General features: G+C 67.2%; 44 protein-coding genes and 1 pseudogene (1 of these 45 only partly in view). 29 read left to right on the top strand and 16 right to left on the bottom strand.

Annotated elements, in window-relative coordinates; genetic code table 11:
* A pseudogene (locus G579_RS0106735) lies at window positions 1-302 on the bottom strand (ISL3 family transposase); the annotation flags it as partial.
* A 263-nt stretch (window positions 303-565) separates the two neighbouring features.
* Here G579_RS0106735 and G579_RS16315 point away from each other — a divergent pair.
* On the top strand, window positions 566-2068 hold the full coding sequence (locus G579_RS16315) for an HDOD domain-containing protein (RefSeq protein ID WP_162142979.1): 1503 nt from the start codon (window positions 566-568) through the stop codon (window positions 2066-2068).
* 8 nt (window positions 2069-2076) lie between these two features.
* Here the strand turns inward: G579_RS16315 and G579_RS0106725 are convergent, their stop codons facing one another.
* A complete protein-coding gene (locus G579_RS0106725; RefSeq protein WP_028989569.1) occupies window positions 2077-2475 on the bottom strand; it encodes a hypothetical protein in 399 nt (132 codons plus the stop codon).
* Window positions 2476-2602: 127 nt separating this feature from the next.
* Between G579_RS0106725 and G579_RS0106720 the strand changes: the two genes are divergently transcribed.
* Window positions 2603-3322 carry a HugZ family pyridoxamine 5'-phosphate oxidase gene (locus G579_RS0106720; RefSeq protein ID WP_028989568.1) on the top strand — a complete coding sequence of 240 codons (720 nt, stop codon included), beginning with the start codon at window positions 2603-2605 and terminating at the stop codon, window positions 3320-3322.
* Between the two features lie 12 nt (window positions 3323-3334).
* On the opposite strand, the gene G579_RS0106715 is transcribed toward G579_RS0106720, so the two are convergent.
* The 4 genes from G579_RS0106715 to glgC form a co-directional block, all read right to left on the bottom strand.
* Window positions 3335-3733 carry a hypothetical protein gene (locus tag G579_RS0106715; RefSeq protein WP_028989567.1) on the bottom strand — a complete coding sequence of 133 codons (399 nt, stop codon included), beginning with the start codon at window positions 3731-3733 and terminating at the stop codon, window positions 3335-3337.
* On the bottom strand, window positions 3730-4716 hold the full coding sequence (locus tag G579_RS16310) for an ROK family protein (protein WP_051181039.1): 987 nt from the start codon (window positions 4714-4716) through the stop codon (window positions 3730-3732). Before G579_RS16310 ends, G579_RS0106715 begins: the two co-directional genes overlap by 4 nt.
* 78 nt (window positions 4717-4794) lie before the next feature.
* The gene (locus G579_RS0106705; RefSeq protein ID WP_028989566.1) at window positions 4795-6507 is read right to left on the bottom strand and encodes a glycoside hydrolase family 57 protein; all 1713 of its coding nucleotides are present in this window, start codon (window positions 6505-6507) and stop codon (window positions 4795-4797) included.
* Between the two features lie 54 nt (window positions 6508-6561).
* Window positions 6562-7845 carry a glucose-1-phosphate adenylyltransferase gene (glgC, locus tag G579_RS0106700; RefSeq protein WP_028989565.1) on the bottom strand — a complete coding sequence of 428 codons (1284 nt, stop codon included), beginning with the start codon at window positions 7843-7845 and terminating at the stop codon, window positions 6562-6564.
* 171 nt (window positions 7846-8016) lie between these two features.
* Here glgC and glgB point away from each other — a divergent pair, with 171 nt between their 5' ends.
* Window positions 8017-10173, top strand: coding sequence for a 1,4-alpha-glucan branching protein GlgB (gene glgB / locus G579_RS0106695; protein ID WP_081662640.1), 2157 nt, complete (start codon window positions 8017-8019; stop codon window positions 10171-10173).
* Window positions 10174-10188: 15 nt separating this feature from the next.
* Entirely contained in the window at window positions 10189-11508 is a 1320-nt protein-coding gene (locus G579_RS16305; RefSeq protein WP_155989759.1) for a glucose-6-phosphate isomerase, read from the top strand.
* Window positions 11509-11619: 111 nt separating this feature from the next.
* On the opposite strand, the gene pgl is transcribed toward G579_RS16305, so the two are convergent.
* From pgl to gnd, 3 genes are read right to left on the bottom strand one after another with little or no spacing between them, the layout of a single operon-like run.
* Window positions 11620-12321: a 6-phosphogluconolactonase gene (gene pgl, locus G579_RS0106685; RefSeq protein ID WP_028989563.1), complete on the bottom strand. Its 702-nt coding sequence runs from the start codon at window positions 12319-12321 to the stop codon at window positions 11620-11622.
* 2 nt (window positions 12322-12323) lie between these two features.
* Window positions 12324-13793 carry a glucose-6-phosphate dehydrogenase gene (gene zwf / locus G579_RS0106680; RefSeq protein WP_028989562.1) on the bottom strand — a complete coding sequence of 490 codons (1470 nt, stop codon included), beginning with the start codon at window positions 13791-13793 and terminating at the stop codon, window positions 12324-12326.
* Window positions 13790-14710, bottom strand: a complete 921-nt coding sequence (gene gnd, locus G579_RS0106675; RefSeq protein ID WP_028989561.1) for a phosphogluconate dehydrogenase (NAD(+)-dependent, decarboxylating) — start codon at window positions 14708-14710, stop codon at window positions 13790-13792. The genes zwf and gnd overlap by 4 nt, the downstream gene beginning before the upstream one ends.
* Window positions 14711-14878: 168 nt before the next feature.
* Here gnd and purT point away from each other — a divergent pair, with 168 nt between their 5' ends.
* The gene (gene purT, locus G579_RS0106670; RefSeq protein ID WP_028989560.1) at window positions 14879-16060 is read left to right on the top strand and encodes a formate-dependent phosphoribosylglycinamide formyltransferase; all 1182 of its coding nucleotides are present in this window, start codon (window positions 14879-14881) and stop codon (window positions 16058-16060) included.
* Window positions 16053-19517 (top strand): FAD-dependent oxidoreductase, encoded by a 3465-nt coding sequence (locus G579_RS0106665; protein WP_051181031.1) that lies wholly within the window; start codon window positions 16053-16055, stop codon window positions 19515-19517. The genes purT and G579_RS0106665 overlap by 8 nt, the downstream gene beginning before the upstream one ends.
* On the opposite strand, the gene G579_RS0106660 is transcribed toward G579_RS0106665, so the two are convergent.
* Both G579_RS0106660 and G579_RS0106655 read right to left on the bottom strand, forming a co-directional pair.
* Entirely contained in the window at window positions 19507-20124 is a 618-nt protein-coding gene (locus G579_RS0106660; protein ID WP_028989558.1) for a hypothetical protein, read from the bottom strand. The two genes, G579_RS0106665 and G579_RS0106660, sit on opposite strands and share 11 nt — an antisense overlap.
* Before the next feature lie 56 nt (window positions 20125-20180).
* On the bottom strand, window positions 20181-21365 hold the full coding sequence (locus tag G579_RS0106655; RefSeq protein WP_028989557.1) for a pyridoxal phosphate-dependent aminotransferase: 1185 nt from the start codon (window positions 21363-21365) through the stop codon (window positions 20181-20183).
* A gap of 60 nt (window positions 21366-21425) precedes the next feature.
* On the opposite strand from G579_RS0106655, the gene uvrB reads away from it, so the two are divergent.
* Complete coding sequence (gene uvrB / locus G579_RS16300) at window positions 21426-23474, top strand: excinuclease ABC subunit UvrB (protein ID WP_051181029.1); 2049 nt, start codon at window positions 21426-21428, stop codon at window positions 23472-23474.
* 100 nt (window positions 23475-23574) lie between these two features.
* On the top strand, window positions 23575-24090 hold the full coding sequence (locus G579_RS0106645; RefSeq protein WP_211218677.1) for a low molecular weight protein-tyrosine-phosphatase: 516 nt from the start codon (window positions 23575-23577) through the stop codon (window positions 24088-24090).
* Window positions 24091-24196: 106 nt separating this feature from the next.
* Here G579_RS0106645 and G579_RS16295 read toward each other — a convergent pair whose 3' ends face one another.
* Window positions 24197-27082, bottom strand: a complete 2886-nt coding sequence (locus tag G579_RS16295) for an Rne/Rng family ribonuclease (protein ID WP_051181027.1) — start codon at window positions 27080-27082, stop codon at window positions 24197-24199.
* Window positions 27083-27385: 303 nt separating this feature from the next.
* Between G579_RS16295 and rluC the strand changes: the two genes are divergently transcribed.
* Both rluC and G579_RS0106630 read left to right on the top strand, forming a co-directional pair.
* The gene (gene rluC, locus G579_RS0106635; protein WP_028989555.1) at window positions 27386-28351 is read left to right on the top strand and encodes a 23S rRNA pseudouridine(955/2504/2580) synthase RluC; all 966 of its coding nucleotides are present in this window, start codon (window positions 27386-27388) and stop codon (window positions 28349-28351) included.
* Complete coding sequence (locus tag G579_RS0106630) at window positions 28348-29025, top strand: HAD family hydrolase (RefSeq protein WP_028989554.1); 678 nt, start codon at window positions 28348-28350, stop codon at window positions 29023-29025. Before rluC ends, G579_RS0106630 begins: the two co-directional genes overlap by 4 nt.
* A 12-nt stretch (window positions 29026-29037) precedes the next feature.
* Here the strand turns inward: G579_RS0106630 and G579_RS0106625 are convergent, their stop codons facing one another.
* From G579_RS0106625 to ppc, 4 genes are all read right to left on the bottom strand, one after another.
* A complete protein-coding gene (locus tag G579_RS0106625; RefSeq protein ID WP_028989553.1) occupies window positions 29038-29628 on the bottom strand; it encodes a Maf family protein in 591 nt (196 codons plus the stop codon).
* Complete coding sequence (gene oadA / locus G579_RS0106620; protein WP_028989552.1) at window positions 29628-31472, bottom strand: sodium-extruding oxaloacetate decarboxylase subunit alpha; 1845 nt, start codon at window positions 31470-31472, stop codon at window positions 29628-29630. The genes G579_RS0106625 and oadA overlap by 1 nt, the downstream gene beginning before the upstream one ends.
* On the bottom strand, window positions 31473-32888 hold the full coding sequence (locus tag G579_RS0106615; protein ID WP_028989551.1) for an acetyl-CoA carboxylase biotin carboxylase subunit: 1416 nt from the start codon (window positions 32886-32888) through the stop codon (window positions 31473-31475).
* 154 nt (window positions 32889-33042) lie between these two features.
* On the bottom strand, window positions 33043-35823 hold the full coding sequence (ppc, locus tag G579_RS0106610; RefSeq protein ID WP_230973810.1) for a phosphoenolpyruvate carboxylase: 2781 nt from the start codon (window positions 35821-35823) through the stop codon (window positions 33043-33045).
* A gap of 143 nt (window positions 35824-35966) precedes the next feature.
* Between ppc and G579_RS0106605 the strand changes: the two genes are divergently transcribed.
* The 19 genes from G579_RS0106605 to G579_RS0106515 form a co-directional block, all read left to right on the top strand.
* Window positions 35967-36422: a YceD family protein gene (locus tag G579_RS0106605; protein WP_028989549.1), complete on the top strand. Its 456-nt coding sequence runs from the start codon at window positions 35967-35969 to the stop codon at window positions 36420-36422.
* A gap of 62 nt (window positions 36423-36484) precedes the next feature.
* Window positions 36485-36670, top strand: a complete 186-nt coding sequence (gene rpmF / locus G579_RS0106600; protein ID WP_028989548.1) for a 50S ribosomal protein L32 — start codon at window positions 36485-36487, stop codon at window positions 36668-36670.
* 50 nt (window positions 36671-36720) lie between these two features.
* Complete coding sequence (plsX, locus tag G579_RS0106595; protein WP_038018601.1) at window positions 36721-37743, top strand: phosphate acyltransferase PlsX; 1023 nt, start codon at window positions 36721-36723, stop codon at window positions 37741-37743.
* Window positions 37740-38726 (top strand): beta-ketoacyl-ACP synthase III, encoded by a 987-nt coding sequence (locus G579_RS0106590; protein ID WP_028989546.1) that lies wholly within the window; start codon window positions 37740-37742, stop codon window positions 38724-38726. Before plsX ends, G579_RS0106590 begins: the two co-directional genes overlap by 4 nt.
* An 88-nt stretch (window positions 38727-38814) precedes the next feature.
* Window positions 38815-39750, top strand: a complete 936-nt coding sequence (gene fabD / locus G579_RS0106585) for an ACP S-malonyltransferase (protein ID WP_028989545.1) — start codon at window positions 38815-38817, stop codon at window positions 39748-39750.
* A gap of 24 nt (window positions 39751-39774) precedes the next feature.
* Window positions 39775-40530: a 3-oxoacyl-ACP reductase FabG gene (fabG, locus tag G579_RS0106580; RefSeq protein ID WP_028989544.1), complete on the top strand. Its 756-nt coding sequence runs from the start codon at window positions 39775-39777 to the stop codon at window positions 40528-40530.
* A 101-nt stretch (window positions 40531-40631) separates the two neighbouring features.
* A complete protein-coding gene (gene acpP / locus G579_RS0106575; protein ID WP_028989543.1) occupies window positions 40632-40871 on the top strand; it encodes an acyl carrier protein in 240 nt (79 codons plus the stop codon).
* A gap of 113 nt (window positions 40872-40984) precedes the next feature.
* The gene (gene fabF, locus G579_RS0106570; RefSeq protein ID WP_028989542.1) at window positions 40985-42220 is read left to right on the top strand and encodes a beta-ketoacyl-ACP synthase II; all 1236 of its coding nucleotides are present in this window, start codon (window positions 40985-40987) and stop codon (window positions 42218-42220) included.
* Between the two features lie 31 nt (window positions 42221-42251).
* Window positions 42252-43607, top strand: coding sequence for an aminodeoxychorismate synthase component I (locus G579_RS0106565; protein ID WP_155989758.1), 1356 nt, complete (start codon window positions 42252-42254; stop codon window positions 43605-43607).
* Complete coding sequence (gene pabC / locus G579_RS0106560) at window positions 43591-44430, top strand: aminodeoxychorismate lyase (protein ID WP_038018659.1); 840 nt, start codon at window positions 43591-43593, stop codon at window positions 44428-44430. The genes G579_RS0106565 and pabC overlap by 17 nt, the downstream gene beginning before the upstream one ends.
* Window positions 44423-45472: an endolytic transglycosylase MltG gene (mltG, locus tag G579_RS0106555; RefSeq protein WP_081662639.1), complete on the top strand. Its 1050-nt coding sequence runs from the start codon at window positions 44423-44425 to the stop codon at window positions 45470-45472. The genes pabC and mltG overlap by 8 nt, the downstream gene beginning before the upstream one ends.
* A complete protein-coding gene (tmk, locus tag G579_RS0106550; protein WP_028989538.1) occupies window positions 45469-46104 on the top strand; it encodes a dTMP kinase in 636 nt (211 codons plus the stop codon). The genes mltG and tmk overlap by 4 nt, the downstream gene beginning before the upstream one ends.
* The gene (gene holB / locus G579_RS0106545; protein ID WP_051181020.1) at window positions 46101-47126 is read left to right on the top strand and encodes a DNA polymerase III subunit delta'; all 1026 of its coding nucleotides are present in this window, start codon (window positions 46101-46103) and stop codon (window positions 47124-47126) included. Before tmk ends, holB begins: the two co-directional genes overlap by 4 nt.
* A 35-nt stretch (window positions 47127-47161) precedes the next feature.
* Window positions 47162-47518, top strand: a complete 357-nt coding sequence (locus G579_RS0106540) for a PilZ domain-containing protein (protein ID WP_028989536.1) — start codon at window positions 47162-47164, stop codon at window positions 47516-47518.
* A 53-nt stretch (window positions 47519-47571) separates the two neighbouring features.
* Window positions 47572-48363: a TatD family hydrolase gene (locus G579_RS0106535; protein WP_028989535.1), complete on the top strand. Its 792-nt coding sequence runs from the start codon at window positions 47572-47574 to the stop codon at window positions 48361-48363.
* A 15-nt stretch (window positions 48364-48378) separates the two neighbouring features.
* Entirely contained in the window at window positions 48379-49137 is a 759-nt protein-coding gene (locus G579_RS0106530; protein ID WP_028989534.1) for an MBL fold metallo-hydrolase, read from the top strand.
* 225 nt (window positions 49138-49362) lie between these two features.
* Window positions 49363-49692, top strand: a complete 330-nt coding sequence (locus G579_RS0106525) for a PAS domain-containing protein (protein ID WP_028989533.1) — start codon at window positions 49363-49365, stop codon at window positions 49690-49692.
* Window positions 49689-49880, top strand: a complete 192-nt coding sequence (locus tag G579_RS0106520) for a hypothetical protein (protein WP_028989532.1) — start codon at window positions 49689-49691, stop codon at window positions 49878-49880. Before G579_RS0106525 ends, G579_RS0106520 begins: the two co-directional genes overlap by 4 nt.
* A 142-nt stretch (window positions 49881-50022) precedes the next feature.
* On the top strand, window positions 50023-50454 hold the 5' portion of the coding sequence (locus G579_RS0106515) for a dicarboxylate/amino acid:cation symporter (RefSeq protein WP_211218676.1). The gene runs 849 nt beyond the window's last position; 432 of the gene's 1281 nt are visible here — the first part of the coding sequence; it begins with the start codon at window positions 50023-50025; its stop codon lies beyond the right edge, outside the window.

Here is a 50454-nt window from a genome sequence, read left to right as displayed (position 1 = left end):
AAGCCCGAGAGCTTGCCGGCCCACGGCGGATCGACCTGGCGGACGCTGCCATCGGGCAGCTTTACCCGGGGGACACGCACTTCCAGGAAGCACTCGTGCTGGAAGAAGTTCAGGTGCCGGTAACGCTTGGCGACGGTGTCGTGAACCGGATGCTGGCCCTCCACGCCAGCCAGCGCGAAGCGGCTGCCGGCGATGAAGTCCACCCGGATGGTGAGCGTCTTGGCCGCCAAATCGAAGTCCGCGCCCGTCACCTGCCACGGCGGAGAGACCCCCAAGGCAGCCTCAAACAGCTTGTCAGTCATACCCGATCCCGTACCTGCTCAGGTCCAGCTTACCCACTCGAAATTGAAAAGAGGCATAATTGTTGTTCCATTCCGCCTTCCGATGGCTGGACAAATCTTAACCGAGCGGGGCCGGGGCCGCGTCCGACCTAAAGCGGATGTGGTGCGTGCCAGGCGGCGGGCGCGCCTGCTGGAGCGTGCATTGTCAATGCAAGACATTCTCGTGCAGCGCAGGAGCAGGGCTGGGCGGCATGAAACCGGGGATTTCAAGGGGGGCAGGCGAGTTGGGACAGGCTGATCAGCGGAGCAAGGCAGGGGTGGCGCGGGAGCGCCAGGACCTGGGGCAATGGATCAAGTGCATTGCCGAAACGGAGATGCCGGTGTTCGGACAGACCGTGCGCTATTTCACCCAGGCCATCGACGACGAGGACAGCTCGGCATCGGCCATGGCGCAGATCATCCTGCAGGACGCTTCCATGACGGCCCGGGTGCTCAGGCTGGCCAACAGCACCTTTTACAACCCGAGCGGCCAGCCCATCAGCACGGTGAGCCGCAGCCTGGTCATTCTGGGCACCGACGTGGTGCGCAGCATCTGCCTGTCGCTCAGCGTCATTGACGCGCTACTGCAGGGGGGTGTCCGCGAGCGCGCCATCCAGCACATGGTTCGCGCCTTCCACGCTGCGGTGCAGGCCCGCAGCCTCGCCATCGAGGGACACGACCGCTTTCCGGAGGAAGTCTTCATCGCCACCCTGCTGCTGCATCTGGGCGACATGGCGTTCTGGTGTTTCGCCGGCGAGCTCGGCAAGGAAGCCGATGCGGCCCTGAAGCAGGGGTTGGAGCTGAGCGAGGTGGAGGACGGGATCATCGGCTTTCGCCTGAAGCAGTTGACGCTCGGGCTGGCCCGCTTCTGGCAGTTGAATGGACTGCTGCTCGATGCCTTGCAGGGCAAGTCCACCCGGCGTGGCCGGGTCCAGTGGGTGGAGCTTGGCGATCGCATTGCCGCAACGGCGGAAACCAAGGGTTGGGATTCCCCGCAAATGCGCCAAGTCATCCAAGATACGGCCATTGCCTTGGACCTTTCAGTGGAGGCGGTGACCGAATCGGTCCATCGCAATGCCGAGGAAGCGGCCCGGGCGGCGATCAATTACGGCATTCCCGCCGAGGCGCAACTGATTCTGGCCACCGGCAGCAGCGATGCCGGCAATGCGGCGGAGGAGTTGGCCGGGAACGCGGGCGCGCCGGCTTTCACGTCGCCCGATCCCGTGCTGCAGCTGAAGGTGCTGCGTGAACTGTCCCTGGTGGTGGGCGACCAGGCCGGCTTGAACGTGCTGCTGGAAATGGTGCTGGAGGGCATGTACCGCGGCATCGGCCTGGACCGGGTGCTCTTTGCCCTGCTGACCCAGGACAAGCGCCTGTTGAAGCCCCGCTTTGCCCTGGGCACGTCCAGCGACGCGCTGCTGCAGCATCTCACTCTCGAGCTGTCGCGGGCGCAGCCGGGCTTGCTGAACGACGTGGTGTGGGGCAAGGAGAGCTTCTGGATCCGGGATGCCACCGATCCCTCCCTGGCGGGCCGGGTGCCGGACAAGCTGGTGGCCCTGGCGGGTGCCGCCGGTTTTTTGATTGCGCCGGTGGTGGTGAACAATCAGGCCATCGGCATTTTCTATGCGGATCGGCAACCCAGCCGGCGTCCCTTGGACGGGGAGAGCTACGAGAGCTTCAAGCTGTTCACCCACCAGGCCAATATCGGTCTGGAGTACAAGCAAAGACACATGGCCCAGAAATCCTGAGCGCCGGTTCAGCCGAGGACGCGGACCATGCCGGGGTCCAGCTTCCACTTCTGCGCGATTCCCGCCGCCCTGTCATGATGATCCGCGGGTACGAGCACCAGGACCTGCCCGTGGTGATCGTCGGCCCAGCGCTTGACCTCCTTCCAGCGTTCGCCGCAGCTGTCGTCGCCCAGGCAGGTGGCGGTGGGCACGAAGGCCGCCACGCTGGCTTGGCCATCCTGGCCTTGGGCATAGATGTCCGGCTGGATATGGGTGTTCAGGACGGGAATGAGCAGCTTGGGGGCGTCCGGGTAATCTCCCAGGCCGGTCACGTGCAGGTCCTTGTAGCCCGCCTCGCGCAGGAAAGCCGCCGCTTGGGCCAGGTGCTTTTCATGCTCTCTTTGTACCGCGTCAGGCAGCGTGGTCATGGCAATCCTCCATTCCTGCAGGCCTTGATTCCCTAAGTATAGATAACGAAGAGCGGAGTCTGTCTTCTTTATGCCTGAGTCGGCTTTGCTTTATGATCAGCCTTATTTCCCAGAGGGCTGCAAGTCGATGAATCAAGCAAAGCATCCCGGCGAGCGCGCGCGGCAGCTGGTGCGGGACAATTTCAGCGGAGCGCTGGCCACCCTGTCCGCCGCGATGGACGGCTGGCCGTTCGGCTCGGTGGCGCCTTACGTGCCGGACCACGCCGGCGAACCTGTCTTCCTGTTCTCGGACCTCGCCCAGCACAGCCGCAACCTGCAGCGCGATCCGCGCGCCAGCCTGCTCGTGCTGGCGCGCGGCCATCCGCGGGACATGCAGGCGGCCGGACGGGTCACTTTGCTGGGACGCGTGCACGCGGTGGAGCCGGGCGCGGCGTTGCGCGACCGCTACCTGCGCTACTTCCCGGAGGCGGCGGACTACTTTAGCGCCCACGATTTCCGTTTTTATCGCATGGCGGTGGAGCGCGTGCGCTTCATCGGCGGCTTCGGGGACATTCACTGGATCGACCAAGCCGACTATCGGCTGGATCTGGAGGCGGAGGAGCTGGCCCGGGCGGAAGCCGGCGCGGTGGCGCACATGAATGCCGACCACGTGCCCGCCATGCGCGGCTATTGCCGCCATTTTCACGGCCTGGAGGCGGAGACGCCGATCATGCTGGGCGTGGATCCCGAGGGCTTCGATCTGCAGGCGGGCGCGGAGCGGCTGCGCTTCGCTTTTCCTGCGCCGGTCACCACCTCCCAGGCGCTGCGCCAGGCCATGGTGCAGATGGCCCGCCAGAGCGGCGGCTAACGGGCGGGTGCGCTAACGGCGCCGGAGGCGGGGCAGCCGCCGCGCTTTGCCGCCGGGCGGCGTGTGCCGCTGGAGAAAACGATTGGCGATGAAGGCCAGCACGCTGGCGGTGCCCAGCTTCTGGGCGGGGAGCGTGACCGTATCGACCAGGCGCTCGGTGCCGTTGCCCACGCTGTCGGTCACCTGCTCGAAGCGCCGCGCCCGATAGCTCGCTTCCGCACTGAACTGCCGCGCCCGCACGAGGAGCTGCTGCACTTCGCGGGCGCGCGGGGCGAGTTCCCGTTCCGCGCGGCGCAGCAGGTGCTCCAGCGCCTGAATGGCGCGCCACAGCAGGAATGCCGCCGCGGCGGCGACGAGCATGAAGATCAGGAGCATGACCGCGATGATGTTCAGTGCCGTCGTCTCTTTCATGAATCCTCCCTCGCCACGCTGGGCTGACTGGCCGGCTGGTCCGGGCCGGCCAGCAGCCGGCCCGCCAGCATGGCGGCGCCGAGAATGCCGGCCCGATCCTGGCTGGCGGATTGGCGGATCTGCACCCGGCCGCGCAGGGCGGGGATGAGGTCCTGTTCCAGGCGACGGCGCAGGCTGGGATAGAAGAGTTCCCAGGACAGGGACAGGCCGCCGCCGATGATCACCGTGCCGACGTCCACCACCTTCAGAATGTGGGCCAAGGCCTGTCCCAAGGCCTCGCCGGCCTGCTCGAAAGCGGCAAGGGCCGCGCCATCGCCCTGCGCCGCCCGGGCGGCAATCTGGTCTGCCGGCAGCAGCGCGCCGGGGACGCGCTCCAGATAGGTGCGCGGCACGCCCGAGGCCGACGCGTACTGCTCCAGGCAGCCGCGGTTGCCGCAGCCGCAGAGGCGGCCGCCCGCCTCCACGATGATGTGGCCGATCTCCATGGCCACCCCGTGCTCCCCCGGATAAGGATGGCCGTCCACGACCAGCCCGCCACCCACGCCCGTGCCCAGCCCGACATAGATCAGGCTCCCCGGATGCAGGCCGGCGAGCACGTACTCGCCGTAAGCGGCGGCCAGGGCGTCGTTCTCCAGGCGCACCGGGCGCTGGCAATGCTGACGCAACGGGGTGACCAGGTCCAGATCCCGCAAGCCGGGCATGTTGGGGGACTGGCTGAGGCGCTGGCTGCGCGGATCGATGAAGCCGGGAAAGCCGATGCCCACCGCGGCGATGGCGGGTTCCTGCGCCAGTGCTTCATCGATGGAGCGGGCGAGCAGTTCCAGCAGCGCTTCCGTGGCCGCCGCCGGCGAGGCCGCCTGGCCGAAGAGTTCGGCCAGATGCGCCGGAATGCGGGCTTCCCAGAGCAGCGTCTGGTCCCGGTAAACACCCAGGCGGAGATTGGTGCCGCCCACGTCGATGCCTAAGAGTACGGGTTTGTTCATGGGCCTCGTGAAGCGTGCGTTGGCAAATCAAGCATGATGGCGGCCGACAACGTGCCGGATGGGGCGCGCAACGGCCGTTCAACTGTCCGAAGCGCGCCGCATGGTGCCGCCCGCCGCCGGATGCCCCTGGCCGGTGCTGATGGCGTGCCGCAGCGCCTCAGGCGGCTGCAGCTTCAGCAAGCGATACAGATTGGACAGGTCTTCCCGGTAAAGTGCGTCGAAGTCGTGCACGGTGTCGGCGGGGTTGTAATCGCCGAACCACCAGAACCAGTCCGAGCCCTCGCAAATGGCGAGCTGGTGCAGCGCCGGCGTCAGCTCGGCCGGACCGATCAGGCCGGTGGCGCTGGCATGGTCGAAGGCCTCCTTGGCGGCGCACAGGAGATCCCAGGCTCGGTTCTTTTCCGGCGAGCCGATCCAGGTGCTGAACGTCCCGTAGACCCAGCTTCCCGCGACCACATGGGACAGCGAGGGCAGGGCGGCCGGGTCCGGACCGCCGGCCAAATACTCGGCGAAGGTGCTCAACTCCAGATGCGGGTGCTCGGCGAGTGTCTTGTACAGGTCGGACAGGAAGTAATAGCCGTTGTAGGGGTAGTACTCCCAGGCGTTTTCCCCGTCGAGGATGATGGAAACCACCGGATCGTCCTGTTGCCGGGTGTGGCGCCAGATGTCCTCCAGCGCGCCGACGAAATGGCTGACGGCATCGCGCCCGAACCATTTGGCGTATTCGAAGCCGATCTGGTCCGAGAGCCGGTCGTCCCGGAAGAAGCAGACGATGCTTTGCTCGCCGGCCTGGATGCGGTACGGGTGGTACAGGTACTCGTGACGCGCCGGCAGGGGATCGTCTCCCGCCGCGCGCAGGCTGTTGGCCAGCACGCCTTCGCCGGTGGCGGCCCAGCGCAGGCGATGCTTGGCCAGCAACGCCAGGGTGGCGTCGGAGACCCCGCCCTCGGCCGGCCACATGCCCACCGGCGCCCGGCCGAAATAATCCTGGTGGCTGGCCAGGGCCGCCTCGATGTGCCAGGCGGCACGCGCATCGCCGCCGGGGTAGCGGGGCGCCTGCGGCAAGGGCGCATCCAGGCTTTCCCGGGCGACGCCGAGGTCCTGCAGCAAGGGCAGGATGGGATGGTAGTAGGGCGTGCTGGACAGCTCGACGTGCCCCTGCTCGGCCAGCTGGCGATAGCGGGGGATGATGCCCTTGATCACCTCGCCGAGCACCCGCAGCAGGGCATGGCGGTCAGCGGGGGTGAATTGACTGCCCTTGGCCAGGAGCCGGGCGACCTCCTCGTAGCTGCGGCGCACGCTCTCGCCGGTCCAGGCGAGGTGGTACCAGACCAGCAGGTCGGCGAAATACTGATTGGACAGGTACTGCAGGTGGTTCTTGCCGTCTTCGGTCACCATCCGGTAGAAATCGTGCAGGCGCCGATAGGCGGGGAAGGGGTTGACCATGTGTTCGAAATTGGCACGAAAGCAGCTGTGCAGGATGTGCTCCCGCTCCGCCGGCCCGAGCACCTTCAGGTCCGGCAGCGCCAGGGCGGCCAGTAGCGGGTCGCGGAAGGTACCGGTGTCGAATTGGCGGCCGTAGTCGCTCAACTGGTCCAGGAGCACGGGCACGAAGTTGAAGACCGCCTTGGCCCCTGGTTGGTTTTCCAGGTGCCAGGCCATGTCGGCGTAATCCTTCAGCGCGTGCAGGTAAGTCCAGGGCAGGGCGAAATCGCCGCTGCTCAGCCGCCGGTATTCGGGCTGGTGCATGTGCCAGCAAAGGATGACCTTGAGCTTCTTGTCGCGGGGCATGGTGCCTTCCTTGTCCGGGCGGTCCTGCGCCGGCGCCACGTGTTGGCGCGGGGATCAGCGCGGTGCCCGGTGCAACTGCTGTCCCAGCATCTCCGGTGTGATCAGGGTGATGCCCTTGTCGGTACGGTAGAAGCGGCGTGCGTCTTCCTCGGGGTCCTCGCCCACCACCAGCCCCGCCGGAATCCGGGTGCCCTTGTCGATGACCACCCGCTTCAGGCGGGCATCCGGGCCGATCTGGACGTTGGGCAGGACCACGGCATCTTCCAGGTTGGCCCGGTTCTCCACCACCACGTTGGAAAAGAGCAGGGAGCGGCGCACGGTGGCGCCGCTGATGATGCAGCCGCCCGAGACCATGGAATCCACCGCCATGCCGCGGCGGCTGTCCTCGTCGAAGACGAACTTGGCGGGCGGCAGCTGTTCCTGGTAGGTCCAGATGGGCCAGCGGTTGTCGTACAGATTCAGATCCGGCGTGATCTTGGTCAGCTCCATGTTGGCTTCCCAGTAAGCGTCCACCGTACCCACGTCGCGCCAATAGGAGCAGGAGCGGTCATTGCCGCCGACGCAGCTGTCGCTGAAGCGGTGCGCGAAGACGCGGTGGCGGGACACGATGTGGGGGATCAAGTCGCTGCCGAAATCGTGGCTGGATTTGGGATCGTCGGCATCGCGGATGAGCTGCTCGTAAAGGAAGTCGGCATTGAACACATAGATGCCCATGCTGGCGAGGGCAGTGTCCGGCCGGCCGGGAATGGGCGTCGGGTTCTGGGGCTTCTCGCTGAAGGCGGTCACCCGGTCGCTCTCGTCCACGCTCATGACGCCGAAGGCGGTGGCCTCGGCGACGGGCACCTCGATGCAGCCGACCGTCATGTCGGCTTCGGCATTGACGTGAAAGGCCAGCATCTGACCGTAGTCCATCTTGTAGATGTGGTCGCCGGCCAGAATCAGCACGTACTTGGGGTCATAGGTGCGGATGATGTCGATGTTCTGGTAGACCGCATCGCCGGTGCCCTTGTACCAGCTTTCCGCCAGCCGCTGCTGGGCCGGCATGATCTCCACGAACTCGTTGAACTCGCCGCGCAGGAAGCCCCAGCCGCGCTGGATGTGCTGGATCAGGCTGTGCGCCTTGTACTGGGTGACCACGCCGATGCGGCGGATGCCGGAATTGAGGCAGTTGGAGAGGGGGAAATCGATGATGCGGAACTTGCCGCCGAAGGGTACCGCCGGCTTGGCGCGCCAGTCGGTCAGTTGTTTCAGGCGGCTGCCGCGTCCGCCCGCCAGGATCAGGGCTACCGTGTTTTGGGTCAGGATGCTGATGAAGCGTGCGGATTCCGGCGTGTACATGTTTCTCCCATTATACGAGCGAATTATAAAAAATTATTATGCTTAACTTGGAGGGTGGTCGGATGTGCCAAAGGTCGGATGGCGTGCGGGACCATTGAATTTGTTATAGTCTTGCTTTCACCGTGTGGCCAGATCCATAAAATTATAATATAGAAGATGACAAGGGCGTTCATGGATTTCCAGTTGCAGGCCATTGCCGAAGCGCGTCATCACCATCCCTTCGATTATCTGGGTCAGCATCCAGCCGGACAAGAGTGGATCATCCGCGCCTTCCTGCCGCAAGCAGCCCAGGTCGAGGTGCTCACGCCGACGGGCTGGGAGCCGTTGTCCCGCATGGATGCCGCCGGTCTCTTTGCGATCCGGCGCCCCGCGCCCCTGCCGCAGCCTTACCGGCTGCGCTGGCAGGCCGGCGGGCGGCAATTCGAAATCTACGATCCCTACAGTTTTCCGCCGAGCATCAGCGATTTCGAACTGCACCTCTTCGGCGAAGGGCGCTTGTGGGAGGCCTATCGGATGTTGGGTGCCCACCCGCGGGAGCAGGCCGGGGTCCAGGGCGTGCGCTTTGCCGTGTGGGCGCCGAACGCGGAACGCGTCAGCGTGGTCGGCGACTTCAACGACTGGGACGGACGCCGCCACCCCATGCAGGTGCATGGCAGCAGCGGCGTGTGGGAGCTCTTCATTCCCGAGTTGCCGGACGGCACTTTGTACAAGTTCGAGATCCGCAACCGCGCGACGGGCGCGGTGTTGGTCAAGACCGACCCTTACGGCGCGTTTTTCGAACACCGGCCCGGCACCGCCGCCCGGGTGTACCGGAGCCGCCATCAGTGGGGCGACGCCGAGTGGCTGCGCCAGCGCGCCGCCTGGGACTGGCAGCATGCGCCGGTCAATTGCTACGAGGTGCACCTGGGCTCCTGGCAGCGCGGTCCCGACGGCCGCTTCCTGAGCTACGGCAAGCTGGCGGAGCGGCTCATCCCCTATGCCAAGGAGATGGGCTACACCCATCTGGAACTCATGCCGGTCAGCGAGCACCCGCTGGACGAATCCTGGGGCTACCAGGTGACCGGCTATTACGCGCCCACCAGCCGCTACGGCGAGCCGGACGACTTCCGCGCCTTCGTGGACCAATGTCATCAGGCCGGCCTCGGCGTCATTCTGGACTGGGTGCCGGGCCATTTTCCCAAGGACGACTTCGCCCTGGCCCGCTTCGACGGCACCGCTCTCTACGAGCACGAGGATCCGCGCCTGGGCGAGCACCAGGACTGGGGCACCTATATCTTCAATTATGGGCGCAACGAGGTCAGAAACTTTCTGCTGGCCAACGCCCACTACTGGCTGGAGGAGTTCCACGTGGACGGCCTGCGCGTGGACGCGGTGGCCTCCATGCTGTACCTGGACTACTCCCGCCAGCCGGGCGAGTGGCTGCCCAACCGCCACGGCGGTCGGGAGAACCTGGAAGCCATCGATTTCCTGCGCGAGATGAACATTTTCGTGCACGAGCGGCATCCAGGCGCCCTGACCATCGCCGAGGAGTCCACCGCCTGGCCCATGGTCTCGCGGCCGACCTACGTGGGCGGGCTGGGCTTCAGCATGAAGTGGAACATGGGTTGGATGAACGACACTCTGTCCTATATGGAGAACGATCCCATCCACCGGCGCTACCACCAGGACATGCTGACCTTCAGCCAAGTCTATGCCTACACGGAAAACTTCGTCCTGCCCCTGTCCCACGACGAGGTGGTGCACGGCAAGCGTTCCCTGCTGGACAAAATGCCCGGCGATGCCTGGCGGAAGTTCGCCAACCTGCGCCTGCTCTTCACCTATCAGGCGACCCACCCCGGCAAGAAGCTCAACTTCATGGGCAATGAATTCGCTCAGGGGCGCGAATGGCAGGTCAATTCCCGGCTGGACTGGGAGCTCTTGGACCGCCAGTGGCACGCGGGCATGCAGCGGCTGTCCAATGATCTGAATCAGCTCTACCGGCAGGAGCCGGCCCTGCACGCCCTGGATTTCAGCGCGGACGGCTTCCGCTGGATCGACTGCCACGATGCCGATCAATCCGTGCTGGCCTATCTGCGCCAGGACCAGCACGGGGATTGCGTGATCGTCCTGCTCAATTTCACGCCCGTGCCGCGCCCGGGCTATCGGGTGGGGGTGCCCAAGCCCGGTTTTTACCGGGAGATCTTCAACAGCGATTCCGCCTATTACGGCGGCAGCAATCTGGGCAACGGCGGCGGCGCGGCGGCGGAAGCGCAGAGCTGGATGGGCTTTCCGCATTCCCTCAGCCTGACCCTGCCGCCGCTGGCCGGCATCGTTCTCAAACCACAATAAGACCACGGAGGAAGCGTGAGCATATTCAGCAGATTGTCCATCAACGGCGCCAATTTTCTCGACACGGCAGTGGGCGGGCACGGCGTCAAGGAGAGCGACATCCTCGCCCAGGACGCCCGCCTGGACGGCCTGCGCGAGCGCCTGCAGGCTTGGCGCGAGGGCAAGGAGCCTTCCTTCCTGGGCCTGCCTTTCCAGACCGACCTGGCCGAGATCAAGGCGCTCGGCAACAAGATGCTGAAGCGCTTCAAGCGCTTCATCGTTTTCGGCATCGGCGGCTCCTCCCTGGGCGGCAACATGCTGGTGCAGACCCTGGGCGACCGCCTGGAGCGGCGGCGCGTCCGCTTCTACGACAACGTCGATCCCATTACCCTGGAGTCCCTGGACCGCATCGACTGGAACGAGAGCCTGCTCATCGTCATCTCCAAGTCCGGCAACACCGCCGAGACCCTGGCCCAGCTTCTGACCGTGCTGCCGCGCATGGAGCGCGAACTGGGCGCCCAGTGCGTGCGCGAGCATGTGCTGGTCATCACCGAGGAGCCCAACGGCGCTCTCTATCAGATCGCCGAGCGCCTGAACGTGCCGGTGGTGGCGCATCCGCCGGTGGGCGGCCGCTTCGTGGTGCTGTCGGTGGTGGGCCTGCTGCCGGCCTATCTGGCGGGCGCCGACATCGAGGGGGTGATGGAGGGCGCGCGCGCCATGGCGGAACGCTGCTGCCAGCGGGGCATGACGGAGAACCCGGCCCTGTGGCAGGGCACGGCCCAGTATCTGCTCGCGGAAAAGGGCAAGACCATCAGCCAGTGGATGCCCTATTCGGATCACCTGTCCTGGGTGGTGGACTGGTACCGGCAGCTCTGGGCGGAGAGCCTCGGCAAGCACGACGCCCAGGGCCGCGAGCGCGGCCTGACCCCGGTGCACGCCAAGGGCGTCACCGATCAGCACAGCCAGCTGCAGCTTTTTCTACAGGGGCCGGCCGACAAGCAGTTCACCTTCCTGACTTCGCCGGATCTGCTGACGGCGGGCGAGCGCATCCCCATGCGCTTTGCCGATCTGCCGGCGGTGCGGCCGCTGGTGGGCCACACCACCGGCGAGCTCTTCGGCGCGGAGTTCCTCGGCACCCGCGAAACCCTCACCCGCCGCGGCCGCCCCAACCGCACCCTGAGCTTGCTGCAGGGCGATGCCTTTGCCATCGGCGAGCTCATTATCCTGCTGGAAGTGGAGACGGTGGTGGTGGCCGAGCTGATGGGCATCGATCCCTTCGACCAGCCGGCGGTGGAGGAGAGCAAGGTGCTGACCCGCAAGTATTTGGACGAGATGAAGACCATCCGCGGACTGTAGCGGCCCGGGAGCTTGGCGCGAGCAAGCTCGTTCCTGCGCGGGATGTCGCATCCTGGTATGTGGAGCGGGCTTGCGCGCGATGATGATCTGCGTTGCCCTCTTTTGCCTGAACTAGCCCCAGGCCGCCTCATCCACCCAGATGTCCACCCCATTCGCCGGCCTGATGGCGCCGGCCGGGATGCCTTCGCCCCGGCGCCAGCGCGCGACCGCATCCCGCTTGGCCGCTCCGGCCACGTAGAAGAACACCTGCGGCGCCTGGCTCAAGGCACGGGCGCTCAGGCTGACGCGCTCGGGCGGCGGCTTGGGCGAGTCGGTGACCGCCAGCGTCGCCGGTGCATCCGCCTCCACGCCCCAGGGGTGATCGGGAAAGAGGCTGGCGGTGTGGCCGTCCTCGCCGAGTCCCAGGGTCACGAGATCGAAGCGCGGCACGCTGGCGAGGAGGGCGGCATAGTCCGCCGCCGCCCGAGCCGGGCCCAGTTCCCCCCGGATGGGGTGGATCTGGCCGGCCGGGATCGGCACGTGCCGCAGCCAAGCCTCCTCGGCCATGCGGCTGTTGCGCTCCGGATGCTCGGGACCGACGCAGCGCTCGTCGCCGATGTAGATGTGCCAGGCCGACCAGTCGCAGTCGAGGTCGCGCAGGCGCGCATAGATGGCGATGGGCGTGCTGCCGCCGGCCAGCACGAAGTGAAAGTCCCCGCGTCGGGCGATGGCCTCGGCGGCGATGCGGCCGATGGCGGCGGCGGCATGGGCCACCAAGTCCTCGGCGGTGGGATAGAGGTGCCAGCGGCGGATTTGCGCGTGGGTCTCGGGCATGGCTAGAACTCGTTGCGCCAAGTCTGATCTTCGCTGTCGAAGAGGCGGCAGGACTCGTCCGAGCCCCAGGTGCCGGCCGGGTAGCTGTGAATGAAATCACGCTCCTGCGCCCAGTACTTGAGGATGGGGTCCACCACCCGCCAGGCCCATTCCACCTCGTCGAAGCGGATGAAGAGCGTACGGTCGCCCTCGATGACATCCAGCAGCAAGGCTTCATAGGCGTCCAGCGGCGCTTCGTCCGAGGCCCGGTAGGAAGCGTTCAACTGGGCGGTGCGGGTGCGCATCTCCAGGCCGGGCAGGCGCACCTGCAGCTCCGCCTTGATGGTCTCGGTCGGCTGGATGGAAAGCAGGATCCAATTGGGATCGATGTCCTCGATGGGTGTTTCCCGGAAGAGCTGCTGGGGCGGATGGCGAAAACGCAGAGCGATGCCGGAAACCTGCTTGGCCATGCGCTTGCCGGTGCGCAAATAAAAAGGCACGCCGCGCCAGCGCCAGTTGTCGATGTAAAGCTTGGCCGACACGTAGGTTTCGGTGACGGAGTGCCGTTCCACGCCGGGCTCGTCCTGATAACCCGGCACCGGCACGCCGTGGATGTAGCCGGGGCCGTACTGGGCGCGGAAGGCGTGGGCGTGGATGGCGCGCCGGGAAATGGGGCGGATGGAGCGCAGCACCTTCACCTTTTCGTCGCGGATGGCATCGGCCTCCAGCGCCGGCGGCGGCTCCATGGCTACCAGGGTCAGCAGCTGCATCAGGTGGTTCTGCAGCATGTCGCGCAGGGCACCGGCCTTGTCGTAGTAGTCGGCGCGCCCCTCGATGCCGATTTCCTCGGCCACGGTGATCTGCACGTGGTCGATGAAGTTGCGGTTCCACAGCGGTTCGATCATCAGGTTGGCGAAGCGGAACACCACCAGATTCTGCACCGTTTCCTTGCCCATGTAGTGATCGATGCGGTAGATCTGATCCTCGTTGAAATACTGGTGCAGCCGCTCGTTGAGCAGCAGGGCGCTTTCCAGGTCATCGCCGAAGGGCTTCTCGATGACGATGCGGTGATTGCCCTTTTCCTTGCTCAGGCCCACGGCGCCCAGATTGCGGATCACCTCGCTGAATTCGGTCGGCTTGATGGCCAGGTAGAAGATGGTGTTGCTGGGCTTGGTGACTTCCGTCTGGCCCAGCTGGTAGGCCAGGGTCCGGTAGGAATCGGGGTCGTTGAGATCGCCGCGGATGTAGCTGAAGCGGGCGGCGAAGCGCGTGAACACGCCCTCGTCGAAGTGGCGGATCTTCTTTTCCAGGACTTCGCGCATGTGCGCGTTCCAGGCGTCGTTGTTCCAGTCGCGCCGGGCGAAGGCAAAGAAGGTCAGGTCGTCGGGCAGGCGTTCGGCTTGTTCCAGGTGATAGAGGGCGGGCAGCAGCTTGTTGGACGCCAGGTTGCCGGTGGCTCCGAAGACGACGAAGTGACAGGCGCCCTCGATCACGCGTCACCTCCCTGGGTCGCCACGAAATGACCGCCGAAGCCCTTGCGCATCATGGCCAGCAGCTTTGCCGGATAGTCGTTGCGGCCCTGGCTGGCGAAGCGCATGGCCAATGCCAGGCTGATCACCGGCGCCGGCACGCCCTGTTCGATGGCCTCCATGGCGGTCCAGCGTCCCTCGCCGGAATCGGCCACCACCGGCGCCACATCGGCCAGTTCCTGGTCCTGCTTCAGGAAGTCGGCCGTCAGATCCAGCAGCCAGCTGCGCACCACGCTGCCGTGCCGCCACATCTCGGCCACGGCGGCCAGATCCAGATCGAAGTCCTCGCGGCCCTTGAGCAGGGCGAAGCCCTCGGCGAAGGCCTGCATCATGCCGTACTCGATGCCGTTGTGCACCATCTTGACGAAGTGGCCGCTGCCGACCGGACCGCAATGCAGCCAGCCCTTGTCCGGCGCCGGGGCGAGGGCCTTGAGGAAGGGCTCCAGCCGCTGCACCGCCTCGTCCGCGCCGCCCACCATGAGGGCGTAGCCGTTGTCCAGGCCCCAGACGCCGCCCGAGACCCCGGCATCGACGAAGTGCAGCCCCTGGGCGGCCAGGGCTTGGCCGCGCGCCATGGAATCCTTGTAGAAGGCGTTGCCGCCGTCCACCAGCACGTCGCCGGCACTCAGCAACGGCACCAGTTGATCGATGTGCTGCTGGGTGGCGTCGCCGGCGGGCAGCATGAGCCAGACGATACGCGGCGCGGGCAGGGCCTGGATCAGTTCCTCCAGGCTGTGCACCGCCTGCAGGCCGGTTTCGGCGGCCAGGGCATCCGTCACGCTCCCGTTGCGATTGTAGGCGACCACCTCCAGGCCGGCCCGGCGCAGGCGCCGCGCCATGTTGCCGCCCATCCGTCCCAGTCCCACGATTGCGATTTGCATTGCACGACCTCCGCAGCAGAGTGGTTCGGTTTTGCTTCTTCTGTCACTTGTCGGCGAGCCGGAAGCGGGCACGGCGGTGCGCATGCCCTCTTCGGATTATGGCATACGGCGGTTTTCCAGATAGACTTAAAAGCAGGTACAAAATTCCATTCGTCACATGAGGCCCCCATGCACATCGGTACCCCGCTTTCCGCCAACGCCACCCGCATCCTGCTCCTGGGCAGTGGAGAACTGGGCAAGGAGTTCGTCATCGAGGCCCAGCGCCTGGGCGTCGAGGTCATCGCCGTGGACCGCTACGCCAACGCGCCGGCCATGCAGGTGGCTCACCGCAGCCAGGTGCTGGACATGACCGACGGCGCCGCGGTCAAGGCGCTGGTGCGGCGCGAGCGGCCCGATTTCGTCGTCCCCGAGATCGAGGCCATCAACACCGACATTCTAGCCGAGATCGAGGCCGAAGGATTGGCCACCGTCATCCCCACCGCGCGGGCGGCGCGGCTGACCATGAACCGCGAGGGCATCCGGCGCCTGGCGGCGGAGGAGCTGGGCCTGCCCACCTCCCGCTTCCGTTTCGCCGAAAGCGAGGCCGAGTTGCTGGATGCGGCGGAGGCACTCGGCTATCCGTGCGTGGTCAAACCGATCATGTCTTCCAGCGGCAAGGGGCAAAGCACCATCCGCCGGCGCGAGGACGCGGCCGCGGCCTGGGCCTATGCCGCCAGCGGCGCGCGGGTGGCGGGACAACGGGTGATCGTGGAATCCTTCGTGGACTTCGATTTCGAAATCACCCTGTTGACCGCGCGCACTGCCTTTGGCACCGTCTTCTGCGAGCCCATCGGCCATCGCCAGGAGCACGGTGACTACGTGGAGTCCTGGCAGCCGCAGTACATGAGCGACGCGGCCCTGCGCACCGCCCAGGAAATCGCCCAGATCATCACCGACAACCTGGGCGGCTGCGGCATCTTCGGGGTCGAACTCTTCGTCAAGGGCGACACGGTCATCTTCAGCGAAGTCAGCCCGCGGCCCCACGACACCGGTCTCGTCACCCTGGCCAGCCAGAACATGAGCGAGTTCGAGATTCACCTGCGCGCCATCCTGGGCCTGCCGGTGATGCCGCAGGTCCTCGGACCGGCGGCCTCGGCAGTGATCTACGGCGGCGGCGAGGGCTGGGCGCCGTGCTACACCGGCTTGGCCGAGGCCCTGTCCGTGCCGGACAGCCGCGTGCGCCTCTTCGGCAAGCCCTACGCCGGCCCGCGCCGGCGCATGGGCGTGGCGCTGGCCCGCGGCCGCGACGTGGAAGAGGCGCGGGAGCGGGCGGTCAAGACGGCCAGCCTCGTGGGAGTGCGGCTTGAATGACGCCCTGAAGCTGCAGATCGAAGGCCTGCGCTACGCCGATCTCTTCGCGCGCGAGGGACTGCTGGCCCTGGACGCCCGCTTTCTCGAGCGGCTGGCCGCGCAGTCGCCGGAGCTGCATGCCACCCTGCTGCGCTATCGCGCTGGCGCCTTCTTCCCGCCGGTGGCGGAATCCGAGCTGCTCATCGGCGTGGCCCGCCACCTGGACGTCTTCCTGGCCGAGCTCTTCGGCATCCTGCCGGAGCGGGACGCCCTCTGGGCGCGGCAAGCGCGGGAGGATCCCGTCTTTGCCTTCAAGGCCGAGTTCGTCCGCGCGGTGCGCAAGCGGCGCGGCCCGCCGCCCACGGCCGATTTCGCCGAGCTCGGCGCGCAATTGGCCATTCCCCTGAACGACGATCCCGACCCCGAGTTGGCGGTGGCACGACTATGGCTGGCCGCCCGGGAGACCGGCGATGAAGCGTGGCTTGCCCGCTTGGCGGACTGGATCTGGCTGGCCCTGCACACGCCCGAGGGACAGGCGGCCACCTGCGGCTGGGTCAGCCTGCAGCAGCCGCGCAAGCTGCACTACCAGCACCTGGTGGCGGTGCAGCCCGTCGACGGCGATCCGGCCGGCCGCCTGGAAGGCCCGCCGGCCGCCAGACGCCAGCGCGACGGCTTCCATCTGACCGACCGCTCCGTGCGCGACCGCCGCCGCGCCCTGGATCACGTGCATTACTGCGTCTATTGCCACCAACATGACGGCGATTTCTGCAGCAAGGGCTTTCCGGACAGCAGCCAGGCGGGCGACCACGGCCTGCGCGTGAACCCGCTCGGCGAGACGCTGACGGGCTGCCCGCTCGGGCAGAAGATCTCCGAAAGCCACGTGCTCAAGCGCGAGGGCCTGACCCTGGGCGCGCTGGCGGTGATCATGGTCGACAATCCCCTGTGCCCGGCCACCGGCCATCGCATCTGCAACGACTGCCGCAAGGCCTGCATCTATCAAAAGCAGGAGCCGGTGGACATCCCGCGCGTCGAGACCGGCATCCTCACCGAAGTGCTGGAGCTGCCCTGGGGCTTCGAGCTCTACAGCCTGCTCACCCGCTGGAATCCCCTCCGAGTGCGCCATCCCGTGCCGGCCCCCTACAACGGCGTCAAGGTGCTGGTGGTCGGCACCGGTCCGGCCGGCTTCAACCTGAGCCAGCACCTGCTGCTGGCCGGCTTCGGCGTGGTGGCCATCGACGGCCTCAAGATCGAGCCGCTGCCGCCGGCATTGACCGGCGGGGCGGGGCGGCCTCCCGAGGCGGTGCGCGACGTCCATGCCCTCTATGAGGACCTGGACAGCCGGGTCATGGGCGGCTTCGGCGGCGTGGCCGAGTACGGCATCACCGTGCGTTGGGACAAGAACTTCCTCAAGCTCATCCACATCACCTTGATGCGCCACCGCCACTTCGCCGTCTATGGCGGCGTGCGCTTCGGCGGCACCCTGACCATCGAGGACGCCGAGGCCCTCGGCTTCGACCACATCGCCCTGGCCCCCGGCGCCGGCAAGCCCACGGGCATTCCCATGCCCCACGGCTTGGCGCGCGGCATTCGCCAGGCCAATGATTTTCTCATGGCCCTGCAGCTCACCGGCGCCGCCAAGTGGGAGAGCCTGGCCAACCTGCAGGTGCGCCTGCCGGCGGTGGTCATCGGCGGCGGCCTGACCGGGATCGACACCGCCACCGAGGTGCAGGCCTACTACATCCGCCAGGTGGAGAAGGTCCTGGCCCGGGTCGAGCGGGTCGGGATGCCGCCTGGCCTGCCGCCGCTGGAGCGGGAGATCCTGGAGGAGTTCCTGGCCCACGGCCGCCTGGTGCGCGAAGAACGTGAGCGAGCCGCGGCGGCAGGCCGGGCGCCGGATTTCGTCCGGCTGATCCGCCAATGGGGCGGCGTGACCGTGACCTTCCGCCGCGCCCTGAACGAGTCGCCCGCCTACCTGCGCAGCGACGAGGAGATCGGCAAGGCCTTAGAGGAGGGCATCTGCTACGCCGAGGCGCTGAGCCCGGTGGAGGCGGAGCTGGACGCCCACGGCCACGTGGCGGCGCTGCGTTTCGAGCGCCAGGTGCCGGTGGGGGACGGGCGCTGGGTCGGCAGCGGGGAGATGCTGCGCCTGCCGGCGCGCGCCGTGCTGGTGGCCGCCGGCGCCACGCCCAATACGGTCTACGAGCGCGAGTATCCCGGCACCTTCGCCATGCACGGCCGCTATTACGTGCCTTTCCGGGTGGAGGACGAGGGCTTGGTGCCCGCGCCGCTGGACAGCCATGCCAAGGACCCGCGCATGGGCTTCCAGACCTCGCGCCTGGGCGTCAGCGTCTACGGCGATTGTCACCCGCTCTTCCACGGCAGCGTGGTGGATGCCATGGCCTCGGGCAAGCATGGGGCCGCGGAAATCGCGCGCATCTTTGCCGAGCGGCTGGACCATGCGGTGGACGAGGGCGAGTTCACGGCCATGTGCCGAGAGCTGGACCGTCTGCTGCGCCCCGAGGTGCTGCGCGTGACCCGACTGGCGCCGAACGTGGTGGAGCTGGTGCTGCGCGCGCCTCAGCAGGCGCGCAAATGGCAGCCGGGGCACTTTTTCCGCCTGCAGAATTTCGAGACGCGCGCATCGCTGGTGGAGGGCACGCGCCTGCAACTGGAGGGCCTGGCCCTGTCGGGAGCCTGGGCCGACCGGGAGCGCGGCGAGCTCGGTCTCGCCGTGCTGGAGGTGGGGGCCAGCAGCCGCCTGGCGGCCCGTCTGCAGCCGGGTGAGCCGGTGGTGCTCATGGGACCGACCGGCACGGCCATGCCGGTGCCGAGCGGACAGACCATCGCCGTGATCGGCAGCCGCCGGGCACTCTTCCTGCTGGCCGCCGTGGGCCCGGTCTGGCGGGCGGCGGGCAACCGCGTTTATTTCATCGGCTGCTTCCGGGACGGCGCCGAGGTGTTCTGGCAGGAGCGGGTGGAGGCGGCCACCGACTTCGCCCTGTGGGCGGTGGAGGAGGGGCCGCTGCCCGGCCCCTTGCGCACGGGCGACCTGCTCGTGCGGCAGAGCGCCGAGGCGCTGGCCCGGGCCTGCGCGGCCGGCGCGCTGCCGCAGGTCGGTGCCCGCTTGCGGGAGGTGGACGTGTTCTGGGCCCTGGGCTCAGCCGAGATGATGGGCTTCACCGCCGAGCTCCTGGCCGGCCCCCTGGCCCCCGTGCTGAAGCCCGGGGCCATCGCCTACGCCGGCGTGAACAGCCCCATGCAGTGCATGATGAAGGAGATCTGCGCCCAGTGCGTGTGCCGGCATTGGGAACGGGACACGGGCCAGACCCGGCGGGTGGTCTTCTCCTGCTTCAATCAGAACCAACTCCTCTTCGACGTGGATTTCGGCAACCTGGCGGCGCGCCTGGCGCAGAACAGCCCGCAGGAGCGGCTGACCGACCGCTGGCTCCATCATCTGCTGGACCAGCTCAAAGGGTGACGGGATCGAAGCGGGTTTCCAGGCGCAGGGCGCCCTCGAACAGCACCTTGAGGTCCAGCTCGCCGTTGCGGGCGACGTCGAGCGTGCCGGCCGGCACGCTCGACGTCAGCCCCTTGAAGCGCAGCAGGTTGGCCGGGTAGCTCAGGGTGTAATGGAGCTGCAGGGGAAAGTAGCCGTCCAGGAAACGGCGCATGAAAGGACCGTTGCGGATCACGTAGCCGCCGTCGGCATCCCGGTCGAAGACCCGGTTGACCGTGCGCAGGCACAGCACCGCATTGCGCGCCACGTCGCGCAGCTGCACGCTGCGCCCCTCCACGCGCACCTGGCCGATGTTCTCGGCGCGCGTGACCTGCAGGGCTTTCAGGCGCTCGCCGAAGACCACCTGGGCCGCCGGCACCGGGTCCAGGTTGTAGTGGCACTGATCGACCCGCACCAGACCGGTGCGCAGTGACTGGGCGTCGACCTGCACGTGCATCTCCTGGCGATGGGGTGCGGGGGAGGGGACTTGATCCAGGAAATGCAGCTGCTCGTCTGCCGGCCCCTCCTGGGCCGCCAGCGGCGCACTGAAGATCCCCAGCGCAAGGAACAGCAGAATGGCGCTACGCATGGTCTCCCCCCTGAGCAGTCTCTTTATGAGACTCTGCCGGGGGGAGGATAGTTCTTTCAGCGGGTGAGGAAGGCCTCGATGCGATCCAGGGCCTTGCGCAGGTTGTCCATGCTGGTGGCGTAGGAGATGCGCAGGTAGCCGTCGGCGCCGAAGGCGGAGCCGGGCACCAGCGCCACCTCGGCCTCTTCCAGCAGGCGTTCGGCCAGGGTGATGTCGTCCGCCAGCTGCAGGCGGGCCATCGCTTCGTGGAAGGAGGGGAAGGCGTAGAAGGTGCCCTGCGACGGCCGGCAGGCCACACCCGGCATGTCCTGCAGGCGCGCCACCACGTAATCGTGGCGCTCGCGGAAAGCCTGCAGCATGGGCGCGAGCACCGACTGGTCGCCGCTCAGGGCCGCCTCGGCCGCCTTCTGGGCGATGGAGCAGGGGTTGGAGGTGCTCTGCGACTGCACGTTGGTCATGGCCTGGATCAGTTCCCGCGGCCCGGCGCAGTAGCCGATGCGCCAGCCGGTCATGGCATAGGCCTTGGACACGCCGTTGAGCACCACGGTGCGAGGCAGCAGGTCCGGGCAGGCATTGGCGATGTTCACGAACGGCGCCTCGGTGAAGAGGATCTTCTCGTACATGTCGTCGGTGGCGATGAGCACCCGCGGATGCCGGCGCAGCACCTCGCCCAGCGCCGCCAGCTCCGCCGCCGTGTAGGCCGCGCCGGTCGGATTGGACGGGCTGTTGATGAACAGCAGGCGGGTCTGCGGCGTGATGGCGGCGGCCAGCTGCTCGGGGGTGATCTTGAAGCCGCTGTCCATGCCGGTCTCGAGAATCACCGGCCGGGCCTCCGCCAGGATGGCGATGTCCGTGTAGGAGACCCAGTAGGGCGCGGGCACGATGACCTCGTCGCCGGGGTTGAGCAGCGCCTGGCACAGGTTGAAGATGCTCTGCTTGCCGCCCACGGACACCAGGATCTGCTCGGGGGCGAAGTGGAAACCGTTGTCGCGCGCGAACTTGTCGATGATCGCCTGCTTGAGCCCCGGCGTGCCGTCCACGGCCGTGTACTTGGTGAAGCCGTCGCGGATGGCCTGGATGGCGGCCTCCTTGATATAGTCCGGGGTGTCGAAATCGGGCTCGCCGGCTCCCAGGCTCACGATGTCGCGCCCGGCGGCCTTGAGGCGGGCGGCCCGGGCGGTTACGGCCAGCGTCGGGGAGGGTTTGATGGCCTGAACCCGGCGGGAAAGATAATTGTCCAAAGAAGGTTCTCCACTTGCTGCAAGAGGCACGAAACGGTTTCCACAAAACCGCCTAATGATATGACGAAAAAATTTGAACTCAAGAGCCAATTTCAGCCGCGCGGCGATCAGCCCGAAGCCATCCGCCAGCTGACCGCCGGTTTGCGCGACGGCGAGGCGTTCCAGGCCCTGCTGGGCGTGACCGGCTCGGGCAAGACCTTCACCATGGCCAACGTCATCGCCCAGACCCAGCGGCCCGCCATGATCATGGCCCCCAACAAGACCCTGGCGGCGCAGCTCTATGCCGAAATGCGCGAGTTCTTCCCCAACAACCGGGTGGAGTACTTCGTCAGCTACTACGACTACTACCAGCCCGAAGCCTACGTTCCGGCCTCCGACACCTTCATCGAGAAGGACGCCTCCATCAACGAGCACATCGAGCAGATGCGCCTGTCCGCCACCAAGGCCTTGCTGGAGCGGCCGGACACCATCATCGTCGCCACCGTGTCCGCCATCTACGGCCTCGGCGATCCGGGCGAGTACCACCAGATGATCCTGCATCTGCGCCAGGGCGATACCGTGGACCAGCGCGCCATCCTGAAGCGCCTGGCGGAGCTCCAGTATACCCGCAACAACCTGGAATTGAAGCGCGGCAGCTTCCGCGTCCACGGCGACGTCATCGACATCTTTCCGGCGGAAAGCGAAGGCGAGGCCCTGCGCATCGAGCTCTTCGGCGACGAGGTGGAGCAGCTGAGCCTCTTCGACCCGCTCACCGGCGCCACCATCACCCGGCTGACGCGCTACACCGTCTTTCCCAAGAGCCACTACGTCACCTCCCAGGGCGTGCTGCGCCGCGCCATCGAGGAGATCAAGGCCGAATTGCGCGAGCGCCTGGCGGAGCTGCGCGCCATGGGCAAGGAGCTGGAGGCTCAGCGCCTGGACCAGCGCACCCGCTTCGATCTGGAGATGATGGCCGAGCTCGGCTACTGCTCGGGCATCGAAAACTACTCGCGCTACCTGTCCGGCCGCCAGGCGGGCGAGCCGCCGCCCACCCTGCTGGACTACCTGCCGGCCAACGCGCTGCTCTTCATCGACGAGTCGCACGTGACCGTGCCGCAGATCGGCGGCATGTACAAGGGCGACCGCTCGCGCAAGGAGACCCTGGTGGAATACGGCTTCCGCCTGCCTTCGGCTCTGGACAACCGGCCGCTCAAGTTCGATGAGTTCGAACGGCTCATGCCGCAGACCATCTTCATCTCCGCCACCCCGGGCCCCTATGAAATGAGCCACGCCGGCCAGATCGTGGAGCAGGTGGTGCGCCCGACGGGCCTGGTGGATCCGCAGGTGGAGGTGCGCCCGGCGCGCACCCAGGTGGACGATCTGATCGGCGAGATCAAGGACACCGTGGCCCACGGCCAGCGGGTGCTGGTGACTACCCTGACCAAGCGCATGGCCGAGGACCTGACCGACTATCTCAACGACCTCGGCATCAAGGTCCGCTACCTGCATTCGGACATCGACACGGTGGAGCGGGTGGAGATCATCCGCGACCTGCGCGCCGGCACCTTCGATGTGCTGATCGGCATCAACCTGCTGCGCGAGGGTCTGGACATGCCCGAGGTGGCGCTGGTGGCGATCCTGGATGCGGACAAGGAGGGTTTTCTGCGTTCCGACCGCTCGCTGATCCAGACCATCGGCCGCGCCGCCCGCAACCTGCAGGGGCGCGCCATCCTCTATGCCGACAAGGTCACCGCCTCCATGGCTCGCGCCCTGGAGGAAACCGATCGGCGCCGCAGCAAGCAGCTCGCCTTCAACGAAGCCCATGGCATCACACCCAAGGGCATCGTCAAGCCGGTGGCTGACATCATCGACGGCGTCTACGGGCGGCAGAGCGGCGGCGCCAAGGCGCGGGCGGCCGAGCCGAAGGCGGGCTATGCCATGCCCGGCGATCCCGTCTCCCTGGCGCAGGCCATCAAGCGCCTGGAGAGTCAGATGTACGATCATGCCAAGAACCTGGAGTTCGAGAAGGCCGCACAGCTTCGCGACGAGATCAGGCAAATGGAACAGGCCCTGCTGGGCGTGGCCAAGGACAGCCCGGCCGTGCCCGCCGCCCGCGCCAGGCGCCGCTGACGGCGCCGGCGGGCAGTGGTGGAAAGATGGGGAGTGCAGTATGCTTACTGCCTCCCCCTTTCTTTGCACAACATTAAGCTGTCATCACAGGGAAGGCTTCATGTCCGTACAGCATTCAAATCCCGGCCGGCCGGTGCGGGTCCTCTTCGTGTGCCTTGGCAACATCTGCCGCTCGCCCATGGCTGAGGGACTGTTTCGCCATCAGGTCCGGCAGGCAGGACTGGCGGCGCGAATCAAGACGGATTCCGCAGGCACCGCCGACTACCACGTGGGGCGCGCCCCCGATGTCCGCGCCCAGCGCGCCTGTGCCGCCCGCGGCATGGACATCACCGACCTGAGTGCCCGCCAGGTCGCCTACGAGGACTTCTATACCTTCGAGTACATCCTGGCCATGGATGCGGACAACCTGGACCACCTGCGCGCCATCCGGCCCGCCGGCGCCCAGGCCAAGCTGGCGCTCTTCATGGATTACGCCGATGGCCCCTATCACGGCAGATCGGTGCCCGATCCCTACTACGGCGGCATCGAGGACTTCCATCGCACCCTGGCCATGATCGAGGAAGGGGCGCAGGGCCTGTTGCGGGAGATTCAGCGCGAGCGGCTGAAGAGCGGCTGAAGGCGCGGCCGGGCGGGCTTGAGCCGGCCCATTGGCCATCGGCGTTCACAAAAAAGCACGGCTCCCGCGGGAGCCGTGCTTTTGCATGCGGGCGCTGCTTGCCGCTTTAGTCCTGCTGTTCCCCGAAAGTCCCTGTCGCCGCAGGCACTTCGGCGTCTTTCTTCACGCGCTCGCTCAGGGCAGGAGCCGCGGCCTCCGCCAGAGGCTGTTCCGTACCGTCGGCGGCCTTGTCCCGAGCCTGCGGGGAGCGGCTGCGGGAGCGGTGCCCCCGACGATAGCCGCGGCGCGTGCGTTCCCGGGGCGCGTCTGTCTCCGTTTCCGCGTCCGTGCCAGCGTGGGGCTCAAGCGCCTCCGCGGCCAGCTCCGCCACGGCGGGAGCCGGCGGCGTCGCTTCGACGGGTGTGGCTGGCGCAGCTTCGGCCGGCAGCAGCGGGGCCACAGCCTGTTCCGCCGTTTGCTCCGGTGCGCTGGCCGGCGAGGCTGGTGATGCCGGCGCTTCCGCCCGGGGAGTCTCGGCAGGCGCTGCCGGCGCCGGGGAGGGAGCGGCACTGATGATGGTCAGGGCGCTGGATGTCCCGATGGGAGCCGGCTTCTCATGCGCCAGCAGGGGGACGGCGCTCGCCAGGGCCGCATGCTCTTCCCTCCCGGCATCGGGGCTGTCCGCCGACATGCCTGCCAGCGCCGCCGGGACCGGCTCCTCTTCGGCGACGGCCAAGGCCGCGGCCTGCTCGGCCCGCAACTGGGCCTCGGGTTCCTCGGGGATTTCGTGCCAGTCGCTGGGCGCCGGCTTGGGTTTGGCCGGCTCGGCCGTATCCAGCGCGGGCGCGGATAGCGGCGCACTCGGGCGTGCAACGCCTCCCGGCCCCGGCAGCGGGACCACCGCCGGCGGCGCCGCTTCGGCCACCGCAGCGGCCGGAGCAGCGGACTGCAGTCCCGCTGCCGGCATGACGGTCTCCTGCGGGGCGGCGGCTTCCCCGCCGCGGCCGCGGCCACGGCGTCCGCCGCGGCGGCTCTTGCGCCCGGGACCGCGTTCCGCTTGCTCCTTGTCGCGCGCCGCCCGTTCCGCCTCGGTGGCGGCGGCTGCTTCCGCCGGCTGCGGCCGGCCGCGGCGCTGGGCCTGGGCACCCTCGCCGCCGCGCGCTGCTTCGCGCTGCCGTCCCCGTTCGCCCGCGGGCCGTGGCGCCGGCTTTTCGGGAGCCGGCGGGGTGGCGACGGTTGCGGCCTGCGGCACTACCGGCGGCGCGGCCTCAACGGCTTGTTCCGGGCTGTGCCGCCGCAGCAGCGCATTCATCAGACGCCGCAGCAGGCCCAAGGGCTTCGCCGCTGCGGCCGGCGCCGCCGGCGCGGGCTGCTGGGCCTGTTGGGCTGGCGCGGGGGGAAGCGGCAGCGGCAAGACATTGGTCGGTCGTACCGCCGGCGCCTCGTGGACCCGGGTGGGCCGGCTCGGGGCCGCCTCCGGGGCGGCGGCTTCATGCTGCAGCACTTGGTAGCTCGGCACATGCGCCGCGGCGACATCCTGCTGGCGCAGGCGATGAAGGTGGTAATGGGGCGTCACCAACTCGGCGCTGGGCAAGAGCAGGATGCGCACGCCGGTCTTGCTCTCGATGTCCACGACCTCGGGGCGCTTTTCGTTGATGAGATAGGTGGCCACCTCCACCGGCACCTGCACCTGGATCACCGCGGTGCGCTCCTTGATGGCCTCTTCCTGGATGATACGCAGGATGTGCAGGGCGCTGGACTCCACGCCGCGGATCTGGCCGGTGCCGTTGCAGCGCGGGCAGGGGATGTGGCTGGATTCCTCCAGGCTCGGACGCAGGCGCTGGCGGGACATTTCCAGGAGGCCGAACTTGGAAATGCGGCCGACCTGCACGCGCGCCTTGTCCAGCTTGAGGGCTTCCTTGAGCCGGTTTTCCACGTCCCGCTGGTTGCGGGCCGGGCCCATGTCGATGAAGTCGATGACGATGAGGCCGCCGAGATCGCGCAGGCGCACCTGGCGGGCGATCTCCTCGGCCGCCTCCAGGTTGGTCTTGAGCGCGGTTTCCTCGATGTCCTGGCCCTTGGTCGCCCGGCCGGAGTTGATGTCGATGGACACCAGCGCCTCCGTGTGGTCGATGACGATGGCGCCGCCGGATTCCAGGCGCACCTCGCGCGAGAAGGCCGATTCGATCTGGTGCTCGATCTGGAAGCGGGAGAAGAGGGGGATGCTGTCCTGGTAGAGCCGAATGCGCTTGACCATGTTCGGCATGATGGATTGCATGAACTGCTGGGCGGCTTCGAAGGCGCTGGTAGTGTCGATCAGCACTTCGCCGATGTCCTCGGAGAAATAGTCGCGCATGGCGCGCACCACCACGTTGCCCTCCTGGTAGATCAGGAAGGGCGCCTGACGCGCCTGGGCCGATTCGGAGATGGCCTGCCACAGGCCCATGAGGTAGTTGAGGTCGTGCTGCAGGTCCTCGGTGCTCTTGCCGATGCCGGCGGTACGGGCGATGACGCCCATGCTGTCGGGGATCTGCAGTTGCGCCAGCACCTCGCGAATGTGCTGGCGCTCCTCGCCCTCGATGCGGCGGGACACGCCGCCGGCACGGGGGTTGTTGGGCATCAGCACCAGATAGCGGCCGGCCAGGCTGATGAAGGTGGTCAGCGCGGCGCCCTTGCTGCCGCGTTCTTCCTTTTCCACCTGGACGATGAGTTGCTGGCCTTCCTTGATGACGTCCTGGATGCGCAGCTTGCGGCCAGCGCCAGCCTCGTCGCCGGCCTGGAAGTATTCGCGGGAGATTTCCTTGAAAGGCAGAAAGCCGTGGCGCTCGGCGCCGTAATCGACGAAGGCCGCCTCGAGGCTGGGCTCGACGCGGGTGACTACGCCTTTGTAGACATTGCTCTTTTTCTGCTCCTTGGCAGCGGATTCGATGTCCAGATCAAGAAGTTTTTGGCCCTCTACCAATGCCACACGCAACTCTTCGGGATGCGTGGCGTTGATCAACATGCGTTTCATAAAGTTGTGGTTCTCCTGCGCTCAACCTTTGGGGCCGCGACTGGGCGGCCGGCCACAGGGCCGGGAGCGCGAACAAAAGGGATAGAAATTCGGTAAAGAGGCAGGGTTGGGCGGGGCCCGCAAGCCAAAGCGATGTTCTTCTCATGATCGTTCCCGCGGTCCTGTAGCTGAAACCCTGTAACCCTGTGTGAAGCGTGTCGGCCGCATCGGCCAGACCGACGCTGTACCCTCGAAATATAAGCGATTCTGCATTAAAATAGCAAACTTAACCCGCAGCGCGCAGCCCTTGAACGCGGAGGTTCATTGGATTCCCCGTCCCACCCCCCCAGATCCCAAGCCCGCCAGTATACGGTCGGTCCCGAAGATGCGGGCCAGCGCATCGACAATTTCCTCATGCGGACCTTCAAGAATGTGCCGAAGTCCCATGTTTACAAAATGCTTCGTGGCGGCGAGGTGCGCGTCAACAAGGGCCGGATCAAGGCCACCTACCGGCTGGCCGCGGGCGATGTGGTGCGTCTGCCGCCGGTGCGGCAGGAGCCGGCCCCCGCGGGTGGCCCGGGCCGGGCGCCGGTGCGCCGCGACCTGGAGGACGCCATCCTCTACGAAGACCCGGCGCTGCTGGTGATCAATAAACCGGCCGGCTTGGCGGTGCACGGCGGCAGCGGGCTCAGCTACGGCTTGATCGAGTCCCTGCGGGCTGCTCGCCCGGAGGCCCCGTTTCTGGAGCTGGTGCATCGGCTGGACCGGGACACCTCGGGCTGCCTGATCGTGGCCAAGAAGCGCAGCGCGCTCAGGAGCCTGCATGAACAGCTGCGCCTCGGCCAGATGGACAAGCATTATTTGGTGCTGGTGCGCGGCGCCTGGCGCGGCGGCGCCCGTCAGGTGAGCACGCCCTTGCGCAAGAGCGTGCTGCGTTCCGGCGAACGCATGGTGCAGGTCGATGCCAGCGGCAAGGAGGCCGCCACCCGCTTCGTGCCGTTGCGGGCCTTTCCGCAGGCCAGCCTGTTGCGCGCCGAACTGGACACGGGCCGCACCCACCAGATCCGCGTGCATCTGCAAAGCATCGGTCATCCCGCCGCCGGGGACGACAAGTACGGCGATCCCGATTTCAACCAGCGCATGGCCCGCCTAGGGCTCAAGCGGCTCTTCCTGCACGCGGCGCACTTGAACTTCATACATCCCGTGAAGGGCGAGCGCCTCTTGATCGACGCAGGCTTGCCGGCGGAACTTGAGAAAGTGCTTGAACATCTGGAGGGGGGCAGCGCATGACAAGCAGAGACTATCAACTGCTCGTCTTCGACTGGGACGGCACGCTCATGGATTCGGTGGGCACCATCGTCCACTGCATGGCCGAGGCCTTCCGGCGGGCCGGGATCGAGCCCCTGCCGGACAGCCGCTACCGCAGCATCATCGGCCTCGGCCTGCAGGAGGCGCTGCAGGCCTTGACCCCGGAGCTGCCTACCCACGCTTTCGACGCCGTGGCGCAGCATTACCGCGACTGTTTCCTGTCCGCCCCCCACGAGGCCATGCCCTTCTTCCCGGCGGTGGAGGCGACGCTTGGCGAGCTGCACGCGCGCGGCTACCGGCTGGCGGTGGCGACCGGCAAGTCGCGCCGGGGGCTGGTGCGCATGTTCGAGCACCATGCCGTGTGCCGGCTCTTCACCAGCTCGCGCTGTGCCGATGAAAGCCGCTCCAAACCGGCGCCGGACATGCTGCTGGAGATCATGGCGGAGACCGGGGTGGCCGCCGAGCGCACGCTGATGGTGGGCGACTCCATCCACGATATCCGCATGGCACGCAATGCGGGCGTGCATGGCCTGGGCATCAGCCACGGGGTGAGTTCGGCGGAGGAGCTGCGCCGGCACGGCGCGCTCGGCTGCATTCACCACTTTGCCGAGCTGCCGGCCTGGCTGGCGGGGGATAAAAAGCAGCAGGTGGGCTAGCCAGGGCGCCGCTCAGCCGAGCACGCGGCAGCCGCAGCGGGACAGCAGTGCAGTCAGGTGGATGAGCGGCAGGCCGACCAAGGCGCTGGGATCATCGCCGTACATGCCGGCGAAAAGCGCGATGCCGAGCCCCTCGGACTTGAAGCTGCCGGCGGCGTCGACCGGGTTGTCGCGGGCCACGTAGTCGGCGATCTCCGCCTCCGACAGCGTGCGCATCTGCACTTCATAGGGCACGGTTACCTGCAGGGCCCCCTGCTGCGGGCACTGCACCGCCAGCGCCGTCAGGAAGCGTACCCGCTGCCCGCTCAAGCGGCGCAGCTGGGCTTGTGCCCGCGCCGGCGTGCCGGGCTTGCCCAGCACCTCGCCGTCGACCAGCGCCATCTGGTCCGAGCCGATGACGATGGCCTCCGGGTGACGGGCCGCCACCGCGGCCGCCTTGGCCAGCGCCAGCCGGGAGACCAGCGCTTCCGGCGCTTCGCCGGGCAGGGGCGCCTCCTCGACCCCGGGCGCCTCCTGGGTGAAGGGCAGTCCCAGGCGGGCCAGCAGCTCCCGGCGGTAGGGCGAGGTGGAGGCGAGGATCAGGGGGGCGGGCAGCTGGGCCATCACTCGATCTCCACCAGCACTTCGTCCGGATTCACCGCGTCGCCCTTGGCGACGTGCACCGCCACCACCTTGCCGGAAATGGGGGCCTGCACTTCGCTTTCCATCTTCATGGCTTCGGTGACCAGCACCGGGTCGCCGGCCTTGACCGTATCGCCTTCCCGCACCAGCACGTCGACGATGGTCCCCGGCATGAAGGTGGCCACGTGGCCGGCACGGCTGGCCTGCGGGCGCCGCGAGCCCTTGCCGCGGGCACGCGCCGGCGCTGCTTCGCCCTCGGCGGCGCTCGCGGTGTCGAGGATCTCCACGTAGACCTCTTCCGGCAGGCCGTCCACGGTCACGAAATAGGGCCGCTGAGCGGCGTGCGGATGGCCGGTGCCCAGGATCCTGATGTGATAGTTTTCGCCGTGCATGGTGACGCTGAATTCGGTGGGCGTGCCCTGCGGCGCCGGCGCCTCCACCGGTACCGGCGGCAACGGCTCGGGCGCCAGCCGGCCGGCGGCGCGCGCCTCGAAGAACTTGAGGGCGATCTCCGGGAACAAGGCATAGGAGAGGACATCTTCGGGGCTATGCGCCACGCCCTGCACCGCCTCGGCCAGACGGTTCAGCTCCGGCGCCAGGCGGTCGGCCGGGCGCTCGCTGACCGGCGTGGCGTCGCCGATGGCCAGGCGGCGCAGTTCGGGATTGACCTTGCCGAGCGGCTGGCCGTAGAGGCCCAGCAGGTAGTTCTTGGTTTCGTTGGTGATGGTGTGATAGCGCTTGCCGGTGAGCACGTTGAACACCGCCTGCGTGCCGACGATCTGCGAAGTTGGCGTGACCAGCGGCGGATAGCCGAAGTCGGCGCGCACCCGGGGGATCTCCGCCAGCACCTCGTCCAGGCGGTCCAGCGCTCCCTGGTCCCTGAGCTGGTTGACCAGGTTGGACACCATGCCGCCCGGCACCTGATTGCTCTGGACACGGGTATCGATGCCGGTGAACTCCGACTCGAATTGTGCATATTTCTTGCGCACTTCCCGGAAATAGCTCGCAATCTCCTGCAGGAGCTGCAGGTCCAGCCCAGTGTCCTGTGGGGTATCCCGCAGGGCCGCCACCATGCTCTCGGTGGCCGCGTGCGAGGTGCCGCAGCAGAGGGCGGACACGGCGGTGTCGATCATGTTTGCGCCGCCGTCGATGGCACGCAGGTGGTTCATGGCCGACAGCCCGGCCGTGTCATGGCTGTGGCAGCTCAAGGGCAGGTTCACGCTCTGGCGCAGGGCGGTGAAAAGCTCGAAGGCGCGCGGCGGCGTCAGCAGCCCGGCCATGTCCTTGACGCAGAGGCTGTCGCAGCCCATCTCCGCCAAGCGCTGGGCCAGGTCGACGAAATGCGCCACCGTATGCACCGGGCTCACGGTGTAGGAGATGGCTCCCTGGGCGTGCTTGCCCTGGCGCTTGACCGCGCGGATGGAAGTCTCCAGGTTGCGCAGGTCGTTCATGGCGTCGAAGACGCGGAACACGTCGATGCCGTTGGCCGCCGCCCGCTCGATGAAAGCTTCCACCACGTCGTCGGCGTAGTGGCGATAGCCGAGCAGATTTTGGCCGCGCAGCAGCATCTGCAGGCGCGTGTTGGGCAGGGCGCTGCGCAGCTGGCGCAGCCGCTCCCAGGGATCTTCCTTCAGGTAACGCAGGCTGGCGTCGAAGGTGGCGCCGCCCCAGACCTCCAGGGACCAGAAGCCCACCCGGTCCAGCTTGTCGCAGATGGGCAGCATGTCCTCGGTGCGCATGCGCGTGGCCAGCAGCGACTGATGGGCATCGCGCAGCACGGTCTCGGTGACGAGTACTTTATCCTGCTTTACCGATTTGGCGGTCATCTACAGTCCTTCCCGGGTGGCAATGGCGACGGCGATGATGGCGGCCCATTCCGGCCGGCGGCGGCTGGCGTAGCGGGTCAACTCCGGATGGCGCTCCACGAAGGTGGTATCCAGTCGGTGCTGAACGAAGTCAGGATGATTCAGGATCTCCAGGTAATAGGGAATGGTGGACTTGACCCCGTACAGGCCCATGTCGTTGAGCGCCCGGCGGGCGCGGCGCACCGCCTGGTCCCAGTCCAGCGCCCAGACGGTCAGCTTGGCACACAGGGAGTCGTAGTAGGGCGGGATTTCGTAGCCGGTGTAGATTGCCGCATCGGTGCGCACGCCCGGCCCGCCCGGCGAGTAGTAGCGGGTGATGCGGCCGAAGCTGGGCAGGAAATTGTTCTGGGGGTCCTCGGCGTTGATGCGGAACTGGATGGCGTAGCCGCGATGGGAAACGTCCGCTTGGCTGACGGAAAGGGGCAGGCCGGCGGCGATGCGCGTCTGCTCCTGCACGACGTCTATGCCGGTGATCTGCTCGGTCACTGTGTGCTCCACCTGCAGGCGGGTGTTCATTTCCATGAAATAAAAGCGGCCTTCGGGGTCCAGCAGAAATTCGACGGTGCCGGCATTCCGGTAATTCACCGCCCGGGCGGCGCGCACTGCCAGTTCGCCGATGTAGGTGCGTTGCGACTCGTCCAACTGCGGCGAGGGAGCGATCTCGATGAGCTTTTGGTGGCGGCGCTGGATGGAGCAATCGCGCTCGAAGAGGTGGATGACGTTGCCGAAGGCGTCACCCAGCACCTGCACTTCGATGTGGCGCGGCCGGTCGATGTATTTCTCCAGGAACAGCTCGGAGCGGCCGAAGGCCTTTTCCGCCTCGGAAATGACGCGGGCGTAGCTGTTGCGCAGTTCGGCCTCGTCGTTGCAGCGGCGGATGCCGCGACCGCCGCCGCCGCCGCTGGCCTTGAGCATCACCGGATAGCCGATCTCGCCGGCCACGGCGATCGCTTCGTCCACGGAGCCCAGGCTGCTCTGGGTGCCCGGAATGACCGGAATGCCGGCGTCGATCATGGCCTGGCGGGCCAGGGTCTTGTCGCCCATGATGCGGATGGTCTCCGCATCCGGGCCGATGAAGGTGATGCCGCGGCGCGCGCAGATCTCTGCCAGCTTGGGGTTTTCCGACAGGAAGCCGTAGCCGGGATGCAGCGCGTCGCAGCCGGCCTCCACGGCCAGATTGACCACCCGGTGCGGGTTCAGATAGCCGAGCAGGGGATCGGGGCCCAGGCTGTAGGCCTCGTCCGCTTTCTTGACGTGCAGCGCGTAGCGGTCCGGCTCGGCGTAGATAGCCACCGACTTGATGCCCAGCTCGCTGCACGCACGGCTGATGCGCGTCGCGATCTCCCCGCGATTGGCGATAAGGATCTTCTTGAACAAGGCGCACTCCCGGGACGTGGAGAAGGGGTGCTACGGCATCTCGAGCGGACAGCGAAGCCAGGGGCGCGCCGCCAGGTCAATATACTTACTATGGCCAGGGCTCCGGAAGCTGTCAACCTGGGCCGTTCCAGTGAATGACGCAGGCCGGCGCCGCTCAGCCCGTGTTGCGCTGGCCGGCGGCGATGGCGTTGATGGAGCGCAGCAGCGGATCCAGCCAGCGCTCCCGCTCGACATCGGCGAAGTATTCATCCCGGTAGCGCGTGAGCAGCGACAGCTGGATGTGGTTCAATGGCTCCAGATAGGCGCGCCGGCGCTGCAGCGAGCGCGCCAGGGTGGGGTTTTCCTCCAGCAGTTGCGGGACGCCGGCCACCTGGAGGATCTGTTGGACGGTGCGCTGGTACTCGTCGCGCACCATATTGAAGATCACCCGCGCCTGTGCCTGGTTTTCCACCAGAGCGGCGTATTCGGCGGCAATGTCCATGTCCGCCTTCTCGAGCGACTGCTGGATGTTGCTGAGCAGGGCCCGGAAGAAGGGCCATTCCCGGTACATGTGCTGGAGCTTGGCCAGATGCGCCGGCTGCGCGTCGCGCCAGCTTTCCAGGGCCGAGCCGAGCCCGTACCAGGCCGGCAGGGTGTGGCGCGACTGCGCCCAGGCGAAGACCCAGGCGATGGCGCGCACCGAGGCCTTGGAGCGGTCACGCTTGTTGCGGTGGGAGGGCCGCGAGCCCAGGTTGAGCAGAGCGATCTCGCTGAGCGGCGTGGCTTCGTAGAAGTAATCCAGGAAGCCGGGGGTCTCCTCGGTGAAGTGGCGGTAGGCTTGCTCGCCGGCATTGGACAGGGCGTCCATCACCTCCTGGAAGTCCGGGCGCTCGGCCGGCGCCGGCTGCACCAGGTAGCGGCTGGCCTTCAGCAGCCCCGTGCTGCCCACGGTGAGCTCGTAGACGGCGGTTTCCAGGTTGGCGTACTTGAACGACAGCACCTCGCCCTGTTCGGTGATCTTGATCTGGCCGCACACGGTGCCCGGCGGTTGCGCCAGGATGGCGTCGTGGGTCGGGCCGCCGCCGCGGCCGACGGTGCCGCCGCGACCGTGGAAGAGCCGCAGATCGACGCCATGCCGCTTGGCCAGCGCGGAGATCTGCAACTGGGCCCGATACAGGGACCAGCTGGAAGAAACGATGCCGCCATCCTTGCAGGAGTCGGAATAGCCCAGCATCACTTCCTGCAGGTTGCCGGCCTGCTGCAGCAGCGTTCGATAGGTGGAGTTGCCCAGGAGGGCGGACATGACCGCGTCGATGCGCTCGAGATCGGCAATGGTTTCGAAAAGCGGCGAGATGCTGATGTCGCAGAAGGGCGTGCCGTCGCGCCAGCCCGCCAATCCCGCCTCCTTGGCCAGCAGCATGACTTCCAGCACGTGGCTGGCCTCGTGGGTCATGGAGATCACGTAGCTGCCGAAAGCGCGCGGGCTGATTTCCCGGCGCATGCGTGCCATGCACTGGAAGACGTCGAAGGTTTCGCAGGCTTCCGGGCTGGCCGCTGGCGCTGCCGGCAGCAGGGAGGAGGGTTGTTCGATGGCCCAGGACAGCAGCTTGAGCCGCTCCGGCTCGGGCAGGCTGGCGTAGTCCCCGAAGCCGGGCACGTCGCGGAACAGTTCGGCCACGGCGCGCGTGTGGCGCCCCGACTCCTGGCGCACGTCCATGTGCGCCAGGAAGAAGCCGAAGGTTTCCGCCAGGCGGCTCAGGTCGCGCAGTTCGCTGCGGGCCAGGTCGCCGTCGCCGTGGCCGATCAATGATTCGGAGATCAGGCGCAGGTCGGCCAGGAAAGCCCGTTCGTCGGCGTAGCGCCGGCTGCTGTCCTCCGGCTCGCGCCCGTCCAGCAGGGCTTCCAGGCGGGCAATCCCCAGCTCCAGTCGCGCGCGCATGAAGCGCAGCTTGCGCCGGTACGGCTCGCTGGGATAGCGCTGCGCCACCCAGTCCCGCAGCTCGGGAAACTGGGCGGCGTCCGCCGCCAGGGAATCCAGCAAAGCCGGCGAGATGGCGCACAGCCGGCTCGAATGGCTGAGCAGCTGGTGTAGCTGGCTGATGCGGCGCACGTACTCGCGGTGGATTTCGAGGCTCTGCATGCGCAACGCCCACTCGGTGATGGCGGCCGTGACATTGGGATTGCCGTCGCGATCGCCGCCGATCCAGGAGCCGAAGCGCAGAAAACTGGGCACCTGGACCCGTTCTTCACCGTAGAACATGCGCACGGCCCGCTCGGCGAAGCGGTAGCACAGGGGTACTGCCTGAAAGAGGCTCTCCCGGAAGAAAAAGAGCCCGTTCTCCACCTCGTCCTTGACCTGCGGTCGACGGGCGCGGACTTCGTCGGTCTTCCACAGGATCTGGATCTGGGTGCGCAGGCGCGCCTTGACCCGCTCGCGCTCCTCCTCGCCCAGGCGCGGATCGTCCAGCTCCTTGCTGGTGACGAAGATGCGCCGCAGGGCCTGCAGCACGGTGCGCCGCTTGGACTCGGTCGGATGCGCGGTGAACACCGGAATGTAGGCCAGCCGGTTCAGCAGCTTCTGCATGTCCTCGGCGCCGACGCCGTCGGCGTGCAGGTCGCGGATGGTCGCTTCGAAGGAGGCGCGCCAGGGGTGGCCGCCCTCGCGGAACTGTCGGCGGCGCGACCGGTGCTCGAACTCCTCCTCGGCGATATTCGCCAGGCTGAAATAGATGTTGAAGGCCCGCACCACGTGGACCAGGGTCTCCGGATCCAGCTGGTTGATCAGGGCCGCCAGTTCCTCCCGCAGGGCCGGATCCGCCTGACGATGCAGGGCGAGGTAGCCGGTGCGCAACCGTTCCACGGCCTCGAACACCGTGCCGCCGGCCTGGCTCTTCAAGACATCGCCCAGCAGGGAGCCCAGCAGCTTTACCCGGGCGCGCAACTCTTTATCGGTCAAAACATCCGCCAACTCGTCGTTCCTCTGCAAATGAACCGGACAAAATTCGCATATTCTAACTAAAAAATTGGCTTTTGTCCGGCGCGATTTTGCGCCGCCGAAGGCTTTACATCACCGGCGTCCCTAGCTATGATGCGCGCCTTATGCTAAAGGCCGATGCCAAATTGCTGGATTTGCGCCGCATCAGCAGCCAGGGCGACGAGATGGCGGGGGAAGTGGAAACCGCTGCCATGGGCCGGCTCCGGGAACTGTTGATCAGCTTGTCGCCCACGGTCCAGGTCAAGCTGCGCTGGCAGCCCGAGCGCGGCATCGTCCGGGTGGACGGTGAGATCCGGGCGACGGCGGAAATCGAGTGCCAGCGCTGCCTCGGGCCCATGCCCTTGGCGCTGGTGGCGCAGGTGCATGCGGGCATGGCGCAGAGCGAGGCCCTGATCACCCGTGTGGACCCGACCCTGGACCCGGTGCTGGTGGAAGATGAACGCCTGAATCTGCCGGCGTGGGTCGAGGACGAGCTGTTGCTGTCCCTGCCCATGATTCCCATGTGCCAGGCATGGCAGGGCGGGGTTTGCCCCGTGTCGGGCATCGAGCCCGGCGCCTAGCTTTGTAGAGAAAATCGACTTCATTGATAACAGGTGTTGCTTAGACACCGCTGGAGAGTACCATGGCCGTTCCACAGAGTAAGACTTCCCCGTCCCGCCGCGGCATGCGTCGTGCCCACGACCACCTGGAGAGCAAGAGCCTGTCCGTGTGCGCCAACTGCGGTGCCACCAAGCGTCCCCACCACATTTGCCCCCAGTGCGGCCACTACAAGGGCCGGGCTGTCCTGGACAAGAGCGGCGCGGAATAAGTCGCGGTGTGGTTCGCTGAGTCGCATCTGGCTGACTCAGGTCGCGGCTGATGAAGATTGCCATTGATGCCATGGGGGGGGACTACGGCCCCCCCGTCGTCGTGCCCGCGGCGCTGAGCGTCTTGGCCGAAGATCCCGACGTAGAGATCCTGCTGGTCGGTCAGGAAGAGCCGATCGGCAGGGAGTTGTCCCGCTGTCAGGCAGCATCCCATCCCCGCCTGCAGGTTTGCCATGCCCCCGAAGTGGTCGCCATGGACGAGGCGCCTTCCCAGGCGTTGCGCAACAAGCGCCACTCCTCCATGCGCGTGGGCATCGACCTGGTCAAGAGCGGCACGGCCCAGGCCGTGGTCAGCGCCGGCAACACGGGCGCGCTCATGGCCATCGGCAAGGTGGTGCTGCGCACCATTCCCGGCATCGCCCGGCCGGCCATCGCCACCACCATCCCGACCCGACGCGGCAAGACGCTGATGCTGGATCTGGGCGCCAACGTGGACTGCGATGCCGCGCATCTCTTCCAGTTCGCCATCATGGGCGAGGTGATGAGCCGCTTGGTCCTGCACGTGGAGCGGCCGAGCATCGGCCTGCTCAATATCGGCGAGGAGGAGATCAAGGGCAACGAGGTGGTGAAGGGGGCCGGCCAGCTGTTGCGCAACAGCAGCCTCAACTACTATGGCAACGTGGAAGGCTCGGACATTTACCGGGGCACCACCGACGTGGTGGTCTGCGACGGCTTCGTCGGCAACGTGGCCCTCAAGGTGTCCGAAGGCCTGGCGCAGATGATCAGCGCCGAGCTGAAGGAGGCCTATGCCGCCTCCTGGTACGGCCGGCTCGCCGCCCTGCTCAGCCTGCCGGTGCTGCGCCGCTTCCGCGACCGCCTGGACCACCGCCGCTACAATGGCGCCACCCTGATCGGCCTCAACGGCATCGTCATCAAAAGCCACGGCAATGCCGATGCCTTTGCTTTCGCCCAGGCCATCCGCGTGGCGGCGTCCGAGGTCAAGCACCAGTTGATCGCCAACATCGCCGAAGAAGTGCAGACCCTCCTTTCCGAGCAACAAGAAAGCACGGCATGACCCCAGACCAGAAAACATACAGCCGCATCATCGGCACCGGCGGCTATCTGCCCGAGCGGATCCTGAGCAACGCGGACCTGGAGCGGATGGTGGACACCTCCGACGAGTGGATCCTGACCCGCACCGGCATCCGCGAGCGCCGCATCGCCGCCGACTACGAAAGCACCTGCGACCTGGCGGAACGGGCCGCGCGCGAGGCCCTGGCGCGGGCCGGCGTGGCGCCCGAGACGCTGGATCTCATCATCGTGGCCACCACCACCCCGGATCTGGTTTTTCCCAGCACCGCCTGCCTGTTGCAGGCGCGTCTGGGCAACCGCAGCGCCCCGGCGTTCGACATCCAGGCAGTGTGCACCGGCTTCGTCTATGCCCTGGACGTGGCGGACAAGTATCTGCGCACCGGCGCGGCCAAGCGCGCCCTGGTGGTCGGGGCCGAGACCATGTCGCGCATTCTCGACTGGAGCGACCGCGGCACCTGCGTGCTCTTCGGCGACGGTGCCGGCGCGGTCGTGCTGGAGGCGGGGGAGGAGCCCGGCATCCTGTCCACCCACATCCATGCCGACGGCACCTACAGCGATCTGCTGATGGTGCCGGCCGGGGTGTCCCGCAACACGGAGCAGTGGCAGTCCGGCGGCGCCTGCCTCACCATGCAGGGCAATTCCGTATTCCGCATGGCCGTAAAGACGCTCGGCGAGATCGTGGACGAGACCCTGGCGGCCAACGCCATGCGCCGCGAGGACGTGGATTGGCTGGTGCCGCATCAGGCCAACATCCGCATCATCCAGGCCACGGCCGACAAGCTGGGCATGCCCATGGAACGCGTGGTGGTCACTGTGGACCGGCACGGCAACACCTCCGGCGCCAGCATTCCCTTGGCCTTGCACGAGGCCGTCAAGGACGGGCGGATCCAGGTGGGAGAAACGGTGCTGATGGAGGCTTTCGGCGGCGGTTTCACCTGGGGATCAGTCTTGCTTAAGTGGTCGTAATCGGCTACAAAGCGTGTCAGCGCAGTCACGCGGATCGGCTCAAGACAGCAGATTCCCATAACGAATAACATTCAAGGAGCGATCAACCTTGCTTGGTTCAACCGCTTTTGTCTTTCCGGGCCAGGGCTCCCAGTCGGTCGGCATGCTGGCCGCCCTGGCCCAAGCCTTTCCTTCCGTGCAGGAGACCTTCGCCGAGGCGTCGGACATCCTGTCCGTGGATCTCTGGCAGCTGGCCCAGGAAGGTCCCGCCGAGCTCCTGAACCAGACCGTCAATACCCAGCCTGCCATGCTGGCGGCCGGCGTGGCCATTTACCGGGTCTGGATCGAGGAAAGCGGCGCCGCGCCGGATTTCATGGCGGGCCATTCCCTGGGCGAATACACGGCGCTCGTCTGTGCCGAGAGCCTGGCGTTCCGCGATGCCGTCGCCCTGGTGGCGGATCGTGCCCGCTTCATGCAGGAGGCCGTGCCCGAGGGTACCGGCGGCATGGTCGCCGTGCTCGGCATGCAGGATGAGGATGTCATCAATCTGTGCCAGCAGCAGGCCCAGGGCGAGGTGCTGGAACCGGCCAACTTCAACTCCCCCGGCCAGCTGGTCGTGTCGGGCCATCTCAGTGCCGTGCAGCGCCTGGCCCAGGCGGCCACGGAGGCGGGCGCCAAGAAGGTGGTAGTCCTGCCCGTCAGCATACCGAGCCATTGCTCGCTGATGCGGCCGGCGGCGGAGCGTTTGGCTGCCCGCCTGGAGCAGATCGAGATTCAGACTCCCAAGATGCCCGTGGTCAACAACGTCGACGTCAAGACGCCGACCCAGTCCGAGCAGATCAAGGATGCGCTGGTGCGCCAGCTCTACTCCCCGGTGCGCTGGACCGACACCGTCCGCTTCCTGGCCCGCCAGGGCATGTCGGCCGTGGTGGAAATGGGGCCCGGGCGCGTCTTGACCGGCCTGAGCAAGCGCATCGACCGCACCCTGGTGGCCATGTCCATCGACGACCCGGCCTCTTTGGATGCGGCCATGGACAAGGTCTGAAGTACCCGGAGCAAGGAAACCGCCATGAGCAATGTTTTCAGTCTGGAAGGCCAAGTCGCGCTGGTTACCGGCGCCAGCCGCGGCATCGGCCGCGCCATCGCGCTGCGCCTCGGGCAATTGGGCGCGCGGGTGGCGGCCACCGCCACTTCCGCCGCCGGCGTCGAGCAGATCCAGGCGGCCTTCAAGGACGCCGGCATCGACGGCCAGGGTCTGGTCCTGGACGTGACCCAGCCCGATGCCATCGCCGCGGCGCTGCAGCAGGTCGCCGGCGCCTACGGCAGCCCGGCCATCCTGGTCAACAACGCCGGCATCACCCGCGACCAGCTCCTGATGCGCATGAGCGAGGAGGAGTGGGACGCGGTCCTGCAGACCAACCTCAACGCCGTGTTCCGCATGAGCAAGGCGGTGCTGCGCGACATGATGAAGGCGCGCTACGGCCGCATCATTACCATCACCTCGGTGGTCGGCGCCATGGGCAATGCGGGCCAGTGCAACTATGCCGCCTCCAAGGCCGGGGCCGCCGGCTTCAGCCGAGCCCTGGCCCGCGAGGTGGGCAGCCGCAACATCACCGTCAACTGCGTGGCGCCGGGCTTCATCGACACGGACATGACCCGGGCGCTGAGCGAGACCCAGCGCGCTGCGCTGCTGGGGCAGATCCCGCTGGGACGCCTGGGCGACGTGGACGACGTGGCCAATGCGGTCGCTTTCCTGGCATCGCCGGCCGCCGCCTACATCACCGGCGAGACCCTGCACGTGAACGGCGGCATGTACATGGGCTGAGCGCCCGCGCCATCTTTTATTTTTCACAGAGATATGTTCCAATGCGCGCCAACGCATGGATTAATCGCGTAACCTATACCAACCAAGGAGGCTAACCTCACATGAGCAGCATCGAAGAACGCGTGAAGAAGGTTGTTGTGGAACAGTTGGGCGTCAACGAGGACGAAGTGACCAACGAGGCCTCTTTCGTGGATGATCTGGGCGCCGACTCCCTGGATACCGTGGAGTTGGTGATGGCTCTGGAAGAGGAATTCGACTGCGAAATTCCCGACGAAGAGGCGGAGAAGATCACCACTGTCCAGCAGGCTATCGACTACATCCAGGCGAACCTGCCCAAGTAATCACGCCCCCCGGCAAGCCGGCGCGTATCGGCCGCAGGGTCCGTGCGCGCTACGCTTGTTGCATGCGTTCCCCATTTCAGCAAGATGGCTAACACTTCATACAGGAGCATCCTTTGAAGCGGCGCGTCGTTGTCACGGGTCTGGGACTGGTTACGCCGGTGGGCGTGGGGGTCCCGCAGACCTGGAGCAATCTGGTCGAGGGCGTCAGCGGCATTGGCCGCGTCACCCGTTTTGATCCCAGTGCCTACGCCTCCCAGATCGCCGGCGAGGTGAAGGATTTCGATATCACCCGGTACATCAGCGCCAAGGACGCCCGCAAAATGGATCTTTTCATCCATTACGGGCTGGCGGCCGCCGTGGAGGCCATCGAGGACGCCGGGCTGAAGGTCACGCCCGAGATCGCCGAGCGGGTCGGGGTGTCCATCGGTTCGGGCATCGGCGGCCTGCCAGGCATCGAGGGCGGCTACGAGGATTACCTGCGCGGCGGCCCCCGCAAGATTTCCCCCTTCTTCATTCCGAGCTGCATCGTCAACATGGTCAGCGGCCATGTGTCGATCATGTACGGCGCCAAGGGCCCCAATCTGGCCATGGCGACGGCGTGCAGCACCGGTGCCCATTCCATCGGCGATGCGGCGCGGCTCATCGAATACGGCGACGCCGACGTGATGATCGCCGGCGGTGCCGAAGCTGCCATCAGCGCCCTGGGTCTGGGCGGCTTTTCCGCGGCCCGGGCCCTGTCCACCCGCAATGACGAGCCGGCCCGCGCCAGCCGTCCATGGGACAAGGACCGCGATGGTTTCGTGCTCGGCGAGGGGGCCGGCATCGTGGTGCTCGAGGAACGGGAGTTCGCGCTGGCGCGCGGCGCGCGCATTTATGCGGAGCTGGCCGGCTTCGGCATGAGTGGCGATGCTTACCACATGACCCAGCCCGCGCCGAGCGGCGAGGGCGCCGCCCGTTGCATGCGCGCCGCCCTGCGCAATGCCGGCATCCGGCCGGAAGAGGTCGATTACATCAACGCCCACGGCACCTCCACGCCCTTGGGCGACGTCCAGGAGACCGAGGCGATGAAGGCCGTGTTCGGGGAGCATGCCTACAAGCTGGCGGTCAGCTCCACCAAGTCCATGATTGGCCACCTGCTGGGCGCGGCCGGCGGCGTGGAGGCCGTGTTCACGGTCCTGTCGCTGCATCATGGGGTCATTCCGCCCACCATCAACCTGGACAGCCCGGACGAGGGCTGTGATCTGGACTACGTGCCCAACGTCGCCCGCCAGCGCTCCCTGCGCGTCGCCCTCAGCAACTCCTTCGGCTTCGGCGGCACCAACGGCACGCTGGTCTTCCGCAAAGACTAGCTCCATGCACCGGGGCAGGGGGGAGTGGCTGATGCGGCCGCTCTCCCACACGCGCATCGACCTGGCGTCCCTGCATGGCCGCCATCCGCAGCGCTATCCCGCCTGTCTGGAAAGCGTCGCCCACAACGCGCGCACCGGCCGCTACAGCATTCTCTTCGCTTTCCCGGAAGCGGCCCTCTGGCTGGATCGGCAGGGGCGCAGCTGGCGCGGCGATGCGCTGCTGCCGGACACGGCCCGCTTCCTGGACGAGCTGGACCGCCAACTGCTCGCCCCGGCGCCAGCCGAGCCCTGTCCGCTGCCTTTCTGCGGCGGTCACTTCGTCTATCTCGGCTACGAATTCCTGCAGCAGATCGAAGACATCCGCATTCCGCCGGCGGACGGCGCACTGCCGGTCGCCTTCGCCCTGCCGGTGCGCGGCGCCATCGTGCTCGATCACGTGGCCGGGCAGGGCCATTTGGTGGCCAGCGGCCCGGACGCCGCCGCGCTGCTCGAGCAGATGGCCGCGGACCTAGCGGCGCTGGAGCGGATGCCTGGCTACGCGCCCGTCCGCCTGCTCGAACTCCAGGAGGACCCGGAGGCCTGGTTTTTGGACGGTGTGCAGCGCATCCAGGAGTACATCCGCGCCGGCGACGTCTTTCAGGTGAACCTGTCGCGCGCCTGGCAGGCGCGGGTGGCGGGCGAGCGCGCGCCGCTGGCATTGTACCAGCAGCTGCGCCTGCACAATCCGGCGCCTTTTGCCGGCTTCTTTCAGTGGCGGGACAGTTACGTGCTCAGTTCCTCACCCGAGCGGCTGCTGCAGCGCGACGGCGGGCTGCTGCAGAGTCGGCCCATCGCCGGCACCCGCCCGCGGCATCCGCATCAGGATGCGGCCACGACGCGGGAGCTGCTGGCGCATCCCAAGGAACGGGCCGAGCACATCATGCTCATCGATCTGATCCGCAACGACCTGGGCCGGGTATGCCGCCCGGGCAGCATCGCCGTGGATGAGCTCATGGTCATCGAAAGCTACCGTCACGTCCATCACATCGTTTCCAACGTGTGCGGCGCGCCGCGCGCCGAGGCGACGCCCGGACAGATGCTGGCGGCCCTCTTTCCCGGCGGCACCATCACCGGCTGCCCCAAGGTGCGCTGCATGGAGATCATCGGCGAGTTGGAGCGGGTGGGACGCGGTCCTTATACCGGCAGCATGGGCTACGTCAGCGTCGACGGCAAAATGGATTTCAACATCCTGATTCGCAGCATGCAGTATCATCAGGACACCCTGCGCTTGCGCGCCGGGGCCGGCATCGTGGCGGATTCGGTGCCGGCGCGCGAGCTGGAGGAGACGCGTGCCAAGGCAGCGGGTCTGCTGCGCGCACTGGGTGCTGGGCATGACCGTTCTGCTTGACGGCGTGCGGCTGGAGGAGGCCGCGGCACGGGTCTCCCTCTTCGACCGCGGCTTCCAGTACGGGGACGGGCTCTTCGAGACCCTTGCCGTGGTCGCCGGCCGCCCCTTGTTCTGGGAGGCCCATTTCGCGCGCCTGCAACGCTCCGCCCGGCTGCTCGGCTTGCCCATGGCGGCGGAGGCCCTGTGGCGGCAAGAGGCGGAGGCGGCCATCGATCCCGCCGTGCCGCGCCAGGTGCTCAAGCTGATGCTGAGCCGCGGCGTGGGCAGCCGCGGCTATGGACCGAGCGGCCAGGAAACGGCGACCCGGGTCGTTTACACCAGTCCCTGGCCCGGCTATCTGGAGAGTCATTGGCGCCGCGGCATCGTCGCGCGCCACTGCCGCACGCCGCTCCTGGGCGGGGCGGCCTTCGCCACGCTGAAGACCCTGAACCGCCTCAACCAGGTGCTTGCGCGCCAGGAGCTGACGGGCAGCGGGGCCGATGAAGGCCTGATGACGGACACCGGCGGCCATCTGCGCGAGGGCACCTTCACCAATCTCTTTTGGGTGCGGGCCGGGCAGGTGGAAACACCGCGCTTGGATTTCGCCGGGATTCCCGGCATTATGCGGGGCGAGATCATTGCCTGGCTGCGGCAGCGCGGCCAGCGAGTCGTGGAGGTGGATGCCACCGCCGCCGTCCTCGACGAAGCCTCGGAGTGTTTCGTATCCAACAGCCTGATCGGCATCTGGCCGGTGCGGGCCGTGGGAGACAAGGCTTGGCCCGATGCGCCGGGCCCGGTGAGCCGCCATCTGCTTGCTTGGTTGGAGACGCTGTCACTTGCCTAGAAAGTCCGCCTTTCGCCATTTCCTGAACAGCGTGCGGCTCATGCTGCTGGCTGCGCTGCTCGTCGTCGTGGCCGGACTGATCACCTTGGGGATGCAGTACCGCGATTTCCTGCGCACGCCGGTGGCCATGCCCGCCGACGGCGTGGTGGTCACCATCCCGAGCGGCATGCCGGCCCAGCGGGTGGCGAGGGAACTGGCCCGGGCCGGGGTGATCAAGGACTGGCGCCTTTTCTACCTGCATTTGCGTCTGAGCGGCAAGACCCGCCAGATCAAGACCGGCGATTATCTCTTCGTCCGCCAGCTGACGCCCGCCGAGGTGCTGCAAAAGCTGGTGCGCGGCGAGGTGCTGCCCCGCCAGTTCACCATCCTGCCCGGTTGGCGGGTGCGCGACGTGATCCAGGCGCTGCAAGGCTATGGCCACATGCTGGACCTGAGCGGCCTGCCGCCGCCGAACCAGGCCCAGGACCTGTTGGCGCGCATGCAGGCGTCCAATGAATTCGCCGAGGGCTGGCTGTATCCGGATACCTACCGCTTCGAGCGCGGAACCAATGCCCTGGCCCTGCTGGGACGGGCCTATGCCAAGATGCGACAGGTGCTGGACGAGGAGTGGAGCGGGCGGGCGCCCGATCTGCCCCTGGCTTCCCCTTATGAGGCGCTGATCCTCGCCTCCATCATCGAGAAGGAAACCGGACGCGCGGATGAGAGGCCGCTGGTGGCCGCGGTCTTCATCAACCGGCTGCGCCTGGGCATGCGCCTGCAGACCGATCCCACGGTGATCTACGGCATGGGCGAGGCATACAAGGGCAACATCCGCACCCAGGATCTGCGTCAGCCCACGCCGTACAACACCTATACCATCACCGGACTGCCGCCGACGCCCATCGCCCTGCCCAGCCGGGCTTCCATTCACGCCGCCCTGCATCCGGCGGACAGCGACGCCTTGTTTTTCGTGGCCAACGGGCAGGGCGGCCACGTCTTTACCAGCACCTACGCCGAACACGAGGCGGCGGTGCAGCGCTATCTGCTTGGGCGCAAGCCATGAGCCGCGGCGGGCGGGGTTGCTTCATCACTCTCGAAGGCATAGAGGGCGCGGGCAAGAGCACGCAGCAGACCTATCTGGCCGATTACCTGCGCGCGCGCGGTCGGGAGGTGGTGGTGACCCGCGAGCCCGGCGGTACCGCCCTGGGCGAACGGGTGCGTGCCATCTTCCTGGATCCGGCCCTGCCGGACACCGGGGCCGACAGCGAGCTGCTGCTCATCTACGCCGCCCGCGCCCAGCACCTGCATGAGCTGATCCTGCCCAGTCTCGCCCGCGGCGCGGTGGTGCTCTGCGATCGCTTCGAGGACTCCACCTATGCTTACCAGGGCGGCGGCCGCGGGGTGCCCGCGGCGCGCATCGAGGTGCTGTCGAACTGGCTGCTGCAGGGTCTGCAGCCGGACCTGACTCTGTGGCTGGACGTGGAGCCCGAGCTGGGTCTGGCACGGGCATGCAGGCGCTCGACACAGGACCGCCTGGAGCAGGAGACCGTGGCGTTCTTCACGCGGGCCCGCGCCGTATTCGCCGCGCGGGCGGCGGCTTCGCCGGCGCGCATCGTGCGCATCGATGCCGACGCGGACCGGGAGCAGGTGAGCCGGCAGCTGCTCGCCGCCGTCCAGGAGCGCCTGCGGCTGTGAGCGGCAGCCCGAAGCAGGACCTGCGCCGCCATCCGGGCCTGGCTCGGGCCGTGGCGCACGTGGAGCAGGCGCTGTCCCAATCGCGCCTGGCCCAGGCGCTCCTGCTCGGCGGCGGCCAGGGACTGGGCAAAGGGGTCTTTGCCCGCGCACTCGTCGCTCATCTGCTCTGCGAACAGACATCGGCAGACACGCTGGACGCCTGCGGACAGTGCCGCTCCTGCCATCTGCTGGCTGTCGACAGCCACCCCGATTTCCTCCATCTCGTGCCCGAGGGCGAAGGCAAGCAGATCCCGGTGCAGGCGGTGCGCGAGGCCAGCGCCTTCCTGCAGCTGACGCCGCAGATCGCCAGCCGGCGCGTGCTGCTCGTGGAGCCGGCCGAAGCCATGCATCACCACGCCGCCAATGCCTTCCTGAAGACCCTGGAGGAGCCGGGCATGCATGCCCAGATCCTCCTGCTCAGCCACGAGCCCAACCGGCTGCTGCCCACCATCCGCAGCCGCTGCCAGCAGCTCGCCTTCGTGCCGGCGGAGACTGCCGCGCTGGAGCGCTGGCTGCAGGAGGCGGCCGGCGTCCCGCCCGCCGACGCGGCGGCGCTGGCGCGCTTCTGCTTCGGCCGCCCGCAAAAGGCGCTGACCTGGTGGCGGCAGGGCACCCTGGAGCAGCGCCGTGCCTGGCTGCAGCGTTTTCTGGCGCTCCCGGGCGAAGAGGCGGCCGCGAGCCTGAAGACGGCGGCCGAGTGGGCCAAGCAGGGGGAGGCGGCGGAGCTGCTGCCGGTGCTGCATACGGTCTTCGCCGATCTGCTGCGTTTGCGGCTGCTGCGGGATGCGCCTATTATTAACAGCGATTGCCGGGCGGCGCTGGAGGCGCTGGCGAGGCGCGTGCAGGTGCCTGCCCTGCTGGAGCTGGAAGGTGCGTGGCGCCAGGCCTACCTGGCCGAAGCGCAGAACCTGAATCTGACGCTGGTGCTGGAGGATCTGCTCCTGCGCTGGCAGGACCGGCGACTGTGGGCGCGGCCGGGCTGAGCGGCGTCTTGCGGCACAACGAAGAGGGTTAACGCATGGATCCGAAAAACCCCGCGGCGGCCAAATCCGCCGTCATTTCCGTCCAGTTCAAGGATGCCTTGAGCCTGTACGAGCATTTCATGCCGCAGATCAAGGGCGGCGGCATCTTCATCGAGACCAGCCGCCCCTATGCGCTGGGTGACGAGCTCTTCATTCTGCTCACCCTGCCGGATGACGGGCCGCGCGTGCCGGTGGCCGGCAAGGTGGTGTGGATCACGCCCGAGGGCAGCCGCGACGGTCGGCCGGCGGGTGTCGGCATCCAGTTCACCGGCGATCAGAGCAGCCTGACGGTCCGCATCCAGAACCTGCTCCTGACGGCGCCCACCGCCGATCGCCTCACCTGCACCTTTTAAGATTGCCCACGGCCCGGCCAGCGGCCGGGCCCCGTCTCACGCATCCAATGTCCATGATTCTCGCTGATTCACACTGTCACATCGATTTCGACGACTATGCCGAGGGCCGCGCGGGCGTCATCGCCGCGGCCCGCGCCGTCGGCGTGCGCTACCTGCTGGACGTCAGCGTGGACGTTGCGCACTGGGAGCGGGTGCTGCGGGTGGCCGCCGATGATCTGCACATCTACGCCTCCGTGGGCGTGCACCCGAACGAGGCCCACGATCCGGCCACCGAACCCGACGTGGAGCGGCTGGTGGCCATGGCGCAACGACCCAAGGTGGTGGCCATCGGCGAAACGGGGCTGGATTACTACCGCACGCCGGTCGAGGCGGCGGCGGGGCAGCAGCAGCGTTTCCGCACCCATATCCGCGCGGCACGGCGGATCGGCAAGCCGCTCATCATCCACACCCGCGCCGCGGCGGCGGACACCCTGGCCGTCATGGCCGAGGAGGAGGCCGGGCAGGCGGGCGGCGTCATGCACTGCTTCGCGGAGAGCTGGGCGGTGGCCGAGGCGGCCCTGGACATGGATTTTTACATCTCCTTCTCGGGCATCGTCACTTTCAAGAATGCTTTGGAGCTGCAGGAGGTGGCGCGGCGGGTGCCCTTGGAGCGCATGCTGATCGAGACCGATTCACCGTTCCTGGCGCCGGTGCCCTACCGGGGCAAGGTCAATCAGCCCGCCTACGTGCTGGAAGTGGCCCGCAAGATCGCCGAACTGCGCGGCATTGCCGTGGAAGAGGTGGCGGAACGGACCACGCAAAATTTCCTGGAACTGTTTAAAATCCCGACCCAGCAGGCAGACTGACGGGAAGAGGACATCGTGGACATCATCTTTTTGGGCACCGGATCGAGCATGGGCACGCCGGCCATCGGCTGCGACTGCCCGGTGTGCACCAGCACGGACCCGCGCAACCGCCGCAGCCGCGCCAGCATCCTGGTGCGCGCGGGCGGCCGGCACATCCTGATCGATCCCGGCCCGGACATGCGCAGCCAGATGCTGCGCGAGGACATCCGGCACCTGGATGCGGTCCTGCTGACCCACATGCACGCCGATCACGTCAACGGCATCGACGACCTGCGCAGCTTCAACTACCTGCAGCGGCAGGTCATCCCGTGCTACGGCGATCGCTACACCATGGCCAACGTGCAGGAACGCTTCTCCTACTGCTTCACCCCGCCGGATCCAAGCTGGAGCAAGCCCTCCCTGTCCGGCCACGTCCTCGACGGGCCCCTTGCCTGGGACGCACTGCGGGTCATCCCGGTCCCGGTCATGCACGGCAAGCTGCCCATTTTCGCCTATCGCCTCAACGATGTGGCCTATCTGACCGATCTCAAGACCCTGCCCGACAGCTCCCTGGACCTGCTGCGCGGCCTGGAGGTGCTGATCCTGGACTGCCTGCGCTACCGGGAGCACCCGACCCATCTGAACGTGGAAGAAGCGCTCGCGCTGGCCGAGCGCATCGGTGCCGAGCGGACCTACTTCACCCACATGACCCACGAAATCGACTACGACGACCTGAACTCCCGGCTGCCGTCCGGCGTGCAGCTGGCTTACGACGGCCTGCGCGTGCAGCTGTAGCTTACAGCCGGCATTTGGCAACGCTGTCGCGCGGCTGCCGACCTGCTTCTGTCTCCCTCCTGCTGACCCCGCAATCCTGCCCGCCCCTCCGCCATCGGACCTTGGTGGGATAGGGAAAGCATTCTGCTGACCGTATTGTGGCCTTGTCTTTTCCGCATAGTGAAAAACCGAGCGCCTTCAAGGTTCCATAACAACGCTAAAGCAGAATGCAAAGGGGGGATGTCAATGAAGGTCAACCTGTCGGTGACCCGGCACGAGCAGAGCTATCCCGAACACGTCCAGCTGATCTCCACCACCGACCTCAAGGGCTGCATCACCTACGCCAACCAGGACTTCATCGACGTCAGCGGCTTCAGCGCCGATGAGCTGCTGCACAAGAGCCACAATCTGGTCCGCCATCCGGACATGCCGCCCGAGGCGTTCGCCGATCTGTGGGATACCCTGAAGCGGGGACAATTCTGGCTGGGGGTACGCGCTCAGGCACAGGAGAGCGTCACGCACGCGGCCAAGGCCAGTGCCTCGCTGTGCAGGGTGTGGCCCGGATCAACGACATGAACGGCCACATCGCCGCCGCCGTGGAGGAACAATCCGCAGTCGCCGCAGAGGTCAGCCGCAACATCAGCAACATCAATGTGGTGGCGGAAAGCAACTTCAGTCGGGGGCAGTGCATGGCGGCGGCCAGCGACGGACTGCTGCGCATGGCGATGGAGCTGAACGCCGTGGTGCGGCGTTTCAAGGGCTGACTCGCGCGCTGGCCAGTCGGGATCCATGCGGCCGCGACGCCGGCTGCCGTGCCATCCCGACTTGCACTTGACGGGCCAGGCGGTTTATACAGAGCCCGACACGCCGAGATGCAAGCCGCCGATCGCCCGGATTTCACGCGCCATGACAAAAATAAAGCTGCACTGGCAGATTCTCATCGCCCTGGCCCTCGCCGTGGCCGTGGGTTCCTGGACGGGCCCGGATGCCACGCTGATGGGCGTGAGCGCCTACGCCATCTACGACTTCGTCGGCACGCTGTTCCTGAACGCGCTGAAGATGCTGGTGGTGCCGCTCATCGTCGCCTCGCTGATCACCGGCGTCGCCTCCATCGGCTCCGGTGCCTCCCTCGGCCGGCTGGGCGGCAAGACCCTGCTCTACTATCTGAGCACCACGCTGCTGGCGGTGCTGGTGGGGCTGGGTATGGCCAACCTGATTGCACCGGGCATCGTCGATGGCCAGCCGGCGCGGCAGCTGATCGGTCTGGACGCCGAAACGGCTTCGGTCGCCGAGGCGGTGCAGGGGCGGGGAAGCGCGGATCTGCTGGGGATCTTCCTG

The sequence above is a fragment of the Thermithiobacillus tepidarius DSM 3134 genome, assembly GCF_000423825.1.
GTDB classification, from domain to species: Bacteria; Pseudomonadota; Gammaproteobacteria; order Acidithiobacillales; family Thermithiobacillaceae; genus Thermithiobacillus; species Thermithiobacillus tepidarius.
This window is presented reverse-complemented; position numbering and strand designations above follow the sequence as displayed.

Excerpts from the sequence above, each read along its gene's own strand:
- pabC (WP_038018659.1), top strand. The coding sequence starts at position 43,591 with ATGACCGTTCTGCTTGACGGCGTGCGGCTGGAGGAGGCCGCGGCACGG.
- G579_RS0106520 (WP_028989532.1), top strand. The coding sequence starts at position 49,689 with ATGAACGGCCACATCGCCGCCGCCGTGGAGGAACAATCCGCAGTCGCC.
- G579_RS0106590 (WP_028989546.1), top strand. The coding sequence starts at position 37,740 with ATGACCCCAGACCAGAAAACATACAGCCGCATCATCGGCACCGGCGGC.
- G579_RS0106660 (WP_028989558.1), bottom strand. The coding sequence starts at position 20,124 with ATGCGTAGCGCCATTCTGCTGTTCCTTGCGCTGGGGATCTTCAGTGCG.
- rpmF (WP_028989548.1), top strand. The coding sequence starts at position 36,485 with ATGGCCGTTCCACAGAGTAAGACTTCCCCGTCCCGCCGCGGCATGCGT.
- G579_RS0106645 (WP_211218677.1), top strand. The coding sequence starts at position 23,575 with ATGTCCGTACAGCATTCAAATCCCGGCCGGCCGGTGCGGGTCCTCTTC.
- oadA (WP_028989552.1), bottom strand. The coding sequence starts at position 31,472 with ATGACCGCCAAATCGGTAAAGCAGGATAAAGTACTCGTCACCGAGACC.
- G579_RS0106540 (WP_028989536.1), top strand. The coding sequence starts at position 47,162 with ATGGATCCGAAAAACCCCGCGGCGGCCAAATCCGCCGTCATTTCCGTC.
- plsX (WP_038018601.1), top strand. The coding sequence starts at position 36,721 with ATGAAGATTGCCATTGATGCCATGGGGGGGGACTACGGCCCCCCCGTC.
- G579_RS0106725 (WP_028989569.1), bottom strand. The coding sequence starts at position 2,475 with ATGACCACGCTGCCTGACGCGGTACAAAGAGAGCATGAAAAGCACCTG.
- G579_RS0106720 (WP_028989568.1), top strand. The coding sequence starts at position 2,603 with ATGAATCAAGCAAAGCATCCCGGCGAGCGCGCGCGGCAGCTGGTGCGG.
- G579_RS0106605 (WP_028989549.1), top strand. The coding sequence starts at position 35,967 with ATGCTAAAGGCCGATGCCAAATTGCTGGATTTGCGCCGCATCAGCAGC.
- pgl (WP_028989563.1), bottom strand. The coding sequence starts at position 12,321 with ATGCCCGAGACCCACGCGCAAATCCGCCGCTGGCACCTCTATCCCACC.
- G579_RS0106705 (WP_028989566.1), bottom strand. The coding sequence starts at position 6,507 with ATGCCCCGCGACAAGAAGCTCAAGGTCATCCTTTGCTGGCACATGCAC.
- gnd (WP_028989561.1), bottom strand. The coding sequence starts at position 14,710 with ATGCAAATCGCAATCGTGGGACTGGGACGGATGGGCGGCAACATGGCG.
- G579_RS0106715 (WP_028989567.1), bottom strand. The coding sequence starts at position 3,733 with ATGAAAGAGACGACGGCACTGAACATCATCGCGGTCATGCTCCTGATC.
- acpP (WP_028989543.1), top strand. The coding sequence starts at position 40,632 with ATGAGCAGCATCGAAGAACGCGTGAAGAAGGTTGTTGTGGAACAGTTG.
- purT (WP_028989560.1), top strand. The coding sequence starts at position 14,879 with ATGCACATCGGTACCCCGCTTTCCGCCAACGCCACCCGCATCCTGCTC.
- uvrB (WP_051181029.1), top strand. The coding sequence starts at position 21,426 with ATGACGAAAAAATTTGAACTCAAGAGCCAATTTCAGCCGCGCGGCGAT.
- glgB (WP_081662640.1), top strand. The coding sequence starts at position 8,017 with ATGGATTTCCAGTTGCAGGCCATTGCCGAAGCGCGTCATCACCATCCC.
- glgC (WP_028989565.1), bottom strand. The coding sequence starts at position 7,845 with ATGTACACGCCGGAATCCGCACGCTTCATCAGCATCCTGACCCAAAAC.
- G579_RS0106535 (WP_028989535.1), top strand. The coding sequence starts at position 47,572 with ATGATTCTCGCTGATTCACACTGTCACATCGATTTCGACGACTATGCC.
- fabG (WP_028989544.1), top strand. The coding sequence starts at position 39,775 with ATGAGCAATGTTTTCAGTCTGGAAGGCCAAGTCGCGCTGGTTACCGGC.
- G579_RS16295 (WP_051181027.1), bottom strand. The coding sequence starts at position 27,082 with ATGAAACGCATGTTGATCAACGCCACGCATCCCGAAGAGTTGCGTGTG.
- G579_RS0106525 (WP_028989533.1), top strand. The coding sequence starts at position 49,363 with ATGAAGGTCAACCTGTCGGTGACCCGGCACGAGCAGAGCTATCCCGAA.
- G579_RS16310 (WP_051181039.1), bottom strand. The coding sequence starts at position 4,716 with ATGAACAAACCCGTACTCTTAGGCATCGACGTGGGCGGCACCAATCTC.
- G579_RS0106565 (WP_155989758.1), top strand. The coding sequence starts at position 42,252 with ATGCGGCCGCTCTCCCACACGCGCATCGACCTGGCGTCCCTGCATGGC.
- G579_RS0106630 (WP_028989554.1), top strand. The coding sequence starts at position 28,348 with ATGACAAGCAGAGACTATCAACTGCTCGTCTTCGACTGGGACGGCACG.
- tmk (WP_028989538.1), top strand. The coding sequence starts at position 45,469 with ATGAGCCGCGGCGGGCGGGGTTGCTTCATCACTCTCGAAGGCATAGAG.
- G579_RS0106625 (WP_028989553.1), bottom strand. The coding sequence starts at position 29,628 with ATGGCCCAGCTGCCCGCCCCCCTGATCCTCGCCTCCACCTCGCCCTAC.